Raw genomic sequence first — 56132 nt, forward strand, 5'->3', positions numbered from 1 at the left:
CGGCTTCAAGCCGGTGGTCGCCAACCACCTCAACATCCCAAAGCCGCCGGCCGGCAAGCCGACCCTGCTGACCTGGGATGAAGTGACCACCACCTTCCACGAATTCGGCCACGCCCTGCACGGCATGTTCTCGAACGTGAAGTACCCGTATTTCTCGGGCACCTCGGTGCCGCGCGACTTCGTCGAGTTCCCCTCGCAGGTCAACGAGATGTGGGCCGATGACCCGGCCATCCTGAAGAACTACGCCAAGCACTACCAGAACGGCACGGCCATGCCGCAGGCCCTGCTGGACAAGGTCGTCGCCGCCGCCAAGTTCAACCAGGGCTTCGCCACCACCGAATACCTCGGTGCGGCCATGCTGGATCAGCGCTGGCACCAGATCGGCCCGGACCAGGTTCCGGCGGCGAAGGACGTCATGAAGTTCGAAGCCGAGGCCCTGGCCAAGGACGGCATCTTCTACGCGCCGGTCCCGCCGCGTTACAAGACCCCGTACTTCAGCCACATCATGGGCGGCTACTCGGCCGGCTACTACGCCTACATCTGGTCCGAGGTGCTCGATGCCAACACCCAGAAGTGGTTCCGCGAAAACGGTGGCCTGAGCCGCAAGAACGGCGACCACTTCCGCCAGACCCTGCTCTCCAAGGGCGGCAGCGTGGATGCGATGGAACTGTTCCAGAACTTCGCCGGCCATGCCCCGCAGATCGAGCCGCTGCTCGAAAAGCGCGGCCTGACCTCCGGCGACGGCAAGAAGTAAGCGTCCGCCTCAACGACGTGCACAACGAAAAACGCCCGGCAGTGCCGGGCGTTTTTTTGTGCGGCCATCTCATCTCACCGCGGCGCCACATATCCGCCGGGCACGCCGTTCGGCGACAACACCAGCTGCCACAACTGCGCATGGCGGCAGCGGAAGCTTGCCATCGAACCGGCCAGATAGAACCGCCACATCCGGCGGAACCGCTCGTCATAGCGCTGCGCATCCAGCCGCGGCCACGCTGCCTCGATGTTGGCCCGCCACGCCTGCAGCGTCCGGTCGTAATCGGTGCCGAAGTTGTGCCAGTCCTCCAGCACGAACAAACCCTCGAACGCCTCGGTCATCTGCGCTGCCGAGGGCAACATCGAGTTCGGGAAGATGTACTTTGCGATCCACGGGTCGGTGCGATGCCGCGACAGATTACTGCCGATCGAATGCAGCAGGAACAACCCTTCCGGCCGCAGGCAGCGCCGCGCCATCTCGAAATACCCGCGATAGTTCTTGTCGCCCACGTGCTCGAACATGCCTACCGACAGGATCGCGTCGAAGGATTCCTCCACCTCGTGGTAATCCTGCAGCCGTATCTCGATCGGCAACCCCGCGCACAACTGCCGTGCATATTCCGCCTGCTCGTGCGAGATCGTCACGCCCACCCCGGACACGCCGTAGCGCTCGGCCGCGAATTTGAGCGCCTCGCCCCAACCACAGCCGATATCCAGGATGCGTTGACCAGGACGCAGCCCCAGTTTGCGGCAGATCAGATGGAGCTTGGCCTCCTGCGCCGCATCCAGGTCCGTCGCCTCGCGCCAGTAACCGCAGCTGTAGACCAGCCGCTGGCCGAGCATCGCCTCGTACAGATCATTGCCCAGATCGTAATGGCGGCGGCCGACCTCGAAGCTGCCGGCGCCGGCCTGCAGGTTGAACACCCGCGCCTTGAGCGCATCGGCCAGATCGCGCCAGCCGTGCACGCGCTCGTCCAGATGCGCCTGCATCAAGTGGAAGAGGAAGTCGTCCAGCGAGTGGGCGTCCCACTGCCCGTCCATGTAACTCTCGCCCAGGCCCAGCGAGCCTTGGGCCATGACCCGCGCATGGAAGCGCGGGTCGTGCACCGTGATGTCCTGCGGCTGGTCACCATCGACGGTGACCCCCGCTTCATGCAGCAACCCTGTGACCCGTCGTTGCAGCCCAGCGTCCACGTCGCCTCCGTCGGTCAGCCCCGGGCGAACAGCCCCGCCACATCCTGACCCGCGTGCGGCACCAGCACGGCGGCCGGGACGTCCACGGTCTGCGTGCCGTCCGAGTACGGCCCTACCTGGTAGGGCGGGAACACGAAGCGTATCGCAGAGATGCGTCCGTCGGAACCGGTCAGCGGCTGGAACTGGCTGAAGTTGTCCGCGCTGGGCCCGGTGCCATCGGCGATCATCCGGCTGGCGTTGCGCAGGGACTCCTGCATCTGCGCCGGCTCCAGCTCATCGCCGCTCAGGCGTGTGGCCACGCGTTCGCGCAGCTGGTCGGCCACGTAATCGCTGATCGCCTTCCAGCCCTTGTCGTCGGCCACCAGCTTGTCGGCGGTCAGCATCTGCTGCTGCTCCGGCAGCCACACGAAGCGCGCCACCAGCGGCTCACCGTGGGCACCGCCGGTGTACCGGCTGCCATCGGCCGTGACCACCACCAGCTGAGGCGTCTCGAGCACCTTCTCGAAGGTCAGCGAGAGCTCGTAGGGCATGGTCGGCTTGTCATTGCCCAGCCCGTCCAGCGCCTGCTGCAGCTCTGCCCGCGCACTGTCGGCGTAGCCGCCCAGCGCCTTGGCCAGGCCCGGATACCGCGCGATGTCCGGCGGGTAGGTGATCCCGACCACGGCCTGCGGCGAGGTCTCGATCACGTCGCGCAGTTCGACCGGCGCGTCGGGAGCGACCGCGGGTGCGGCCGGTTGGGCAGCCGTGTCGACCGGTGCCGCCGGGGCGTGTGTGTCGCCGTCGCGCTTGCAGCCTGCCAGCACCACCACGCCCATGGCCACGGCCAACGCGCTGGCGCGCAGCGCGCGACGGTTTCCTGCGATGTTCATCCTGAAATCCCCTTGTTGTAACCCACCATCATGATCGGCCATCCCTGAAGCATGACCCGCTGTCGTCATCGGACCAGCAGGTCGTCGTACTCCTCGTGCCGCTGCAGGAACGCCTCAGCGTAAGCGCAGGCCGGCACCACCTTGAATTTCTGTTCGCGTGCATAGCGCAGCGCCACCTTGGTCAACTCACCCGCGATGCCGCGGCCGGCGATCGGCTCGGGCACCTCGGTGTGGGTGATGATCATCCGCTTGCGCTTGATCTGGTAATCCAGCAGCGCCAGATGCCCTTTGACCCGGGCCTGGAACCGGTGATGGGCCAGATCGTGCTCCACCTCGTAAGCCAGTCCGGGCGGCGTGACCGAAGCCATGAGCGGTGTCTCCTGCGGCGACTGCAGCGATAGTGCGCAGCCGGCCGCCATGATCGCGTGAAGCCTGAACAGGGGCAAGCAGCGACGTGATGCGTCACATCCAGCCCTAAAGCCGGGCGCCTTCCTGCCGATATCAGCGTCGGACAGGGCGTAAAAGCTGGCATGGCTTTTGCGAAGACCTGCCTGCACGCACCCGCTTTCCGGAGGTCCGTATGGACAACACCGCACCCGCCCCCACCGCCCACGGCGATGCCGACAGCTCGCTGCTCGAAGGCCTGTTCCAGCTGGCCGTGAACGGCCAGACGCAGGGCTGGGAATTCGACCAGATCGACAACGAGGTCTATGCCCGCCTGCTCAGCACCTATGGCGTGGACGGCAAGAAGGCCGCTTGATCCGCGGCCTTCCAGAGTGCCTGGATACGTACCGGCCTTGGGCCGGTACGCGCCGGCTCAACCGCCGAGGCGGAAGGTCGGGTTACTCAGCTCACGCAGGAAGTGGCTGAAGATGCTCGGCTGCATGGCCAGCATGAACAGCACGCCAAAGGCCGCACCGGCCAGATGTGCACTGTGGTTGATCCGGTCGCCGCCGCGGCGGTCCATCCAGATGCTGTAGCCCACGTAGAACACCGCATAGATGATCGCCGGGGCCGGAATGAACAGCACCAGGATGATCGACCACGGCTTAATCAGGATGAAGGCGAACAGCACCGCCGAGACCGCACCGGACGCCCCCAGGCTGAGGTAGTTCGGGTTCTTCTGGTTCTTCAGGTAGCTTGGCAGGATCGAGACCAGCAACGCGCCCAGGTAGAACGCCGGATAGGTCAGGTAACTGCCGCTCAACTGCAGCATCACCTGTTCGATGAAACCGCCGAAGAAGAACAGCGTGATCATGTTGAACGCCAGATGCGACAGGTCGGCGTGGATGAACCCGTAGGTGATCAGGCGATCGTACTGACGGTTGCGGTCCACTGCCGGCGGCCACAGGATCAGGCGGTCGGCCAGCGCGCGGTTCTTGAACGCCATCCACGACACGATGACGGTGATGGCGATCAGCAGCAGGTTGACTGGGGTCATGTCAGGCTCAGGCGGTGCGGTAGTTGTCGACCATACGATAGCGCTTGGCATACCAACCGAAGGCCAACGCCGCCAGGAAAGCAAAGCCGGCGAAGAAGAACATCAGGAACGCCGCCTCGCTCAACCCGGTACTGGCGATCTGGTGGGTCACCGTATCGTTGCGCACCGCCGCGTTGGACAGCAGCACCCACAGGTTGCCGATGGTGGTGGTCAGGTTCCAGAAGCTCATCACCACGCCCTTCATCGCCTGCGGCGCCTGGCTGTAGGCGAACTCCAGGCCGGTGGCCGAGACCAGCACCTCACCGAAGGTCAGCAGCGCGTAGGGCAGCATCTGCCAGAAGATGGACATGACGTTGCCGCCATCCATCATCACCTGGATACCGCCGACCACGATCCAGGCCAGGCCGCTGAAGGCGATACCGGCGGTCATCCGGCGCAGCGCGGTCGGCTCGAAGCCGAAACGGCGCAGCATCGGGTACAGCACCAGGTTGTTGAACGGGATCAGGATCATCACCAGCAGCGGGTTCAGCGCCTGCATCTGCGAGGCGGTGAACCAGCTCGGCATCGCCATCTGCTGGCCCTGCAGGACCCAGGTCGAGGCCTTCTGGTCGAACAGCGAGAAGAACGGGGTGGTCAGCGCGAAGATCACCAGCACGCGCAGCACCGAGCGCACGCCTTCCACCGCCTCGGCCGGATGCACCGCACGGGCGCGGTCCAGCTGGATCCAGGTGCCGCCGCCGATACCGGCCAGCAGCAGGACCAGCGCGATGCACAGGCAGATCACGATCCCCAGGCTGCCGACCAGGCCCATCGAGGCCACCGCCAGCACCGCACCGAGGATGGCCAGGGTACGGCCCGGCCGCCTCTTGCCCGGCACCTGCGCCGACAGCGCGGTCCGCACGACGTTGCCGAACGAATGCGGGTCCTTCGGCGGCAGCGGGACCAGCACATAGCGCTTGCGGCCCATCCAGAACACGAAGGTGGCCACGAACATCAGGATGCCCGGGATGCCGAAGGCCCACGACGGACCGAGGTTTTTCAGCGCCAGCGGAATCAGCAGCGAGGCGAACAGCGAGCCGAAGTTGATGATCCAGTAGAAGGCGTCGAACACGATCTTGGCCAGATGCTTGTTGCTCTGGTCGAACTGGTCGCCCATGAACGAGGCCACCAGCGGCTTGATGCCGCCCGCGCCGAGTGCGATCAGTCCCAGGCCGACGAAGAAGCCCTGGCGGCTGTCCTCGAAGATGGCCAGGCAGGCATGGCCGGCGCAGTAGATCAGGCTGAACCACAGGATGGTGTGGTACTTGCCGAAAAACTTGTCGGCCAGCCAGCCACCGAGCAGCGGGAAGAAATACACGCCGATCATGAAGCTGTGCATGATGTCCTTGGCCTCGCCGGCCCGGCCATCGGCGGTGATCTCCTGCAGCAGCAGCGAGGTGATCAGGAACTGCACCAGGATGTTGCGCATCCCATAGAAGCTGAAGCGTTCGCAGGCCTCATTGCCGATGATGTAGGGAATCTGGCGCGGCATCTTTCCTTTGCCTGCGCTGGCGGCTGCGATATTGCTCATCCTGTGGGGCTGTCCTGCGAACACGAAAGCACGAAGATTACCGGAAGCCCCTACCCCAGCGCACGCTGCACAGCTGCATGACAGGGGCCGGCGGACATGGCAGGCGGGCTGAAAACGACCCCGCGCGATGCCACCCGTGTCACGGATCGTCGACGGCGGACGCGTAAACTTATCGTTATGCGCACGCACATCACTGGCGGGACCCGACGTTGGACAGGCTGGATCCTGCTGCTGTTGCTGGCGGCCCCCGCCGCCTGGGCGCATGCACGTCAGGCCGACGATGCCCTGCCCTCGCTGAAGATCGCCACGCTGGAACTGCCGACCCAGGATGATGCGCAGTGGCAGCAACGGCGGGACCAGGTACTGCAGTTGCTGGAGTCGATGCAGCCGGACGTGATCGCAGTACAGCGTGTGCTGCAGACCCAGGGCCGCAACCCCGCCTGCTGGCTGGCCAGCCGGCTGCGCTACAGCTGCGACTTCGTCACCGCCGATCCGCCCAGCCAGCCGCTGCGCTACGGAAGCGCGATGCTGACCCGGCTGCCGGTGACCGATGACGCCGTCACCCTGCTGCACCCGCCCGGGCAGTTCAGCGCGGCCGGTATGCTGCGGATCAAGCTGCGCGAGGAACTGATCAACATCTACGTGGCCCGGCTGCGGCCGGAGCCGGACGACACGCAGGTCCGACGGCACCAGACCAGCGATCTGATGACCTGGATCGGCGCCACCGCTGACGGTCTGCCGTCGTTGATCGCCGGCGACTTCTCGGCCGAGATCACCGAGCTGGTCGGCAGCACCCCCGGCTTCCAGCCGGCCCGCAAGAACCCCGGCGAACGCGTGGACCCGCCGTCATTGGCCGGCGCGGCACGCGGCCACGGTCTGGACGTGCTGTTCCAGGTCAAGCACTTCGGTGGCATCCGCCAGGACAGCATCAAGCTGCCGGCCAGCGAGGGCGACGCGGCGGCGATGCGGCTGGGCACCATGGCGACCCTGCGCCTGCAGACGCCGGAGAGCACCGCGGCGCCCTGAGCCGTGCAGCGCTGGTACGCCCAACGAAAAACGGCCAGGCATCGCTGCCTGGCCGTTCGTCTTTCAGATCACCGTGCCGATCAGGCAATGGCTTCCTGATAACGACGCTCGACTTCGTTCCAGTCGACGACGTTGAAGAACGCACCGATGTATTCCGGGCGACGGTTCTGGTACTTCAGGTAGTACGCGTGTTCCCACACGTCCAGAGCCAGGATCGGCGTGTTGCCGTCCATCAGCGGGCTGTCCTGGTTGGCGCTGCTTTCCACCACGACCTTCTTGTCCGGGGTGACGCTCAGCCAGGCCCAGCCGCTGCCGAAGCGGGTCAGGGCTGCCTTGGTGAAGGCTTCCTTGAACTTTTCCAGGCCGCCCAGCTGCGAATCGATGGCCTTGGCCACATCGCCCACCGGTGCGCCGCCGCCGTTGGGCGACATCACGGTCCAGAACAGGGTGTGGTTGGCATGGCCGCCGCCGTTGTTGCGCACGACGCCCTGCAGGTTTTCCGGAAGGGACTTGGTCTTCTTGACCAGCTCTTCAACCGGCAGGTCGGCATATTCGGTGCCTTCCAGCGCGGCGTTGACGTTGTTGATATACGTCTGGTGATGCTTGGTGTGGTGGATTTCCATCGTCGCTGCGTCGATATGCGGCTCGAGCGCGTCGTAGGCGTAGGACAGCTTGGGGAGGGTATAGGCCATGTGGTTCTCCTGATAGCTCACTCACCCGGCAAAGACCGGGCGTTGCGGAGTCGATGATGGGGATGGCCGGCAAGCTTACCAAGGGTCATGTAAAGGAAACCTCGTCCTGCGCGGTCGATCCGGTGTCGGGACCGTTACGCGTCAGTGACGGTGCATGCAGGTGCAGCGGACACGCTACCGCGCAGCAGGGCCGTTCGGCTGGGCCTCACCGTGACGGGCGATGATCGCAGTAGAGTAGTCCCCTCGCCCATCGCCCCTGGCCCCTCATGCGCAAGCCGCTGCTGTTGTTGATCGCCATCGTGCTGCTGATCGGTGGCCTGGCCGCCATCAAACTGGCCCAGCGCCCGCCCGCGCCGCAGTTCGCCCCGTCGCTGACCCAGCCCGACAGCGCGCCGGCCGTGCGCGCGCCGACGACATCGAGCGGGACGACGCATGATCCCCTGCCCCCGTTCCTGCCCGCCGAAGCGCGCGACACCATCGCGCTGATCCAGCGTGGCGGTCCGTTCCCGCATCGGCAGGACGGCAGCATCTTCAGCAACCGCGAACAACGCCTGCCACAGCGGCCGCGCGGCTACTACCACGAATACACGGTGGACACGCCCGGCGCCGGCAATCGCGGCGCGCGGCGTATCGTCACCGGCGGCACACCCCCTACTGGCTGGTTCTATACCGATGATCACTATGAAACGTTCCGCAGTTTCGACGTTCCACCTGCCGGGAGCTGGCAATGACGCATGACGGATTCGAGTTGGGCCTGCACGACATCAACAACGCCGGCATCTATGCGATCGGCAATGACGATGTCGCCCCCTTGTCGGCGGCAATGCGCGATGCCGGCTTGCGCGTGATCCAGATCGATCTGGCCGGCTGCCAGGACAAGCGCACGCTGCTGATGCGGCTGGCCGCACGCCTGGATTTTCCGACCGGCTTCGGCGGCAACTGGGATGCACTGACCGACAACCTGCGCGACCTGGCGTGGCTGCCGGCCAACGGCTATGCCCTGTTCTTCAACGACGCCGATGCGCTGCGCAGCGAGGCGGGCGCGGAGTTCGACACGCTGCTGGAGGTGCTGGACGAAGCCAGCCGCTACTGGGGCGACAGCAATGTGCCGTTCTGGGCGTTCGTGGCCCTGCGCGATGCAGACGTGGAACTGGGCGAGGACGCCGCGACGCCGTAACCGCCTCTCGGGGTAGAGCCGCGCCATGCGTGGCTGTGACGCCCCATGATGCCTGACCCGAGGGCACCCACCCTCGGGGTGCTCCATCCGCCGATGAGGCGCAGCTTCATCGGCTGCCGTTGTCTTCCTGCAGGTCTTTCTTGAACGGAATATCCGGCGGCGGGCGCGCGATGGCCGGCTGATCCTGCATGTTGGGATCGCTCAGGCCACACCCGCCACCGAACTGCAACACGGAAATCACGCAGGAAATCGACGAGCTCGTGCCCGGGATCGGAATCTCCACGGCCTTGATGCCCTTGCGGACCCATTCGGCCAGCAACGATTCGTTGGGCGCCCAGTACTTGTCGAACGAGGTCGGGGTGTAGTCGTAGGGCGGGCGCTTGAGCCACGTACCCGATTGCGCGATGCGCTCCTTGCTCCAGCCGTCTTTTTCGCCGCCCGGTGCGCCACGCTCGCTGTTTGCGTGCCCGTCCTGGCCAGGCACGCGCACGCTGCCGTCGGCCTTGAACAGGCTGCCGCCCGTACCTTGGGTCGCACTCACGGCCCGGCCATTGAGGTCGGCATCCTGCGGATGATTGGCCGCACCCCAGTCGTCGGAACGGTTGGGCGTGGTCCAGCTGCCTGGCGGCGCTTTGGAGGGGCTCGCCGGCGCCCGCGTTGCAGCGGACGCCGAGGACGTACTCGCAGCAGTGCTGGCGCGGGTGGCGGCCGGAGCCGTCGCCGTACTGCTTGCGGCAACCGGTGCGGGCGGTGCCGGGCGCGGTGCGGCGTTGGGCACCGCGCGTTCGCGCACGGCGACCTCCGGCGATCGGCCGGGGACGGCCACCTCGCGCGTGGGCAACGTGGCCACACTCACCGCCGGTGCGGTCACCGGTCGGATCTCGCGTTCGCGCACCTGCACGTCACGTTGCGGCACGGCGGCCTCCACCCGCGGCCCGGAAATGGCCACGGTCGGTGTCGGCGCGTCGATCACAGTGACCTGCCGTTCCTGCACGCTCACTTCAGGCGTGCGCAACTGCGGCTCGGCCAGGCGCGGCGCCGGCACAGTGGCACGCGGCGCCGGCGCATCAACCGTGACCACGGTGCGCTCACGGACGGCAACCTCCTGGGGCTCGCGCGTCATCACACGCACCTCGGTGCGCGGCACGCTGGTCGGCGGCACAACGAAATCCGTCGTGGCCTGGGCCACCTCCGTCGCCTGGACGGGCTGCTCCACCGCAGGCGTCGCAGGCGCGGGCGGCGCCGGTTGCGGCTCGCTCGGCGGCGCCGGCGCTGCGGTCGGCTGCGGGGCCGAGGCTGCCTGCGCATCGGCCTCGGCCTGCGCCATCGCCTGGGCATTGGCCATCGCCGCAGCGATCGCCGCTTCCGCCGTGGCCGGCTCGGCAGCGGCGGGTTGCGCGCCTTCCTCCTGCTGCGGCGTGCCGCGCCCAACAAACGCCACCTGCACACGCCCGCTCTCGCCGCCCTGGTCCGGCTCGCTGGGCGGCCGGATCAAAGCCACCCACAGCAACAGCAGCGCGAACATCAGATGCAGCAGCGCGCTGATCACCGCCGAGGTCCAGCGCATCCAGCGCTGATCACGCGGTGCGGGATCCCAGCCCTGCCAGAGCAGGCGGCGCATCGCCTGGGCGAAACTCAGTTCCGGCAGGCGTCCGCCGTGGGGAACCGGCTCACGCTGGGCCAGCTCGGCAAGTACTTCGCTGGCGCGCAACGGCCGCGGCAACGGGGATAACGCACGCAGCCACAGGCCCCACCCGTATGGGAGGCCCGTGGTTTTTTCGAGAATGCGCTTGTCCGGCTGGCGAGCCAGCAGCCAATCGAGGATGTCGTCAGCCCGGCGCAGTGGCACGCAGCGGGATCAGGCAGCCGTGCCGCGGGGAATGTACGGCGCGTCGCCACTCTCGTGGTCGGTCGCGTCGCGCACCGCGGTGATGCCGGGCACCCGTCCCATCAGGGTCTTTTCGATACCCTGCTTGAGCGTGACATCGGCCATGCCGCAGCCTTGGCAGCCGCCGCCGAAGCGCAGCAGCACCACGCCCTCGGCCGAGACTTCCTGCACCGCGACCTTGCCGCCGTGCGAGGCCAGCTGCGGATTGACTTCGTTCTCCACCACCCAGCGCACGCGCTCGACCAGGGAGGAGCCTTCGGTCGGCGCCTCACCCTTGATCTTGGGGGCCTTGATGGTCAGCTGCTGGCTGCCGGTGGCGTTGGTGACGAAATCGATCTCGGCACCATCGAGCCAGGCCACGCTGGTGGCGGCCACATAGAGGGTGAAGCCATCGCAGTCCACCGCCCACTCGTCACCGAGCAGCTCGCCGGGATCGGCAAACTCCAGGCGGGCATCAGCGCGCGGGGTACCCGCATCGACGGCGGTCAGGCGCACGCCCATGCCGGGCACGGCCTCACGTTCGATCAGCTTGCGGAAATAGGATTGGGCAGTGTCGGATATCTGGATCATCGGGCTATTCTAGCCAATCCCTTGTTATGCGCTCATTCGGTTTATACACCGGACCGCGCATTGTTCAGTCATCCAGATGTGGAGGAACCCATGGCCGACCTGATTCCGCTGGCGCAAGCCCATTGCGTGCCGCGTAAAGGCAGCGACCACAAGCTCGGCGCCGCCCGGGTCACCGAGCTGCTGGCGCAGATCCCCGGGTGGGAGCTGGCCGAGGCTGGCCAGGCGCTGACCCGCACCTTCCGCTTCGACAACTACCACGGCACCATGGCCTTCGTGAATGCCCTGGCCTGGGTGGCCCATCGCGAAGATCACCACCCGGACCTGGGCGTGCATTACGACCGCGCCGTGGTGCGCTTCTCCACCCATGACGTGGGTGGCCTGAGCGAAAACGACTTCATCTGCGCGGCAAAAGCCTCGGCCCTGACGGAGTAAGCCCATGAAACTGCAGTACATCGCGTTGTCCAGCATTGCCCTGGCCGCCCTGGCCGGCTGCAACAAGACGCCGGCCGAGCCGGCCGCCCCGGTCGCGGCGCCCACCGAGGTTGCCGCGGTCAAGACACCACCGCCGGAGTACCCGATCGAACTGGCCTGCCAGGGGATCGGCGGCACCAGCACCTTCAAGGTGACCATCGCCGCCGACGGCCAGCCCAGCCAGGTCCAGCTCGCCAGCGGCAGCGGCAACGCCCAGCTCGACGAGCAGGCGCAGAAGGCCGTGCAGGCCTGGCAGTTCAAGGCCGCCACCCGCGCCGGGCAGACGGTTTCGACCACGATCCAGGTCCCGGTCAGCTTCAATCCGCCGCAGCCCAAGCCCGACCAGTGCTTCGCGGTCGAAGAACGGCTGCGTCGCGGCGGCTGATCGCCGCTTTGTTGTGAGGTCAGCCGCCGCAAACCGCGCATCATGGATCGTCAAGGCGCCCGTCGGATCAACGCGTCGCCACGCGCCCGGTGAACACCGCCCCCACGCAGCACCGCATTTGAGCGGTGCGCTGCGGAGGTTGGGATCGCATGGCGCACTTTTCTCGTACAAGGACGCGTTGGCGGATGCCTGATATTTCCAGTGAAAACGTATGGATCGCCCTGGCGGTCACGTTGGCCGCCGGCCTGGCCACCGCGCTGGGCAGCCTCATGGTGCTGTTCTCGCGCCGGCCCAACCCGCGGCTGCTGGCGTTCGGCCTGGCCTTCGCCGGTGGCGCGATGGTCTTCGTCTCGCTGACCGAGATCCTCAACAAGGCGATCGACTCGTTCACCCAGGCCTACGACGCCCGGCTGGGCTTCGCGTATGGCACTGCAGCTTTCCTGGTCGGCGTGCTGCTGATCGTGGTGATCGACCACCTGATCCCGAACCCGCACGAAAGCCTGGACAAGCAGGACCCGCTGTTCCGCGACAACAACAAGGCCTACATCAAGCGGGTCGGCCTGCTGACCGCCGTGGCGATCACCGCGCACAACTTCCCCGAGGGCCTGGCGACCTTCTTCGCCACGCTGGAAAGCCCCTCGGTCGGCATGCCGCTGGCCTTCGCCATCGCCATCCACAACATTCCCGAGGGCATCGCGATCGCGGTGCCGGTGTATTTCGCCACCCAGAACAAGTTCTATGCGTTCGGCGCCAGCCTGCTCTCAGGGCTCGCCGAGCCGATCGGCGCGGCGATCGGCTATGTGGCCCTGTCCGGGGTGCTCAACCACGCCACCTTCGGCTGGGTGTTCGGGATCATCTCGGGTGTGATGGTGTTCCTGGCCCTGGACGAACTGCTGCCGGCGGCCAAGCGCTATGCCAAGGGCCACGAGACCGTGTACGGTCTGGTGGCCGGCATGGGCAGCCTGGCGATCAGCCTGGTGCTGTTCAAGTGGTGATGGGCCCGGGCGCCCGCCGGTTCATTTCAACCGGTTCAGCACCTCCACCAGCTCCTCGGCCAGCGGTGCATTGATCAAATAGGGCGTCTTGCCCGCGTCCAGCGCGAACTCCAGCGAGGCTGCATGCAGGAACAGCCGTTTCAGGCCGATCTGCTCACGAAGCCGCTTGTTGACGTCCGGATCGCCGTATTTGTCGTCACCGGCCACCGGATGACCCAGGTGCTGGGCGTGCACGCGGATCTGGTGGGTGCGGCCGGTCTCGATGCGGACCTCGCAGTACGAATGGCCGCCTTTGCGCTCCAGCACCTTGAAGTGGCTGATCGACTCCTTGCCGATCGGATTGACCTGCACGTGGCGCTCGCCGCCCTGGCGCAGACCCACGTGCAGCGGGGCGTCCACGGTCATGGTGCCATCGGGCATGCGGCCGGCCAGCAGGGTCAGGTAGCGCTTGCGGATGCCGGCGCCGTGGTCTTCACGCAGCAGCGCCTGCAGCTCGCTCAGGGCCGAGCGCTTCTTGGCCACGATGAGCAGGCCGGAGGTATCCCGATCCAACCGATGCACCAGTTCCAGGGTCTTGCCCGGGCGCAATGCGCGCAGCGTTTCGATCGCCCCGAAGCTGATGCCGCTGCCGCCGTGGCTGGCCACGCCCGACGGTTTGTTCAACGCCAGCAGCCGATCGTCTTCGAACACGATGGCATCTTCCAGACGTTTCATGAACGCAGCGGGCGGACCGGCTTTGTCGCCTTCCTCGTTGAGACGAACCGGGGGAACCCGAACTTCGTCGCCGCCCTCGAGCTTGCGCTCGGCCTTGGCGCGGCCGCCGTTGACGCGGACCTGGCCACTGCGCACGAGCTTGTAGATCAGGCTGCGCGGTGCACCCTTGAGCTGGCCGAGCAGGAAGTTGTCCAGGCGTTGCCCGGCGCGGTCGGCCGGGACAGTGATGATACGTACGCTGGTCATGGCTTCAGCGGCTTTGGGGGTGGGCTCGGTAACGGTCATTGGCCTTTTATTCTGTTACACTCGGCGGGCGAGATAAGGGATTGATTTCGTTGGAAGTTGCTCTGGGCCAGAAGCCCGACTTCCCTCGATTCCGGCACAGTGCGCAGCCACCGCCCCCGGGGCGGCCATGTTAGCGGCTCACCGGCGGTCCCGGCCATCGCCGGATGTCTGACACGCATTCGCGCTGAACATGTCCCTGTGGCGCTCCAGCCTGGCTGAAAGCTGCCTCCGGCCCCGTTACACCCAAACCAAAACAAATGAAGCGCTCCCGCGGCCTGCCGTGGTGTCGTAGCGCTGGAAACCCAAGCCGCCCTCCCCGCGCATGCGCGATGGGCGGTGAAGCGTGACCAGAAGCGAAACCCCATGGCGTTCCGCGCGGTAGCAGCGCGCGAGGAACGCAAGAATGAAGCGAATGCTGATCAATGCCACGCAGGCTGAAGAGCTGCGGGTAGCCATCGTGGATGGCCAGACGCTGTACGACATCGACATCGAACAGCCGTCCAAGGAACAGAAGAAGTCGAACATCTACAAAGGCCGCATCACGCGCCTTGAGCCTTCACTGGAAGCGGCCTTCGTCGAATACGGCGGTGAGCGCCATGGCTTCCTGCCGCTGAAGGAAATCTCCCGCGATTACTTCCAGGCTGGCGTCGACCACAACAAGGCCGGCATCCGTGAGCTGCTGCGTGAGGGCCAGGAAGTCGTGGTCCAGGTGGACAAGGAAGAGCGCGGCAACAAGGGCGCCGCCCTGACCACGTTCATCTCGCTGGCCGGCCGCTACATGGTCCTGATGCCGAACTCGCCGAGCGCCGGTGGCGTCTCGCGTCGCATCGAGGGCGAAGACCGCGCCGCGCTGAAGGACGCGCTGGACAAGCTGAACATCCCCGACGACATGGGCGTGATCATCCGCACCGCCGGCGTCGGCCGCGATGCCGAAGAGCTGCAGTGGGATCTGGACTACCTGCTGCAGGTCTGGAAGTCGATCGCCGAAGCGGCGCTGACCAAGCCGGCCTCGTTCCTGATCTACCAGGAATCGCGCCTGATCGTGCGCGCCCTGCGTGACTACCTGCGCGCCGATGTCGGCGAGATCCTGGTGGACACCGAGGAGCTGTACGAGACCGCCCAGGAGTTCATGCAGCAGGTGATGCCGCAGACCCTGCGCAAGCTCAAGCATTACAAGGACGACATCCCGCTGTTCAACCGCTTCCAGATCGAATCGCAGATCGAAGGCGCGTATGAACGCAACGTCCGCCTGCCGTCCGGCGGCTCGATCGTGGTCGATCAGACCGAAGCGCTGACCGCCATCGACGTGAACTCCTCGCGCGCCACCAAGGGCAGCGACATCGAGGACACCGCCTTCCAGACCAACCTGGAAGCGGCCGAAGAAGTGGCCCGCCAGCTGCGCCTGCGCGATCTGGGCGGCCTAGTGGTCATCGATTTCATCGACATGGCCTCCAACAAGCACCAGCGCGAAGTCGAGAACCGCCTGCAGAACGCGCTCAAGTACGACCGTGCGCGCGTGCAGCTGGGCCGCATCTCGCGCTTTGGCCTGATGGAAATGAGCCGCCAGCGCCTGCGTCCGAGCCTGGGCGAATCCAGCCAGATCGTCTGCCCGCGTTGTGACGGCCATGGCCGCATGCGCAGCGTGGAGTCGCTGTCGCTGTCCATCATCCGCGTGGCTGAAGAGCATGCGATGAAGGAGAACACCGGGCAGGTGCTGGTCCAGGCCCCGGTCGAGATCGCCAACTACCTGCTCAACGAAAAGCGCAGCGCGCTGCGTGAGATCGAACAGCGCCATGACGCGCCGATCGTGATCGTCGCCGACGAGCAGCTGCACACCCCGCATTACGAAGTGACCCGCCTGCGCGAGAACGAGCTGGGCGAAGAAAGCGGCAAGCCGAGCTACCAGCGCGGCACCCCGCGCAAGCTGCCGGTGCACGCACTGACCAAGGCCCAGCTGAACATCCCGGTCGCCCCGGTGGTGACCCAGGTCAAGCACAGCCAGCCGGCCCCGGTCCGTGAAGCGCCGGAACCGGAAGCCGCACCGGCGCCGGTCGCCGCCCCTGTGGCCGCCCCGGCCGCCACCGGCGTGGTGGGCTGGCTCAAGCGCATCTTCGGTGGTGAGCCGGCCCCGGCCGCGACCCCGCAGCCGAGCAGCCGCCCGGGCCAGGACGGCAACCGCAACGGTCGCAACAAGGACCGCAACGGCAAGGACCGCAATGGCCGCCGCGATGAGCGTGGCGAGCGTGGCGGCAACGGAAATGCGCCGGCCCAGGGCCGTGGCAAGGACCGCGGTGAGCGTGGCGAACGTGGCCCGAAGGGCGAGCGTCGCGACGAGCGCCGTCAGGACAGCGCTGCCGCACCGGCCAACGGCACGGCCGCCCAGGTGCAGGCACCGGGCCAGGGCAAGCCGCGCAACGAACAGCAGCCGGCCAAGCCGCGCAATGACCAGCAGCAGCCGAAGCTGAAGCAGAAGCAGGGCCAGAACGGCCAGGCCAAGCCGCAGCACAACGACGGCGACAAGCCGGCCGCGAGCGAGAAGCCCGCGCGCCAGTCGCAGGCCGATGCACCGAAGCCGACCACCGCTGCACCGGTCGCTGCCGACGCCGCCGTGATCGCTGCGGCTGCGGTGGTGGCTACCGATGCCGGCGCCCCGGCTGCCCACGTGCAGGAAGCGGCCAAGGCCGCTCCGGCCGAGGACGCGCAGCTCGGCACGAACGACGCTGCCGAACAGGGTGACGCCCCGGCCAACGCCGAAGACGGTACCGGCGAAGGCGCTTCGCGTCGTCGTCGCGGCCGTCGTGGTGGCCGTCGTCGTCGTCGTGGCAATGGCGAGCAGGCTGCCGGCAGCGATGGCCTGAACGGTGATGACAACGGCCTGGATGACGAGGGCGATGACCAGGATGGCGACCAGGACGGCGATACTGCCGCCCCGGCCGAGCGCCAGGTCGCCAACAACGGTCAGCCGCAGCCGGAGTTCGAGTTCGATGACGAATCCGGCAACGCGCCGGCCGCCGCACCCGCGCCGGTCCAGGCACCGCGCCCGGCCCCGGTGGCGGCAGTCGCTGCCGCGGCGCCAGTCGCTGTGGTCAGCAGCCCGGTCGTGACCGCCGGCCAAACCGAGCCGACCCCGGCGCCGGTGGCTGCACCGGTCGCCGAAAAGGCACCGACCCCGGTCGTTGAAAAGGCCGCTGCCCCGGCAGCCGAACCGGTCGCCGAGAAGGCCACGGCCTCCTACAACGACCCGGTGCCGTTCGTGGAAAGCCCGAAGCCGACCCCGGCCGCTGCCCCGCCGGCTGCACCGGTGGAAGCACCGCGTGCGGTTGAACCGGTGGCTGCTCCGGTGGCTCCGGTGGCTCCGGCTCCGGTCGCGGCTCCAGCACCGGCTCCGGTCGTTGCCCTAGTGGCTCCGGCCCCGGTTGCTGCTCCGGTAGCCCCGGCTCCGGTTGCTGCTCCGGTGGCTCCGGCTCCAGTTGCTGCTCCGCCAGCCCCGGCTCCGGTCGCTGCTCCGGCGGCCCCGGTCGTTGAGACCGCCCCGGAGGAAGTGAAGGCGCCAACCGCCGCGCCGGTGCAGACCAGCATGCTGGATGCCGTCGATGCGACCCAGGCACCGGCACAGCCGGCGGCCCCGCAGGCCCGCACCGAATCGGCCCCGGCCGACCCGGTCGTGCATAACGGGCAGCTGTTCGGTTCGGCCGCCAGCGAAACCCCGGCCGCGACCAACGCCGCCGAACAGGCCGCGCAGGCCGAGGCCCGCGAGGACATCCCGACCGATGCCCCGCAGGCCGAGGAAGGCGACAAGGCCGACCAGGAAAAGAAAGACACGCTCTGATCCTGAGTGAGTGACGCAACAATCAGACAGCGGCCTTCGGGCCGCTGTCTGCGTTTGGGGTGTTGGATGACGTAGCAGACAGCGTGCGTCAGGCGGTCCTGGTGGCGGCGCTGAGAGCATCCACGCATCGGACGCATCAAGGGCGCATCAAGGGCGCATCACCGTCACGCGCGGATCGTGCATCGCAGGCAACACAGGTAGATCCACGCCATGCGTGGAGTCGGCCGTTTGCTGGCTACGCCGTCACCGACAACGCGGCGCGCACCTCAGGGCGTCGTCGCCCCGGCATTCCCGGTGTCTGGCGCGAACTGCAGCCGGGTCCACACGCCGTAATGATCCGAGGCCCAGCGGCCGTCGGCGTACGGCTGGTCGAACAGGAGCTTCGCTTCGCGTGCGAGCAATCGGTCCTGCTGGAAGAAGATGTGGTCGATCCGCGACGGCGCGTCGTAATAATGCCGGTTGAGCGTGCTCACCTGGGCCAGCTCGTTGTTGACGTGCACGCTGCCGTAGCTGTCGCCGTAGTGATTGCGCAGCTCGCTCAGATCGCCGGCATCCACCAGCGCATTGAAGTCCCCGGCCACGACCACCGGCGCGTCGCCCGCGGTCTGCGCGATGAACGTCAACAGATCCGCCACCTGCTCCCCGCGGATGCGGCTGCCCACCTCATCCGAGCGCTCGTTCAAGTGCGTGGCATAGACGTTGACCGGCCGACCGTCCACATCGATGCGCAGATGCGCCACGGTGCGGTAGTCGTTGATCGGTGCCAAGAGATGGTCGTTGCGCGTCAGCACCGGGCGCCGGGTCAGCAGCGCATTGCCATAGCGCTTGAAACGCCCCGGCGGATCGGTGGAAACGAACTGATACTCATAGCCCAGCTTGCGCGCCAACCAGGCGGCCTGGTTGCGCACATGGGGCTTCTGGATCACCTCCTGCAACGCGATCGCATCGGGCTGCAGGGTCTGCAGCTCACGCAGGATCACCTGGCGGCGGGCCGGCCAGTTCTCGCGGTCGTGGTGCAGGTTGAAGGTGACCATGGTCATCTCCTGCCCGGCCCCTGCCCCTGCCCCGGCGCCCTGCGCCAGCGCGATCAACGGCGCGAACGCCAGCACGGCGGCCAGCAGGCCGCACCTCATCATCGTCATCTGCCGCATTACGGTGCCTTGCGTTCCGCCCGGCGTACCGACGCCGGAATCTCGATCTCGACCTTGGCCGGCACCTGCATCACGCGCAGCTCGCCGCCCACCCATTCCGCGGGCTCACCATTAACGGTGGTCGCGCCCGGCTCGCCGCTGTAAGGCCACGGCAGCACCACGCCACCGGCCGGTGGGATCAAACCGGCCGATACGGTCAGGGTCAGCTGCTTGTCGTTGCGGACCAGTGCATAGTTGAGCTGGCCGTTCGGGGTGCGCAGGCCCTGCACGCCGACGCCCTTGCCTTCCAGCCAGCGTGACGGCACGCCGGCGGCCAGCACCAGGCTGTCGTCGATGTCGCGGCTGTAGGCGAACATGTCCAGCGCCGAGCGCACGAAGTCCGAGGCCACCCAGGCGTGTGGCAGGTCGCCGAGGAAGAACGGCTTGCGCGGCGTGCGCGAGACCACTTCGGCCCACTGGTTCCATGGCTGCGGTGCGCGGTCCTTGAAGAAGAATTCGGTCGCCTGCCAGGCGCGGTCGCGCCAGCCCAGGCGCACGAACGCGGCCACGTTGCGCCACTCGTACGGGGTGTAGTCCTTCCACTCGCGCTTGCCATCGCGGCGCGCTTCGAACTCGCTCCAGTAGCGCTCGAAGGTGTTGTTCAAGTACGGCTGCGGCAAACGCCCCTGCTCACCGGCCGGGGCCAGTGCGATGGTGGTCGAGGTGGCATCGAAATCGCCCAGCTCGGCCGAACCGGGCAGATAGTCGATCCTGTGCTGTGCAGTTGCTGCCAGCAGCGAAGCCTGCAGGTCGTCACGGAACTGATCGCGCGACTCGCTGATCTGCATCGCCTCGGCTTTGCCCAGCGTGCCGGCGATGATCGCCGCATCCTTGTAGCCCCGCAGCGCCCAGAAGTTGTCCCAGTACGAATGCATCGGCTTGGCCGAATAGCCTTCGTGACTGATCGACACCGGCATCATCCCGTAGAAGGCGGGGTTGCGCGCGCGGTTCTCTTCGGTGCGCTCGCTCAGGCGCAGCTGCTCCATGTACTGGTAGGCGCCCTGCACGTGCGGCCACATCACCTCCAGGAAAGTGGTGTCGCCGGTATAGCGCCAGTACTCGGCGATGTTGAAGATCAACTCGCCGTGGCTGTCGTTCTCCGGCACCGGATCGCTGCCGCGCGCGTCCACGCAGCACGGCACCTTGCCGTTGTCGAACTGATACGGCGCGTACCAGTTCACGTACTGGCGCACGGCGTCGCTGCGGCCCATGCGCAGCAGGCCTTCGGAAATCATCGCGCCATCGCGGATCCAGCTGCGCGAGTACGAGCGCGTGCCCGGCTGCAGGCTGGGGCCGATCCGCGAGATCAGCATGTGCGCCAGCGCGGTACGCAGCGTATCGGCCAGCGGCTTGCCGGCGGCCGGCACCTGCAGCGTCACCTGGTCCAGCTTGGTCCGCCACATCGAGGCGACCTGCTGCTGGGCCTTGGCCGCATCGAACGCCTTGGGCATGGCCCAGGTGCCGGTCTGCGGCAGCACGATGGCGACCTCACGGCTCTGGCCGGGCTCGAGCTTCCAGCGGTACAGCAGCGCGCCCGAGGCCAGCCCCGTTCCGTCCTTCACTTCGGTGGTGCCCGGCAGCTTGCCACTGGCCAGGTGGACCACGTCCAGCTTGCTGTCGAAGGCGGTGGCGAAGGCCGCATCCGGTGCCTGCGCCGGGTACAGGCGCGGCTTGCCGTTCACATCGACGTGGGTCGGATCGACCGACAGGTTGTCGATCCGGCTGACGCCCCCGACGGTGTTGAGGAACTGGGTCGGCGGATTGACCTGCCACGGGCGCACCGCCAGGGCCAAAGTGTATTCGTGGGCCACCTTGTCCGGGTTGCGCAGGGTGTAGCGACCGACCAGCTGTGCGTTGTCCGGCGTGCCCTGCACGAAGCCGGTGACCTGCAGGCCGGCCTTGTCGTGGGTCCAACCGACATTGGCGATCGGCAGGTAGTCATCCTGCAGCGACTGGCTCGTCTTGACGTCGGCCCAGCTCAGCAGCTTGTTGTCGACCAGCACGAACGGCTCGACGCTGAAGCTGGACTTGGCCACTTCCAGCGCACCGTCTTCGCCGATCAGGGCCTGCTCGCGACCGCCATCCAGCCCGAGCAGCGTCCAGTACGGCTGTTCACCGGTGAAGCCACGTGGCACTGAACCGCGTGGCAGGTCGGCGCCGACCGAGCGGACGAAATCATTGGGGGTATCGGCGAACTCGAGCGGCTTGAGCGTGATGTCACGAATGCCATAGCGCCAGCTCGGGCCGCCTTTGAGATCGAAGCGCAGATAGCGCGCTTCGGTATCCGGCAGCGCCAGCCAGTCGCGGCCACCACCGCCGGCGGTGACCTCACGGCGCGTGTCCCAGCTGCGCCCATCGGCCGAAGAGCGCACCTCATAACGCGTGGCCTCCAGCCCGGGCAGCCACTCGATCACCGCCCCGCCGAACTCACGCACCTTGTGCAGGTCCAGTGTGATGGTCTGCTCGGCCACGCCGCCGCTGATCCAGACCGTGTCCGGCTTGCCATCGACGATGCGGTTCTGCAGCGCGGTGGCGGTATCGGCGATCACCGAGGGGCTCAGCGAGGAAGTGTCGGCCGGCGGCAGGCCCTGCAGCGTGAGCCGGTCGAAACAGACCGTGCCCTTGCCACCGACCTTGCTGTAGATGGTGAACTCCATCGCGGCGCTGCGCTTGAGTGTCGGGTCCTTCTCCGGGCCCCAGGCCTTGTCGATCTGGCGCTTGCGGTACTGCACCTGCGTCCAGGCTTTGGGGAACGCATAGCCGGGCCGGTTGACCCACCACACGTTGTCGCCACTGGCGTCGATCAGCTTGAACTGCAGGTCGTTTGCCGGGGAGTCACCGCGCAGCTGGAAGCCGAACTGGTAATTCTCCGGGTACTGGATGCCCAGCTCGCGGCGGATGCCGACGTAGCCGGACACGTTGTGGAAGTCGTAATCCAGGCACAGCGCGCGGCCGCCACCGTTGCCGGCGACGCTGCGCAGCGAGCCGCTGACCTGGTCGGAGACGACCAGCTTCCACGGGGTCATGTCATCGAAGCTGTCCAGCACCTTGGGTGCGGGCAGCGCCGGTGTCGCCGGCGGTGCGGCCGAGGCCGCCAGTGACCAGACCAGACCCAGACCCACCGCGACGACGGCATGCTTCACCCTTTGACACTCCCCAGCAACAGACCTTGGATGTAATAACGCTGCAATGCCAGGAACAGCAGCAGCACCGGAACCACCGTGACCACCGCGCCGGCCATCATCATTTCAACGTCCATGATGTGCTCGCGCGAGAGCGTGGCCAGGGCCACCGGGAGAGTGTAGTGCTCCTGGTCGGTCAGCACGATCAAGGGCCACATGAAATCGTTCCACGCGGCCATGAAGGTGAAGATCGACAGCGTCACCAGCACCGGCTTGAGCATCGGCAGCACGATCTGGAAGAAGATCCGCAGCTCCCCTGCCCCGTCGATCCGGGCCGCTTCGAGCAGCTCATCCGGGATCGAACGGGCGTACTGGCGGACCAGGAAGATGCCGAACACGGTCGCCAGCGCCGGCACGATCACACCGCCGAAGTTGTTGACCAGGCCCAGCTGCTTCATCAGCAGGAACAGCGGCAGCATCGCCACCTGTGCCGGGATCACCAGCGCGGCCAGCAGCAGCTGGAAGATGCGCTCGCGGCCGGCGAAGCGCAGCTTGGCGAAGGCATAGCCGGCCATGGTGTTGAGCAGCAGCGAGCCGAAGGTGATCGCCAGCGACACCATCAGGCTGTTGACGAAGTTGTTGGCCATGCCGGTACGCGCGAACAGCTCATGGTAGTTCGCGGTCGTCAACGACGAGGGCAGCAGCGGCGGCGGGAAATGCGCCGCCTCGCCGGTCGGCATGAACGACACCGACAGCATCCACAGCAGCGGCGCCAGGCTCAGCGCGGCCAGCACCAGCAGGCCACCATTGACCCACCAGGCATGCCAGCGCGATTGACCGATTTCACGACTCATACCAACTGCCTCTTGCGGCCGAAACGCAGCATGATGCTGGTCACGCCCAGGATGATCAGGAACAGCAGGAACGCCACTGCGGAGGCGCGACCCAGGTTCCACCACTTGAAGCCTTCTTCAAACATGAAGTACAGCACGCTCACGGTGCTCTGCAGTGGGTCGCCACGCGTCATCACGTAGGGCTCAGCGAACAGCTGGAAATAGCCGGAGACGGTGATCACGCCGACCACCAGCAGCACCGGGCCGAGCATCGGCAGGGTGATATGCAGGAACTGCTTCCAGCGCGAGGCACCGTCGATGCGGGCCGCCTCGTACAGGTCATGCGGGATCGCCTGCAGGCCGGCCAGGAAGATCACCATGTTGTAGCCGAAGTTCTTCCACACCGCGAACAGCATGATGGTCGGCATCGCCCAGTTCGGGTCGCCCAGCCAGTCGATCGGGCTGATGCCCATATGGCCCAGGCCATAGTTCACCAGGCCGTAGCTGGTGTGGAACAGGTAACGCCAGATCACCGCCACCGCCACCAGGGTGGTCACCACCGGAGCGAACAGCGCGGTGCGGAACAGCGCCTTGAAGCGCGCAGCCGGGGCGTTGAGCAGGATCGCCGCGCCCAGCGATACCGCGATCGACATCGGCACGCCGACGATCACGAAGTAGGTGGTATTCCACAGCGACTTCCAGAACATCGGGGTCTGCAGCAGATCGATGTAGTTGCCCAGGCCGACGAAGCGCAGGTTCTCGCCATCGGCCAGTGCGTACAGATCGAAATCGGTGATGCTCAGGGCCAGCGCCGAGAACACCGGCAGGCCGAAGAACACGGCGATGACCAGGATGGCCGGGCCGGCGAACATCCAGCCGGCAAGCGAACGCTGTTTCATGGTGCCGCCTCCGTGGCGACAGCGCTGGAGTGCTGCTTGTCGCTCACCCCCGACGCGTCCTGCCGGTGCTGCTCATGCATCCAGCGGCGTTTGGCGAGGACCTTGTCCACGCGCTTGTCCAGTTCTTTCACTGCTACGTCCTGATCCATGCCACCACGCACCACCTGTTCGGTGATGATCCGCATTTCCTGCACGATACGCTCCCACTCCAGCACCTTCGGAGTGGGCTTGACCCGCTCGAGCTGGTCGCGGAACGGCTGCGCCAACGGATCGTTGGCCAGCGAGGGGTAGTCCCAGGTGCTGCGCCGGGGCGGCAGGTCACCGATGATCGAATGGAAGCGCTCCTGGATTGCCGGGCGCGACAGGAACTCGATCAGCTTCCACGAGGCTTCTTTCTGCTGCGAGGAGCGGAAGATCACCAGGCTGGTGCCGCCGGCGATGCCCGCACCCGGGCCATCCGGACCCGGCAGCGCGGCCGTGCCCCATTGCCCTTCCAGCGCCTTGGGCTGCAGCTTCTTGAATTCGCGGATGTTCCAGGGGCCGGACACGTAGAACACGTTGAAACCCCGGAAGAACTCATCCCAGACGTTGGAGATCTGCGTCTCGGACATGCGCGGGGCCCAGCCCTGCGCGAACATGTTTTCGTAGAAGCCCAGCGTCCTGCGGAAGCCGGGGCTGCTGAAATTGCCGCGGGTGTCGTCATCGCGCAGCAGCGGATCCGGCTGCTGCAGGGCGAAGGACAGCTGCTGCTCGAACTCGTTGATCGGCATCAACACGGCATAGCGGTTCGCGCCCTGCATCTTCTTGATCGCCGCCATCATCGCGTTCCACTCGTCCCAGGTGCGGGGCGGATGGTCATAACCGGCCTTGGCCAGCATGTCCTTGCGGTAATACAGCAGGCGCGTATCGACGTACCACGGCACGCCGACCAGTTCGTCATGGATGACGTTGGTGTCCCAGATGCCCTGGAAGTAATCGGCCGGGTCCACCACCTTGGACTGCGCCACGTAGGGCTGCAGCGGGGTCAGGGTATTGAGCTCGGCAAATTCGGGAATCCAGGTATTGCCCAGCTGGCATACATCCGGCAGGCCGTCGGCCGCGAACGCGGTCAACAGCTTTTCATGCGCGGCCGTCCACGGGATGTTCTGCACATCCACATGGATGCCCGGGTTTTCCGCCTCGAACTCACGGATCAGGCCGGTGACCACTTCGGCCTCGCGGCCCATCGCCCAGAAACGCACGGTCACGCCTTCCGGTTCTTTCCGGCAGGCACTCAACAACAGGCTGCCGACCAGCAGCAGCAACAGACTCAACCCCAGCTTCGGGCGCGACGACGATGGCACTGCTTACTTCCCCTGCTGCTGGTTGCGGTTCGAATTGGAATTGTTCTTCTGTTCCTGGGCGGCCGCCGCGCGCGATTCGGCGATGCCGACCGAGCGGGCCGACGCCGCCTTTTCATCTTTCTGCAGTTCCATCGGCTGGTCCTCGCCTTCCGGCGTCAACCAGCCACCGCTGAAGCCGGCGCGCTCCAGACCCTTGCGGATATGCGCATTCTTCTTCATCACGTCCCAGACAAAATCGTTCCGGTAGTTGGCGATCATGGTCAGGATCGGGCCCTGGTCGATGCCGATGTAATCGCTGGCTACCCAGCCGCGATCGGGCACCAGGCGACCGGTCTTGATCGGGATGTCGTAGTTGAAGCTCGGGTTGAACGAATCCAGGAAGCCGTAGCTGGAGTAGATGTAATCGCCGTAGCGCTTGTGCATCTCCACCGCGGCCGGAATCACCTCTTCCGGCGCGAACACGATCGAGGAAATGGCGGCGGTCGGCGCGATCGTGCCGTCATCGAAATTCTCGCGCAGGCCAGCGCCGCGCGAAGAGTAATGGCGGAACTGGCGCTGCTCGCCACGGTATTCCTGGGTGGTGTTCTGCGGCCCGTCGCTGGCGGTCAGGCCCCACACGTTCTGGCCGTAATCCTTCCAGTTCATCGGGTTGGCGATCGCGTACTCGCGCTGCGCCAGCGCGGCCGAACGGCTGTTGAGGAAGTAGGTGCTGCCCCGCTCGCGCATGTAGGCATCCTGGATGTCGCGGAAGTCCACCCACACATGCGTGTACTGGTGGCCGAACAGCGGGCCGAAAGACAGGTATTCCTGGCCCTGGTAGACACCCCAGTCGTTGTCGTAGGTGCGCGTCCAGACCGTCCAGGCGTCCGGGCTGACCGGGTGGGTCGGCGAGCCGAGCGCGAGGATGTAGACCATCATCGCCTCGTTGTAGCCCATCCAGTCGTGGTCGATGAAGCCGCTCTCCGGGAACCAGCCCATCGAGATCAGCGGTGCGCGCTGCTGCAGCCAGGGCCAGTCCACGCGCTTGTAGAGCGTATCGGCGATCTCGCGGATCTCTTTCTCGCGCGCATCGTCACCGTCGTAATAGGACTGCGCGAACAGCACGCCCATCATCAGCAGCGCGGTATCCACGCTGGAAAGCTCCACCCAGCTGTCGTAGCGGCGGCCTTCCTGCATGTCCAGGAAGTGGTAATAGAAGCCCTTGTACCCCGCCTTGCCGGTGCGCTGCGGGCCCATCGGCAGATCGCGGAAATACTTCAGCGTCAGCAGGGTGCGGTCGATCGCCTGGGTGCGGCTGACCCAGCCGTTCTCGATGCCGATCGGATAGGCGGTCAGCGCATAGCCCACCGCGGCGATGCTGGCGAACGGGCGCGACGGGTACCGGTCCGGGCTGAGCCCGTTGACCTCGTTGGTGGTATCCCAGAAGAACTGGAAGGTGCGGCGCTCGATATCGTCGAACAGCGGCGGCAGCTCCGGCTTCATCGGCCGCGGCGGCACATCGGCCTCGACCAGGATCACGGGCGGCTTGGGCTTGGCCGGCTCCTGCTGGGCCTGCGGCTGACAGGCAGCGGCGGCGACACTGATCGCCGCGGCGGTCAACAGGTGGCGTGCCTGCATGGGCCAACTCCTTCTACGGTGTTCGTGACTGGGAAGCATAACGTCCAATGACCTGAAATCGTTTACAGAACGCCGCTTTAAAAAACCACGCGTGCGTGGTCCGGCCAAGCGGGTCATTGCCCAGGCCGCTGCCACCCTCCGTGGCACCGGCCTGGACAATGGACTGGCCCGAAGGCCAGCCATTGCCATGAAACCGGCCCCGTCCGAGGACGGGGCCGTTGTTGCATCAGAAGCGGAAGCCGACTTCTGCCTTGACCTGACGCGGCGTACCAATCACCTCACCGGTCTCGTTGTAGCTGGCGAGGAGCTTGCCATTGGACTTGGTGTAGTTCAGCTGCGAGAAGTTGTCGAAATTGAAGACGTTGATGATGTCGATACGCGCATACAGCTCGGTATTGCCCGCCATCTTGAATGTCTTCGTCGCCTGCAGGTCGACCGAACGGTAACCGAAGATCTTGCCGCCCAAGAGGAACTTGCCGTTGCCATCCGGCGTGGCTGCGGCAGGCGTCGGCAGCGCATTTCCGCTCGCCAGTGTCACCGGATACCAGTCATTGCCCGCAGTCGGGGTTGCCAAGGTCACCTTGCCACCGAAGCTGATGCCCCAGATACCATCATACGAACCGGTCACCACCAACCGATGGCGAGGTGCGCCGTCGGATTTGATGTACGGATAATCGCCGATGACGCCACGGTCGAACGCGTAATGCTCGTTGATGTTTCGGTTATGGCGGGCGGTCGTCCAAGTATAGGCAACCGAGGTTCCCCAGCCGCTTTCCTTGGTGTACGGCTTCTGCGCCGACAACAACACCTGCGTTGCACGCGTTTTGATGCCCTGCTGACCAATGATCAGGCTGCCGAAGCCCGGAACATTACAGCTCCACGGCTGGCCAAACCCAGGCTTTTCAGCGCCACACAACTGAGGATTGTCAAAGAAGTTACCGTTGCGATAACGATTGCCCAACGTGAAGGCAAAACCGTCATAGGTCAGCGTGCGCGCGATGGTCGCATCGGTCAGCCAATCACCAATCTGGTTGGACATGCCGATACTGAACTGATCCGCATACGGCGCCTTGAGATTGTTGTTCAGCAGATCAACTTCCAGTCCGGCATTGCTCGTATTGCCCAGCAGCGCCTGCAGATTCCCGATGCCGTTGAGCAGGTTCGGATCCCACGTGTAGCAAGCGGGCTGACCGTCCAGGCACTGACCGGTCGCCGGATCGCGGAAATAGATGGTTGGCTGCGGTAGCGCCAGCTTGGTGGTTTCCAACTGCAGATAGTCGAACAGGTCACGGTCGTAGGAACGGCCCGCGCCGCCATGGATGACATGCTGCTCATCAGCATTGATGTCATACGAGAAGCCCACGCGGGGCTGCCATGCATCCTTGAATGCCTTACGGTTGTTGCCGGTGCTGATGTAGTCGTTGACATTCAGGCCACTCAACGCAAGGGTCTGCGCGTAGCTCTGACCAGGGCCCGCATTCGGGTCTTGGCTGAAGAGTGCGTTGACCACTTCAGGCGGCGTCACGAAGTCCAGATAGACAGGGTTCTTTTCGTAATCCCAGCGCAAGCCAAGGTTCAGCTGCAGGTGATCATTGACCTGCCAATCGTCCTGAATGAACAGACCGATCTGCTTGACCTTGGAGCGCACCTCAGAGGTCACACCCGTTACGCCGGAGATCGGCTTGGTGAACTGGGCCTTGTAGGGCGTGGTCGACGGGAAATCATCGTCGTCGATCGTGTAGTAGAACTGAGGATTGATCTGCTGGGCATCCGACGCGTACAAGTCAATTTCCTTGTACTTCGCACCCATCTTCACCGTATGGTCGCCTGCCCACTGCAGCCCATCGAGCGTCAGATTGTCTTCAATGGACCAGCCTTTCTGGCCTTTGACCTGCGAATCCAGGGCCGATGCGGCACCAGCCTGCACGAGCGTCCTTTCATCCGGGCCGTCCGGCGACGTATAAACAAAACCGTTGCCCAACATCAGAGGCGTGGGTCGGTTGAACGAATCTTCGTGGGTAACCATCACTTCGTTGTAAAACCGATCGCTGCTGTGGTTCCAGCGCAATGCATAACGACGATCAGTGTTGTTTACCAACCGGCCATGCGAAGGCGCAGTAGTGCCACTGAACTGCTCCTGGGTCTCATCGCGATCCTGGAAAGTCAGTTCAATGCGGTCGTTATCCGTCGGTTCGACATCGATCTTGGCAAAAATCAGATCCTGCTCGAACTGCTGGCTGGCCGGGCCCAGGCCAGCCGCCGCGTCAGCTGGCAATGAACCCACTCGATCGGCCACCGATCCTTCCGGAGCAATAGTGACGGGCAACTCAAAACGCTTGGCTTCGTAGGTGACGAAGAAATGCGCCTTGTCTTGGATGATCGGCCCACCCAAGGCGAAACCATATTCCTTCTCAGCCGAGTCGAACTTGGTCTGATTGGGCTGACGCTCCGCCGGTGTCTTGGCACGCATGTCCTGGTTGGTGTAACGGTAGAAGGTTTCACCCTTGAACTCGTTGGTACCGGACTTGGTGGCCGCGGTCACGGCCGCGCTCGACACCTGGCCGTACTCGGCCTTGTAGTTGCCGCTGATGACCTTGTATTCGCCGATCGCCAGCTGCGGGAACGGGTTGCCGGCGCTGCCGGACTGGCCGGCGACGCCGCCGCCCTTGACGTAGCTCTTCTGGCCCACGCCGTCGATGTAGACGTTGGTGCCATCGGAGTTGGTCGCACCGCCGCGCAGGGAGGTGTTGCCCTTGGCATCACGGGTAAAGATCATGCCCGGCACCGCGTCGGCGAATTCCAGGAAGTTGCGCGACACCTGCGGGGTGGTCTGGATCTGCTGCAGGCTGACGGTCTTGCCCACTTCGGAGGTACGCACTTCCTGCAGCAGGGTCGGTGCAATGACGTTGACCGTGTCCAGGTTGGTGGCGTTGGCGGTGCTGCCGTTGGCCGGCGCGCCGCTGAAGTTCAGGGTCGCGGTGGAGGCCACGGTGACCGTCACCTTCTGGGTCTGGCCATTGGCCACGACGTTGTAGGTGCCCGGGTCCAGGCCCATCAGCGAGTAGCTGCCATCGGCACGGGTGGTGGCGCGGCGCACGGAGCCACTGGCCAGGTTGGTGGCGGTGACTTCGGTGCCGGCCTCGGCCTGGGCGACCTGGCCGCGCAGCGACGAGGTGGCCGACTGCGCCATCACGCTCGGGGCGGCGCCCAGCATCAGGCAGGTCACCAGCGCGCTGGTCAACAGACTGCGTGCGGGCGCGCGGTTGCGGTGATTGGAATACGTCATGTAACTCTCCGGGTGGTGGTGGCCGTCTTTGCGGCCCCTGTCGTTTTATGTGGTGCGTTGTTTTGGGGCGTCACGACCAACGGTCGTGACCTATTGCTCGGTTCTGGCTCTGCTCGAATCACGCACGATCAGGGTCGGCACGAGCGTCTGCTTGTCGCCGGACCCTTCTGTGTTGTTGCCATCCATCAACTGCAACAGGCGCGTCGCGGCCTTATCGCCGAGGTCGGCGATACTCACCTGCATCGTTGTCAACGACGGGTGAACGAAACGTGCCAGCGGAATGTCATCGAAACCCGCCAAGGCGACATCAGCCGGCACCCGGACACCTGCCTGCGCGAACGCATACAGACACCCCAGCGCCATCATGTCGTTGGCGGCGAACACCGCATCGGGCAGCGTGCCGGCTGCCAGCAACTCCTGTCCGGCGCGATGGCCGGAAGCTTCGTCAAAGTCACCGGGCAACTCGATCCCTTCGGCAGCCTCGCCGAAGGCCGCCAGCGCATCGCGGAAACCGCGCAGGCGCTCACGGGCGTCGTAGTTGAGATCCGGACCGGAAATGAAGGCGATGCGCCGGTGCCCGACGTCCAGCAGGTGACGGGTCATGGCCATCGCGCCGGCATGGTCATCGATGCTCAGCACCGGATGATCCTGCTCGGGCAGATACGTGTTGATCAGCACCGTGGGCAGCGACTGCGGCAGGTTGTCGGTGAGGAAGCCCGGGCTCTCGGCATACGGCGAGAGCACCAGCAACCCATCGACACGACCGCGCATGGCACGCAGGGCCGCGCCCTGCTGCTCCTGGTCGCCGTGGTAACTGGACACCAGCAGATGCTGGCGACGCTCGCGGGCGACCCCATCGATGCCGCGCATCAGTTCGGAAAAGAATTCGCCATACAGATCGGGCAACACCACGCCAATGGTGTTGGTCCGCCGGCTGCTCAGGCTCCGGGCCGCTGCATGCGGGGTGTAGCGCAGTCGCGCTGCCACCTCCAGCACCAGCTTGCGCACGGGCTCGGCAACATTTTCATGGCCATTGAGTGCGCGCGAGACCGTGGCAACAGAGACACGGGCCTCACGGGCGACATCTTTGATAGTGATCGCTGCCTTGTTCACTTCGCCGCCCTCCACGGCTTAGAGATCTGGGCTTGGCGCGGAATGTAAGCGTTTTCAAACCCGGATGTAAACACTACGTTAGCCTCATGTCGTACGGCGGTAACCAAAAGCTGTCCATACCCGCCCCGTCCAGGACTGACCAGGACAAGGCGGGACAAGGGTTTCAGCGGTTTTTGACCGGTGTCTCGGCGCGAATGGACAACGCGTGGATATCGGTCTCCATCATCGTTCCCAGGGCCGCATAGACGGCCCGATGGCGCGCCAGCGGCAGCTTTCCTTCGAAGGCCGCGCTGACCACGTGCACCTTGAAGTGCCCCCGGCCGTCCCGTGCGCCCTCATGGCCGGCGTGGCGGTGACTGTCGTCCTTGACCTCCAGCAGGTCCGGATCCAGCGCCTCCTGCAGCGCCTGGCGGATGCGTTCGACCCGGTTCACGGCAGGACCTTGCGGAACGGACGGACCTGGACACGGACGTAGACACCGGCCTCCACGTACGGATCGGCGGCGGCCCAGTCCTGGGCATGGGTCAGCGAATCGAACGCGGCGATCACCACGCTGCCGCTGAAGCCGGCCGGACCGGGATCTTCGCTGTCGATGGCCGGGCACGGACCGGCCAGCAGCAGCCGGCCCTCGTCCTGCAGGGCCTGCAGCCGGGCCAGGTGGGCCGGGCGCGACGCCAGACGGGCGGCCAGCACGTCCGTGCCGTCATAGCCTTCAATCACATACCACACGGGCAACTCCGAGGTCTTGTTGAATCAATCCCGGGCATTCTAGCGGGGCTGGCTGGACACTGGCGCGGCAACCCCGTAGTCTTAGCTCCATTGCACGTGGCTGGACGCAGCGCCCCGTCGGCAACCGGCTCCACCGCCAGCCGACGACCGATCCACTGCCCCACACCAGCACACGTAGACGACCTCCCCGTAGTTCTGTCGCTGCCCATCGCGGCGCGCCTTGCTGTTTGAAGTGTGGAATCGCGCCGGCCCAGGCGTGTCATGGCTTGCCATCCTGCCGCCCGGAACCGTTCCGGACGCTGGCATGGTGCGGCGACCGGTCCGTTGCAATACTGACGTCTATTTGATGACTGCCGAACTCGCGCCCGACGCGAAACCGCCAACCCGAGTGCCCGCCCCACAGCAGCAGGAAATGCCGCTGGCCGTGGTGCATGGACAGCCGGTCCTGCAGATTCCGCAGGACCTGTACATCCCGCCGGACGCGCTGGAAGTCATCCTGGATGCCTTTGAAGGTCCACTGGACCTGCTGCTGTACCTGATCCGCCGGCAGAACCTGGACATCCTGGACATCCCGGTCGCCGAGATCACCCGCCAGTACGTCGAATACATCAACGTCATGCAGGAGCTGCGCTTCGAACTGGCGGCCGAGTACCTGGTGATGGCGGCGATCCTGGCCGAAGTGAAGTCGCGGATGCTGTTGCCGCGGCCGCCCAGCATCGAGGGCGAGGAAGCCGATCCGCGCGCCGAGCTGGTGCGCCGGCTGCAGGAGTACGAACGTTTCAAGCAGGCCGCCGAGGACATCGACAGCCTGCCCCGCCAGGACCGCGACACCACCGTGGTCCACGCCTTCGTCCCCGACCGCGCGGCCGTCAAGCTGCCGCCGCCGGTGGATCTGAAGGAAATGCTGATGGCCCTGCACGACGTGCTCAAGCGCGCCGAGCTGTTCACCGGCCACGCGATCAAACGCGAGGCGCTGAGCGTGCGCCAGCGGATGGGCGATGTGCTGGGTCGTCTGGAAGACGGCAGGTTCTACCGGTTTGAAACGCTGTTCACCGCCGAAGAAGGCAAGCTGGGGGTGCTGGTCACCTTCCTGGCCCTGCTCGAACTGGCCAAGGAACAGCTGCTGGACATCGTCCAGGAAGCTCCGCTGGCGCCGATCTACGTCAAGTCCCTGGCCGCCGGCAACACCAACGAACCGCTGCAGTTCAACAGCGAGTTCGACGACAACGACGCCGCCAACGAATCCGACTGAGCACCCGACCCACGCATGGATCAACCGCTGATCAACCGTATTGTCGAAGGCGCCCTGCTGGCCGCCAGCGAGCCGTTGACGCTGGCGCAGCTGCAGGGCCTGTTCCCGGAAGAGGAACCGGCACCGCCGGGCAGCATCGAACGCGCGCTGGAACTGCTGCGCGAGGGCTGCCAGGACCGCGGCGTGGAGCTGGTCGAGGTGGCCTCCGGCTTCCGCTTCCAGGTCACCAGCGAGGTGCACGGCTACATCACCCGGCTGTGGACCGAACGCAAGACCCGCTATACCCGTGCCACGCTGGAAACGCTGGCGCTGATTGCCTACCGCCAGCCGATCACGCGTGGCGAGATCGAACAGGTGCGCGGCGTGGCGGTCAGCAGCAACATCATCCAGGCGCTGGAAGAGCGCGAATGGATCCGCGTGATCGGCCACCGCGACGTGCCCGGCAAGCCGGCGCTGTTCGGGACCACCAAGGGCTTCCTGGATTACTTCGGCCTCAAGCGTCTGGACGAACTGCCGCCGCTGTCCGAGCTGCGCGACCTGGGCGAACTGGAACCGCAGTTGCCACTGGACAGCGAAGGCCAGCCGGCCGGTCGCCTGCCCGCCGGCGCTGCGACACCGGAGGCCGAGCTGGACACCGACGCGGCCAATGACGACGCCACCCCGGCGCCGTCGGAGCCGTCGGAGCCGCAGGATCCTGCAGATCCGGTAGACCCAGTGGACCCGGTGGACCCGGCCGCCGCCCGGCTGGCAGCCCGTGTGGCGCTGGCCTCGGCGCGGCTGGCGGAGCAGCCGGCAGATCCGGACAATAGCGATGCGCCTGCTGATGCGGACGCTTCCGATACCCCATCCCATGCGCCGTTGTCGCTTGCCGACGACGACGCGGATACGACCGCCAGCGATGGCGAACCCGATACCGCGCCGGGAGAGCGCGCGGCGCCCCAGAACGAAACCGAAAACAACGCCGTCGCGAAGACGACCGTGGCTGTTGACGAAGCCGATCCCGAACCAGAGGCCGACGCATCCGATGCCGGCCGGAGCCAAGTAAATGAGTGACACCCCCCGCAAGCCATCGTTGAACAAGCTTTCGCTCAAGCGCGAAACCGCCTCCGAACAGCCCAAGCTCGAAGAGCGCCTGCACAAAGTGCTGGCGCAGGCCGGCCTGGGTTCGCGCCGCGCGCTGGAACAGCGCATCGCCGATGGCCTGGTCAAGGTCAATGGCGAGGTCGCGCAGACCGGCCAGTCGATCAAGAGCGGCGACAAAGTCGAGCTGGATGGCCGTGGCTTCGTGGCCACCGCGCTGACCGAAACCTCCCGCGTGCTGGCCTACAACAAGCCGGAAGGCGAAGTGACCACGCGCGAAGATCCCGAAGGTCGCCCGACCGTGTTCGAAGCGCTGCCTGCCCTGAAGGGCGCGCGCTGGATCGCGATCGGCCGCCTGGACATCAACACCACCGGCCTGCTGCTGGCGACCACCGATGGTGAGCTGGCCAACGCGATGATGCATCCCTCCTACGAGGTCGAGCGCGAGTACGTGGTGCGCGTGCGCGCCCCGGAAGGCGAAGAGAAGGTGCCGGACAGCATCGTCGACCGCCTCGCCCGTGGCGTCGCGCTGGAAGACGGCCCGGCCAAGTTCGACGAGATCGAACGCATCGGCGGCACCGATTCGCACGACTGGTTCCGCGTGGTCGTCAAGGAAGGCCGCAACCGCGAAGTGCGCCGCCTGTGGGAATCGCAGGGCTGCCAGGTCAGCCGCCTCAAGCGCACCCGCTACGGCAAGGTCAGCCTGCCGCGCGAGCTGCTGCGCGGCCAGTCGGTCGAACTGCCGGCCAAGCAGGTCGAAGCCCTGCGCGCCGAACTGAAGCTGGAAGAAGGCGCGCCCTCGGCGCTGACCCTGCAGCCGGTGATCGGCCAGCGCCGCGCCGCCAAGACCACCGTGCGCGTCTCGCGCGAGGGTGGCCGTGGCAACGCGTACGTCAACGGCCACAACTCGGCCGATGAAGGCCGTGAACTGCGTCGTTTCGACAACGTGCGCGAAGAGCGCGGCCGTGGCCGTGGCGGCAAGGGCGGCGGCTTCAAGGGTGGCCTGACGGTCAGCGGCGAAGCAGCCGCCAAGCAGTCGCAGCGCCCGTTCAAGGCGCGCCCGGAAAAGGGCAACCGTGCGCTGCCGGAAGGCAACCCGGCCGCGTTCCGCAGCTGGTACGTGCCGGACGGTGTCAGCACCGGCCCGAGCGGCCACCGCAATGCCGGCCCGGGCGCAGCCCGTGGTCCGGGTGCACGTGGTCCGGGCGCAGGCGCCGGTGGCCAGGGCCGCCCGTACGGCAAGCCGAAGGGTCCCGGTGGCGCAGGCGGCCCGGGGCGCGGCAGCTACGGCGGCGGCGCTGAAGGCCGCGGCGGGTATGCCGGCGGTGGCGAAAGCCGCGGCGGCTACGGCGGCCAAGGCCGTCCGGCCGGTCCGGGCGGCGGTGGCAACCGCGGCGCCCAGGGGGGGCAGGGTCCGTCCCGCCATCCGTACGGCCATCCGGGCAATGCCCCGAGCTTCCCGTCCGATCACGCCAATCCGGGCGCCAGCCCTTACGGCAGCGTGCGTCCGGCGGGCAATCGCGGTCCTGGTGGCCCGGGTGGCAACCGCGGCCCGGGTGGTCCCGGCGCGCGTGGTCCGGGTGGCGCGAGTGCGCGCGGTCCCGGTGGCAACCGTGGCCCCGGTGGTCCGGGCGGCAACCGGGGTCCGGGTGGCCCGGGTGGTCGCGGTCCCGGCGGTCCGGGCGGTCGTCCCGGCGGCAGCCGTGGCCCGGGCGGCGGCGGTCACCGTGGTGGCGGCCCGCGCGGCGGCTGATCAGTGACACAAAAAAACCCCGGCCTCGGCCGGGGTTTTTTGTTGGATCGGCGCCGGTGGCGATAGCCCTCAGCGCCGCTCGATGGTGAACCGCCCCACGCCCACACCTAGATCCCAACCCTTGCCGGTGCCCGCCAGGGCGAGCGAGATGTCGCCCTTGGTCATGACCTGGGCATTGCTGGATTTGTCCGCACCGGCATGCGCTTCAACGGCTGCATAGGAGCCGATCAGGTCGTTCACCGAGTAGGCGCCGGAGAACTTGCCCTTGCCGTCGACGATCTTCGATTTGCCCACGGTGAGGCCGCCGCCCTTGGCGGTGATCTTCACCGGGATGCGCGCGCCGTTGTCGCATTGGATGGTGCCGGTGCCGGAGGCGGTCTTGTACAGCACCGACCAACCGGCCAGGTTGTAGTGCAGCTCGCAATCGATGTTGCCGGCGGCCTGTGCGGCCGGGACGACCGAGATACCAGCCAATGCGATCAGTGCCAGGGAAAACGTCTTCATGCGGGTCCGCTCGTACTCAGTGGGAACGAGGCGAATCTAGCAGCGCGCGCGTGTGGCGCGGATGATGCACTTGGTGCGCATCCGGCATTCGTTCAGCCGGCGCATCCCGGGCAGTGCCGGCCGGCGCTCGGCACTGCCGTTTCAGCTGCGATCATCGAGGCTGAAGCTGTCCGCATCGAGCATCGCCGGGAAGCGCGCGCGGTGCGTGGCCAGGGCCGCTGCCGAGATCGTGGTGGTGACCACCTGCTCGCGTTCGCGTACTTCCACCTGCGGCTGACCCAGAAAATCGATCACCGCACTGTCGCCGGCGTAATGCAGCTCGTTGCCGTCCACACCGATACGGTTGACCGCCGCCACGTAGCAGAGGTTCTCGATCGCGCGCGCGCGCAGCAGCGTCTTCCAGGCGTAGGCGCGTGCCGAGGGCCAGTTGGCCACGAAAATCTGCAGATCGAAATCCAGCTGGTCGGCGCGCTCCACGTTGTAGCGGTTGCGGCAGAACACCGGGAAACGCAGGTCATAGCAGACCTGCGGATTGATCCGCCAGCCCTTCCATTCCACGCACAAGCGCTCGCTGCCGGCGGCATAGCGCTCGTGCTCGCCGCCGTAACGGAACAGGTGGCGCTTGTCGTAGTACCGCAGCTCGCCATCCGGGGTGGCCCACAACAACCGGTTGTAGACGCCCTCGCCCACCCGCAGCTGCACGCTGCCGGTGACCGCCGCGCCCAGCCGCACCGCCTGCTCGCGGATCCACGCCACCGTTGGGCCGTCCATGCCCTCGGCCTTATCGATGGCATCGTTGGAGAAGCCACTGGTGAAGGTTTCCGGCAGGATCACCAGATCGGTCTGCCCGGCCAGCGGCGCCAGCAGCGCGCCGTAATGGGCGCGGTTGCCGGCCGGGTCGTGCCAGCGGGTGTCACCCTGGATCAGGGAAATGCGCAGGTCCTGCAGCTCGGTCACCGTGCTCATCACAGGGCCCGCAGGCGTTCGATCGCCGCGTCCATCGTGGCGTCGTTCTTGGCAAAGCACAGGCGGACCAGGCGCTGGCCGGCCGGTGCGGTCTCATAGAACGGCGACAGCGGGATCGCGGCCACGCCCTTCTCGATGGTCAACCACTTCACGAACGCGTGGTCCGGCAGATCGCTGATCGCCGAATAATCCACCAGCTGGAAGTAGCCACCCGGCACCGGCAGCGGCGTCAGGCGCGTGGTCAGCAGCTGCTCGCGGAAGCGGTCGCGCTTGGCCTGGTAGAACGCGCCCAGTTCCAGATGATGTTCGGGCTCGTCGCGGATCATCGCGGCGAAGCCATACTGGGCCGGGCCGAAGCTGGTGAAGGTGTTGTACTGGTGCACCTTGCGGAACTCGGCGGTCATCGCCGGCGGCGCGATCGCATAGCCGATCTTCCAGCCGGTGCAGTGGTAGGTCTTGCCGAAGCTGGAAATCACGAACGCGCGCTCGCGCAGCTCCGGATGGCGCAGCGAGGATTCGTGGCGGCGGCCGTCGTAGATGATGTGCTCGTACACCTCATCGGAAATCAGATAGATATCCGTACCGCGCAGCACATCGGCCAGCGCCTGCATGTCCTCGGCGCTCAGCATCGCGCCCGAGGGGTTGTGCGGCGTGTTGACCATCAGCAGGCGGGTGCGCGGGGTGATCGCGGCACGCACGCGGTCCCAGTCGACCGCGAAGGTCTGCGGGTCCAGCGGCACGTGCACGGCACGCGCGCCGGCCAGCTCGATGGCCGGTTCGTAGCAGTCGTAGGCCGGATCGAGCACGATCACTTCCTCGCCCGGGCGGACCACGGCGTGGATGGCGTTGAAGATCGCCTCGGTGGCGCCACTGGTGACCGTGATTTCGGTGTCCGGATCCACCTCGGCGCCGTACAGATCCAGCGACTTCTGCGCGATGGCCTGGCGCAGCGGCGCCACGCCTGTCATCGGCGGGTACTGGTTGAGCCCGCCCTGCATCGCGGCGATGGTTTCATCGATCAGCCGCTGCGGTGCGGAGAAATCCGGGAACCCCTGGCCCAGGTTGACCGCGCCGTGTTCGGCGGCGAGCTGGGACATCACGGTGAAGATGGTGGTGCCCACCTTGGGCAGCTTGGTTTGCGGTTGCATCGGCAGCAGGGAAAGAACCGGGGAAACTCCCAGTGTACGCAAATCATCCGGCCCGTTCCCCCGATACAATGGCGGCCCATTCCGGTGCAAAGATCCCGCCCCTTGAACGCCCCTCCGTTGCTGGCCGCGCATGGCCTTGGCTTCAGTCGCAACGACGAACCCGTCTTCGGCCCGCTGGACCTGCACGTGGATGCCGGCGAAGCCCTGTTGGTGCAGGGCGACAACGGCGCCGGCAAGACCACCCTGCTGCGGGTGCTGGCTGGCCTGCTGCGCGCCGGCAGTGGCCAGGTCGAGATCGACGGCAAGCGCGCCGGGCACAAGGAGCGCGCGAACTATGTGGCCTACCTGAGCCACCTGCCCGCGCTGAAGCCGGACCTGGACACGCTGGAGAACCTGCATTTCCTGTGCGGGCTGCACGGCCGCCGCGCCCGCCAGATGCCGGGCAACGCGCTGGCGATCGTCGGTCTGGCCGGCTACGAAGACACCCTGGTGCGGCAGCTCTCGGCCGGGCAGAAGCGGCGCCTGGCGCTGGCCCGCATCTGGCTTTCGCCCGCACCGCTGTGGCTGCTCGATGAGCCCTACGCCAATCTCGATCTGGATGGCATCAACCTGGTGAACCGCATGATTTCCGCGCACCTGCGCAGCGGCGGCGCCGCCCTGGTCACCACCCACGGCGCGTATGCCGCGCCACCGGTGCGCACGCGCCTGCTCACCCTGGGAGCAGCGGCATGATCGCGCCGGGTACCGAGCCGGGTCTGTGGCAGACCGCCCGGGCGCTGGTCGCCCGCGACATGCGCCTGCTCTGGCGCCGCCGCGGCGATGCGTTGCAGCCGCTGCTGTTCGCGTTGTTGGTGGTGGTGCTGTTCGCCTTGGCACTGGGCCGCGATCCCGAGGCGATGGCACGCGTGGCCGCGGCGGTGATGTGGCTGGCCGTGCTGCTGGCCGGCCAGCTGGCGCTGGATTCGCTGTTCCGCAGCGATGCCGAAGATGGCTCGCTGGAGCAATGGCTGCTGGCCCCCGTCCCGCTGGCCTGGCTGGTGCTGGTGCGGGTGCTGGTGCACTGGGTCACCACGGCCCTGCCCTTGATCGTGATGTCGCCGCTGCTGGCCGAAATGCTGCATCTGCCGCATGACCAGCTGCCGATGTTGCTGGCATCGTTGCTGCTGGGAACGCCGTTGCTGAGCCTGATCGGCGGGGTGGTCGCCGCGCTGACTGTCGGCATCCGGCGCTCTGGTATTCTCGTGGCGCTGCTGGCCCTGCCGCTGTATGTGCCGGTGCTGGTGTTCGGCGCGGGCAGCGTGGCGGCCGTCGCCCGTGGCCAGGACCCGTTCGGTGCGTTGCTGATGCTGGGCGCCGGGCTGGTGGTGGCGCTGGTGCTGGCCCCGCTGGCTACGGCCGCGGCGATCCGCATCTCGCTGAGTTGAGCGGTATGGCGTACTGTCGGTGGCGTGAGCTGTGTTGTGAGCGTCACCTGCCTCCGCGTCATCCGTTGCCGAGCCACTCCACGTCCGTTCCATCGTCGCCCTTCGTTGGATAGCCACTGCCGCATGCACCCGATCGTCCGCTGGTTCCACCAACTCGGTTCGCCGCCCACCTTCGACCGCTTCGCCGCGCGCTGGTCGCGGGTGTTCTACCTGGCGGCGGTGCCGGTGCTGCTGGTCGGCATCTGGCAGGCGCTGGCGGTCGTGCCGGCCGACTCCAAGCAGCTGGACAGCTTCCGCATTCTCTACATCCATGTCCCCAGCGCGTGGATGAGCCTGTTCGTGTTCGCGCTGATGGCGCTGTACGCGGCCATCGCACTGATCTGGCGGATCAAGACCTGCGAGGTGCTGGCGATGGCCTGCGCCCCGCTCGGCGCCGGCTTCACCCTGATCACCCTGCTCACCGGCAGCATCTGGGGCAAGCCGACTTGGGGTACCTGGTGGGACTGGGACCCGCGCATGACCACCGAGCTGATCCTGCTGTTCCTGTATCTGGGCGTGATCGGCCTGTACCACGCCATCGAGGACCGTCGCAGCGCCGCGCGCGCGGCGGGCCTGCTGGCGATCGTCGGGGTGAGTCTGTTGCCGGTGATCCGCTATTCCGTGGAATGGTGGGGCAGCCTGCATCAGGGCCAGACCATCCGCCTGTTCGGCGAATCCACGCTGGATGCCAGCATGGCGCTGCCGCTGTGGCTGATGGTGATCGGCACCAAATTGTGGTTTGCCGGCTCGCTGCTGGCCAAGGCCCGCGCCGACAACCTGCTGCGCGAAGCGGGCAAGGCCTGGGTCGCCGCCAGCCCCCGTGCCCCCCTGGAGGACACCCGCCCATGACCCACCTGCCCTATGTGATCGCCGCCTATGCGGTGTTCGTGCTGGTGCTGGGCAGCGATGCCATCGGCTCCTGGCTGCGCCTGCGCTGGGCGCGCCGCCTGGCCGCGCGCCGCCAGCAGCGCCAACAGGCGCGCACCGCGGCGGGCAGCGCACCGCCACTGGCGCCGGAGCTGACCCGATGAATCCGGTCCGGCGTCGTCGCCTGCTCTGGGTGATGCTGCTGGTGCTGGCCTCCGGCCTGGCGACCGCGCTGGTCGCGATGGCCCTGCAGCGCAATATCGCCTACCTCTACACGCCCTCCGAAGTGCTGCGCGGCGATGCCGGCGATCACGCCCGGTTCCGCTTGGGCGGCATGGTGGTCAAAGGCTCGCTGCAGCGCGCGCCGGGCTCGCTGGACGCGCACTTCGTGGTCACCGACGGCGATGCCACCCTGCCGGTGGTCACCTCGCGGATCCTGCCGGACCTGTTCGCCGAGGGCACCGCCGTGGTCGCCACGGGGCGCCTGCAGGACGGCCGCTTCGTCGCCGAGGAAGTCCTGGCCAAGCACGACGAGACCTACATGCCCAAGGAAGTGGCCGACAAGATGGGCCAGGCGCATATCAAACACGATGTGCCCGTGCCGGCGCCGGAGACGTACTGAGTGCTGCCGGAACTGGGGCAGATCCTGCTGGTCACCGCGCTGTTGATGGCCGTGCTGCAGACCGTGCTGCCGCTGTGGGGCGCCCATCGTGGCCGCACCACGTGGATGGCGGTGGCGCGACCAGCGGCGTATGCGCAGCTGGCGCTGCTGCTGGGCGCGTTCGGCGTGCTGACGGCGGCCTTCGTCACCCAGGATTTCTCGGTGCGCTATGTGGCGGAGAATTCCAACTCGCTGCTGCCGCTGGCCTACCGGTACTCGGCGGTCTGGGGCGCGCATGAAGGCTCGCTGCTGCTGTGGGCGCTGGTGCTGGCACTGTGGTGCGGCGCGGTCGCGCTGTGGTCCAAGCGTCTGCCGGCCGAGGTCGCCGCGCGCGTGCTCGGGGTGCTCGGCATCATCAGCATCGGCTTCCTCGCCTTCCTGATCTTCACCTCCAATCCGTTCGCGCGGCTGATTCCGGCGCCGCTGGAAGGGCGCGATCTCAACCCGCTGCTGCAGGACCCCGGGCTGATCATCCACCCGCCGATGCTGTACATCGGCTACGTGGGTTTCTCGGTGCCGTTCGCATTCGCGATCGCCGCGCTGCTGGAAGGCCGCGTGGACGCGCGCTGGCTGCGCTGGACCCGGCCGTGGACCAACGTAGCCTGGGGCTTTCTGACCATCGGCATCGCACTTGGCAGCTGGTGGGCATATTACGAACTGGGCTGGGGCGGCTGGTGGTTCTGGGATCCGGTCGAGAACGCCAGCTTCATGCCGTGGCTGGCCGGTGCGGCGCTGATCCATTCCCAGGCGGTCACCGAGAAACGCGGCAGCTTCGCCAGCTGGACGCTGCTGCTGGCGATCGCCGCGTTCGCGCTGTCGCTGCTCGGCACCTTCCTGGTGCGCTCGGGCGTGCTGACCAGCGTGCATTCGTTCGCGGCCGATCCCTCGCGCGGCACCTTCATCCTGATCTTCCTGGCGCTGGTGATCGGCGGTGCGCTGCTGCTGTACGCGCTGCGGGCCGGCGCGCTGACCAGTGACGATCCGCGCCGCGGCTTCCTGCCGACCTCGCGCGAGACCCTGCTGCTGGCCAACAACCTGCTGCTCGCCGCCGCCTGCGGCATGGTGCTGCTCGGCACACTGTACCCGCTGCTGGCCGATGCGCTGGGCCTGGGCAAGGTCTCGGTCGGGCCGCCCTACTTCGGTACCCTGTTCGTGGTGTTGATGGCGCCGCTGGTGGCGCTGCTGCCGTTCGGGCCGCTGGTCAACTGGCAGCGCGACCAGGCCTCGCGGCGGTTGGCGATGCTGGCACCGTGGGCGGGGCTGGCGCTGCTGCTGGGCGTGATCGCGTACTTCATGGCGCCGCAGGGCGCGCTGAAGACTGCGGCCGGCGTGACCGGTGCGGCCTGGGTGGCGTTGGGTACCGGGCGTTTCGTCTGGACCCGCCTGCGCGGCAACGGCAGGTTCACTGCCGAGATGGTCGGCATGCTGCTCGCCCATGGGGGCGTGGCGGTGTTCCTGGCCGGCGCACTGCTGGTGGAAGCGTTGAACGTGCAGCGCGAAGTCGCGCTCGCTCCCGGGCAATCGCTGGTGGTGGGTACCTATGAAGTGCGCTTCGAAGGCGTGGACCATCAGCAGGGCCCGAACTACGTCGCCGATCGCGGCCACCTGCGCGTGTTCCAGCATGACCGCCAGCTGGCCCTGCTGCATCCGGAAAAACGCCTGTACGCCAGTGGCGGGCAGGTGATGACCGAGGCCGGCATCCACGCCCGCCTCAACGGCGATGTTTACGTGGCACTCGGCGAGTCGCTGGGCAACAATGCATGGGCCGTGCGCGTGCACATCAAACCGTTCGTCCGCTGGATCTGGCTGGGCGCGCTGCTGATGGCACTGGGTGGCTTCGTCACCGCCGCCGACCGTCGTTTCCGCCGCCCCTAGGAGTTTCTCGTGTCCGATCCCCGCCCTGCCTCCCGTCCGCTGCCGCCCGTGGCCATCGTCATCGGGGTGCTGTTCTTCTTCGGGCTGCTGGGGCTGATGATCTACGGGGTGATGAAATCCGGCGCGCCGGACCGCGATGTGCTGCCCTCGGCGCTGATCGGCAAGCCGGCACCGGCCTTCGAACTGCCGGTGCTGCACGACCCGCACATCAAGGTCAGCAGTACCGAGCTGCGTGGTGCGCCCTACGTGCTCAACGTGTGGGGCAGCTGGTGCGCGGCCTGCCGCGAGGAGCATCCGATCCTGACCAGGTTCGCCGAAACCAAACGCGTGCGCGTTATCGGCTACAACTGGAAGGACGAGCCGGCCGATGCGCTGCGCTGGCTGGAACAGCTGGGCAATCCGTTCGTGCTGGTACTCAGCGACATCGAAGGCCGTACCGCGATCGACTGGGGCGTCACTGCCGCGCCGGAGACCTTCCTGGTCGACGCCAGTGGCGTGGTGCGCTGGAAGTACAGCGGCGCGCTCAGCCAGCGCGTGATCGATACCCAGCTGATCCCGGAACTGGAAAAGGTGGAGCGTGCCCATGCCAATGCCCAGCCGCCACTGCCCGCCTCGCCGTAAGCGCCTGGTCTGCCTGGGCGGTGTCGCGCTGATCGCGCTGACTCTGGCCGTGGCTGGGCCGGTGATGGCGCAGGCCGTCTCCGACCCGACCCCGCTGCAGTACCGCGATGCCGCCGAGGAAGCCCGCTTCCACGCACTCGCCGCCGAGCTGCGCTGCGTGCAGTGCCAGAACCAGTCACTGGCCGATTCCAATGCGCAGATCGCACATGACCTGCGCCGCGAAGTGCTGGTGCTGATGCAGCAGGGCAACAGCGATGCGCAGATCAAGCAGTTCCTGGTCGACCGCTATGGCGAGTTCGTGCTGTACCGGCCGCCGATGGAGGCGCGCAATGCGCTGCTCTGGTTCGGCCCGCCGGTGGCGCTGCTGATCGGCGCGGGCGTGCTGATCTGGGTGGTGCGCCGTCGCAGCCGCGGGATCGAACCGATGGACAAGAGCGAGGAGCGCTGGTGAGTCTCTGGATGGCCCTGAGTGCCGCGGTCGTCGCCGCTGCCGTGGCGGCACTCGTGCTGTGGCCGCTGCGTGCCGGCGGCCAACGCCGCCCCTTCGTGATCGCGATGCTGGCCCTTGGGCTGGCCGGTGGCGCGCTGTACCTGCTGGTCGGCACGCCGGACGCCGCCGAGCGGGCAGCGGCCAGCGACGAGCCCGCCACCCTGGAGGATGGCGTACAGGCGCTGCAACAGGCACTGGCGAAAGACCCGCAGCGCGCCGATGGCTGGGCACTGCTCGGCCGCTCGCAGCTGGCGCTGGGCAAGCTGGACGAGGCCACGGCGGCGTTCGACCGGGCCGTGCGGCTCGCGCCGGACGACCCTGGCGTGCTGGTCGAAGCGGCCCAGGCACGGGCCCAGGCAGCGCCGGGCAAACAGTTCGATGACCAGGCCTTGCAGTGGCTGCGCCACGCCAACGCGCTCGCGCCGGAGAGCGAACGCGCCGGCTGGCTGATCGGCATCGCGCTGCGTCAGCGCGGGCAGGACGCCGAGGCTGCGGCCGCCTGGGAAGCCCTGCTGCCACGCCTGGAGCCGGGCGCGGCGCGCGCGCTGCGCGAGCAGATCGCCATCGCCCGCAGCAATGCCGGGCTGCCGCCCATGACCGAAACCTCCGCCCCTGCGGCGGCGGGCAATCACGCCCTCACGGTGCAGGTCCGTTTCGCGCCGGGAACCACCCCGGATCCCGCCATGGCCGACGCCACGGTGTTCGTGATCGCGCGCGCGCCGGATGGCCCGCCGATGCCGATCGCCGTACAGAAACATCCAGCCAGCCAGTTGCCGTTGCGGGTCACGCTCGGCGATGGCGACAGCCCGATGCCGACCGGCACGCTCTCCCAGGTGCAGGAGGTGGAGGTCATTGCGCGGCTGTCGCGTTCGGGCCAGGCCAACCGCCAGCCGGAGGACGTGGAGACCGCGCCGGTACGGGTGCGCCTGCCACATGCCGGGCCGGTGTCACTGGTGTTTGATCGCCCATGATCGGTGCGCGGCCGCGACGCAGCGTGCCGCTCACCACCACGGCGCCATCGCGGCACCCGGCTAAACTGCACGCATGACTGAATTCATTCCCCCCGGCACCCGCTACCACGCCCTGCCCTCGCCGTTCGCGTTCAAGCGCGGCGGTGAGCTGCGCGATGCCCACGTGGCTTACGAAACCTGGGGCACGCTCGACGCGGACGCCGGCAATGCGGTGTTGATCGTCACCGGGCTCTCCCCCGATGCGCATGCCGCGGCCAACGCCGACAACCCGGCCGCCGGCTGGTGGGAGGCGATGGTCGGCCCGGGCAAGCCGATCGATACGGATCGCTGGTTTGTGATCTGCGTGAACTCGCTGGGCAGCTGCAAGGGATCGACCGGCCCGGCCAGTATCGACCCAGCCACCGGCGAGCTGTATGGCCTGCGCTTTCCCGAGCTGTCGATCGAAGATGGCGCGCGCGCGGCGGTGGAGGTGGTGCGCGCATTGGGCGTCACCGAACTGGCCTGCGTGATCGGCAACTCGATGGGCGGGATGACCGCGCTGGCGCTGCTGTTGCTGCATCCGGGCATCGCGCGCAGCCATATCAACATTTCCGGCAGCGCCCAGGCACTGCCGTTCTCCATCGCGATCCGCTCGCTGCAGCGCGAGGCGATCCGGCTCGATCCGCAGTGGAATGGCGGTCGCTATACGGACCAGGCTTACCCGGAATCGGGCATGCGCATGGCGCGCAAGCTCGGCGTGATCACGTACCGGTCCGCCCTGGAATGGGACGGCCGCTTCGGCCGCGTGCGCCTGGATTCGGATCAGGCCGATGACGATCCGTTCGGCCTGGAGTTCCAGGTCGAAAGCTATCTGGAGGGACACGCACGCCGTTTCGTGCGCTTCTTCGATCCCAACTGCTACCTGTACCTGAGCCGCTCGATGGACTGGTTCGACCTGGCCGAATACGCCGACGGCGACGTGATGGCCGGGCTGGCGAAGATCCAGGTGGACAAGGCGCTGGCGCTCGGCGCCAACACCGACATCCTGTTCCCGGTACAGCAGCAACAGCAGATCGCCGATGGCCTGCGCGCCGGTGGTGCCGACGCACAGTTCATCGGGCTGGATTCGCCGCAGGGCCACGATGCGTTCCTGGTCGACTTCGCCCGGTTCGGCCCGGCGGTCAGCGGGTTCCTGCACGGGCTGTGACGCGTGCGCGCCGCTATCTGGCGCTGGCGGTGATCGGCGCGTTGATCGCGATGGCGGTGACTGGGTTGTTACCGCAGTGGCTGGCCGCATGGTACGCACTCACCAGTGCTGTCGCCTTTGCGCTCTACGGGCATGACAAACGTGCCGCACGCCTGGGCAACTGGCGCACACCGGAACGCACCCTGCAACTGCTGGCCTTCGCGGGCGGTTGGCCTGGCGCGTTGCTGGGCCAGTCGGTGTTCCGCCACAAGCATCGCAAGAGCGCCTTCCAATGGGTGTTCGCCCTGTGCGTGCTGGCCAACGTCTCGGCGCTTGCGGTGCTGCTGCGGGCATGACCCTGGAACATTGCGTGCACGCAGAGCTGCTTCATGGCGACAAGCGAAGCCACGCAGCTGCCATGTCGATGGCGTCCTGATCACTTGAAACGCGCTCCTCGGGTTTTATCCCGTCCAGATAGGCTTCACCCGAGCGATCAAGCATCACGGCCCTCGTCAACCGCAGCGCGCCACCATCAGGCAGCGGATAGGAGCGGTTGGCCGTTGCGAGACCGGCCGTCGGCTGCCCGAAGAATCGGGTGCCAGGGCGGGCCCGGAAGGCGACGGCCACCGCTTCTCCAGAGCTTGCCGTCTTCGGGCCGACGAGAACGGCCACGCGGCTGCTGGAAAGGTCGGCTGCGCAGGCACGGCCGGCGCGTGGGCGCCACGCGGTGGCAACGCCCTCCCGGTCCCGGAATGCGCCGATGTTTCCGTTGCCCAGCAACGCGTGCAGCCCGCTCAGCATCGGCCACATGTTGCCGCCTGTGTTCTGGCGAAGATCGACGATCCAGCCCTTGGCTGAGGTCGGCGCCAATCGTTCGATGTGCTCACAGAGCCCGGTGGTAAACGCTTCAGCGGCAGTGGCTTCGGTCCCGCGCAGGCCCGGCACCAGGACGTAGCCGATGTCCTGCATCTGTCTGGCCTCGATGTCTCTCGATGCAACAGCGGACTGGCGGTAGGCGGCGACTTCCCTGGGGCGTTGCAGGAAGCTATGGCGATCTGCCAGCAGATCCAGAACCGCCCTGATGCTGCCATAGGCCTCCTGTGCGGGGAGGCGTTTCAGTGCCGGCGTCAGACGCGTCTGCTGCTCGGCTTCCCAATCGACGTTCGCGGCGTTCAACGCATTGTCGCGAATGGCAGCGAGGGCGTACTCCACCATGTCATAGGCGGACACTCCGCCCGACGTGGCCGCCTCCGCCGTCAGCGTCATCTTCTCGACAACGACATGCCCGGCACTGTCCAGTGTCGCACCGAGCTTGAGGCTGGTCGTTCCGGACGGAATGTACAGCCGGAGTTCTCTCGCCTGCGGCCCCTCACCGGCGCGCACGGGCGTGCCAGCCGAGCTTGCAAACGCCAAACGGCCGTTGGCCCCGTCCGCACGCATCCACAGCGCGGCACGGCCTGCGCCATCCTTGACCGACATGGTGCCGGCCAGAACCACCTCCCGGCCCCGGTAAGGAGCTGCATCCATCGCGGTGATGGCGCCGACGAAGTTCTCCGTGCCGGTCGATTCGGCGGACACGCTGAGCGCCCCACCCTGGGTTTCCAGAATGTCGCCCGTGCCCGATGTGATCGAATTCACGCTGGTGCCTTTCCAGACGGTGTCCGCCGAAGCGCCACCGCTGAAGAGACCCAGGAAAAAGACGAATGCCACCCTGCGATTCATGTGCAACATCCTTGTTCACGTTGAATCACGATCCTAGGTCAAGCGCATTGCATTGGCCAGACAGTTCGCAGGCACTGTGCTTCCTGCCGTCCCTGCAGGAAGCCAAGGCTTATGTCAGCTTTCCATCCCGCAAACGATAACTGCGATGCACGATGCCGGCCGGCAGTTCGTCGTGGGTGATCATCAACAGACTGCGGTTGCCCAGCGCCGCGACCATGTCGTGCAACAACGCATGCGCGGTATCCACGTCCAGGCCTTCGGTCGGTTCGTCCAGCAGCAGGATCGGCGCGTCGCGCAGCAGCGCACGTGCCAGCGCCAGGCGCCGCGCCTGCCCGGCCGACATGGTCGCGCCGTTCTCGCCCACCCAGGCCGAGAGCCCGCCGATCTGTTCGGCCCACGTCTGCAGTCTTACCTCTGCCAACACCTGCCACAGGCGCGCGTCGCTGGCCGCTGCATCGCCGAGCCGCAGGTTGTCGGCCACGGTGCCGGCAAACACCGGCGCGTTCTGCGGCAGCCAGGCAATCTGCCGATGCCAGTCCGCCTGCGCGAAACTGCGGATATCGGCATCGCCGTAACGCACGCTGCCGGCCTCCGGATCCCATAGCCGCAGCAGCAGCGAGGACAACGTGGTCTTGCCACTGCCGCTGTCACCGCGGATCGCAATCCGTTCGCCCGGCGTGAGCTGCAGCTGCACCTGGTCCAGCAACACGCGTGCCTGGCCAGGCCAGCGGAACACCACCTGATCGAACCGCAGCGTTGCGGGTACGGATGGCACGGCCACCGGCGCATCGGCTTCCACCACGCCCGGCGCCTGATCCACGATGGCCTCCAGCCGCACCGCGGCGACGCGACCGGACAACCACGATTGCCAGGACAACCCGATGCCGGCCCACAACTCCAGCAGTGCCACGGTCAGGAACACCAGTGCGGCCGCCAGCGCGGCATCCACGCTGCCACGCTCAAAGGCATGCAGGGCCAGCCACAGCATCGCGACCAGCCCCCCCGCGCCACACAGGCCATGCAGCGCATTGCCACTGATCAACCGCCAGCGGCGACGCTTGTCGCGCGACTTCAGCTGTTTGGCTGCCACCAGCACGCGCTGGTTCCAATGCTCGCGCGCCTGCAGCGCGGCGAGGTCGGCCGCGCCTTCCAGGCCTTCGAAGGATTGGGTGCGCAACTGCGCACGGTGCAGCGCGCGGTCGCGTTCCTGGTCGGCCGCACCACGCACGGTCAGCCACGGCACGCCCACGCCGATCAACAGTGCGAGCAGCGCCAGCAGGCCAGCCGCCGGCAGGTAGATGATGCCGGCCGATACCACCGCCACCAGCGAGATACCGCCCAGCGCCAGCAGCGGGCCGATCGCGCGTACCAGTAGGCCATCGACCTCGCCGATGTCCGACATCAACCGCGCCAGCAGTTCACCCGTGCGTACACCGGCCAAACGCGCCGGTGCCAGCGGCAGCGCGCGACGGAAGAACCACACGCGCAGATCGCGCGCGATGCGCAGGGTGACATCGTGGCCAACCAGCTTTTCGAAGTAGCGCGACACGATCCGCGCCATGGTCAGGCCGCGGATGCCTGCCGAAGGCGAGAAGAAGTTGAAGCCGTTGCCGAGCCCGGCCGCGCCGGCCAGGGCAGCCGCGGTGAGGAAACCACCAGAGAGGCCCAACAAGGCGGTACCGGCCAGCATCGTCGTCCACAACAGCAGCACGGTCAGCAGCAGGCGGCCGCGATGCCGGGCGAACACGCCCTTCAGCGAATCGATGTGTGCAGCCTTCATGGCGACGCCTCCGTGGCCAGCCGCGCGCCGCCGGCGGTCAGGGTCAACCGGGTATCGGCCCAGCGCATCGCGGTCTCGCTATGGGTGGCGATCACCACGCTGCGTCCACGCGCGAACGCGGCCAGGGTGCGCAGCAGATCGGCTTCGGTCTCCGGATCGAGGAAGGCGGTCGGCTCATCGAGCAGCAGCAGCTGCGGATCGCGCAGCAACAGCCGCGCCAGGCCAATGCGGCGCGCTTCGCCACCGGACAGACCGAAGCCGCGCTCACCGATCACCGTATCCAGCCCCTGTGGCAGGGCGGCAGCGAAGCGCATCACCTGGGCGGCCTCGGCGACGGCGCGCAGATGCGCATCGGTCGCGCCGGGTGCGGCCAGGCGCAGGTTGTCGGCGATGGTGCCGTGGAACAGATACGGGCGCTGCCCGGCATAGCCCACTTCCAGCCCGGGGCGCAGGACGATGCTGCCCTCGCGCGGTGGCAGCCACCCGGCCAGCGCTTCCAGCAGCGTGCTCTTGCCGCTGCCACTGGGGCCGACCAGCGCGACGCGCTGCCCGGGCTCGATCTGGAACGAAAGCTGCTGCACCACATCGTGGTGCGCACCGAGCGGACGTAGGCTCACCCCGCGCACCACCACCGGCGGCGCGTGCTGCTCGAGCAGCTCCGGGGCGCGCGCAGTGGCGGAAGATGCGCCATCGACAACGGCTGCGGCAGGCAGTTCGCCGAGCAGGCGCTCCACCTCGGCCGCAGCGGCCAGCGCGTTGGCGCGGTCGTGATAGTGCGCCGCCAATCGCCGCAGCGGCGCATAGAACTCCGGTGCCAGCAGCAGGCAGAACATGCCTACGCCCAAGGTCGGTACCTGTGCATGCAGCGACATCAGGCCGAGATAGCTCAGGCCCAGGTACAGCGCGACCATCGCCACGCTCACCGATGCGAAGAATTCCAGCACGGTGGACGACAGGAAGGCGATGCGCAGCACTTTCAGGGTGCGCTCGCGCACGCCTTCGGCCGCGGTGGCCACACCGTCCAGCTCGGCCTCGCCCCGCCCGTACAGGCGCAGCAGGCCCAGCCCCTTGATGCGATCAGCGAAGTGGCCACTCATCCGCGCCAGTTCGCCCAGCTGTGCGCGCCCGGCCGCTTCAGCGCCCCAGCCGACCAGCATCATGAAGAACGGCACCAGCGGCGCGGTGAACAGCAGGATCAGCGCGATCACCCAATCGGTCCAGGCCACGGCGATCGCGATCAGCAGCGGCACTACCACCACTTCGATGCGAACCGGCTGATAGCCGGAGTAATAGTTCTCAATCGCATCGGCGTGGGCCAGCATCAGTTCGCCCAGCTCACCGGTGCGCTGCTGGCGCAGCCACAGCGGGCCGCGGCCGAGCAGCCGCTGGTACACCCGTTCACGCAGGGCCAGCCGCGCGGCATCGGCAACATCACCGGCCGCCGCCTGGGTCGCGCTGCCCAGCAGGGTACGGATGCCAAGCACTGCCAGCAGCCCCAGCAGGACCGGCGTTGCCTCGGCCAGCGGGCGGTGATCCACCAGCACGGCCTGGATCAGCCACGCGATGGCGGCCGCCTGCCCGATCAGCAGCGCGCCGGACAGGCAGATGCAGATCGCCGCCAGGCGTTGTTTGCCGCGCGCGGCGGCGCCCAGCCCGCCCAGCCAGTGCAGGCGCTGCCGGCGCAGGGCGGTTGTCTCAACAATCGACGCGTCGGGGGGTATGCTCAAAACAAGTCACTGGCGGCCACAGGGAGGTTCCGTCGATTGTAGTAGGTGCTGGCCCCGCCCCCGTGCGGCCAGCGGTCGCAGGGGCGGGATGGCATACGATCCCCGTGCGAGTGCGTTTGTACATTGATCTGAATCAAGGCTGTTTGAAGTTGCTGGTCACAGAATTCACCCCGTAGACCCCCCTTCCCGCCACCTGAAACGGCAAAACCCAACGAGGTAGCCAGGCCATGATTGATCAGACAGTCGTAGAACTGTCGCGGCTGCAATTCGCTCTGACCGCGATGTACCACTTCCTTTTCGTTCCCCTCACGCTTGGCCTGTCGTTCATGGTGGCCATCATGGAGAGCGTCTACGTCATGACCCGCAAACAGGTCTGGCGCCAGATGACGCTGTTCTGGGGCACGTTGTTCGGCATCAACTTCGCCATCGGCGTCGCCACCGGCATCGTGATGGAATTCCAGTTCGGCATGAACTGGTCGTACTACAGCCACTACGTCGGCGATATCTTCGGCGCACCGCTGGCGATCGAAGGCCTGATGGCGTTCTTCCTGGAAGCGACCTTCATCGGTCTGTTCTTCTTCGGCTGGAAGCGCCTGAGCCCGGTCAAGCACCTCACCGTGACCTGGCTGATGGCCCTGGGCACCAACCTCTCGGCGGTGTGGATCCTGATCGCCAACGGCTGGATGCAGAACCCGACCGGCGCGATCTTCAACCCGGAAACGATGCGCATGGAGGTGGTGGACTTCGCCGCCGTGCTGTTCAACCCGGTGGCGCAGGCCAAGTTCGTGCATACGGTCAGCGCCGGCTACGTGACCGGCGCGGTGTTCGTGATGTCGATCAGCGCCCTGTTCCTGCTGCGCAACAAGCACAAGGACATGGCCCGTCGCTCCTTCGCGGTGGCGGCCGCCTTCGGCCTGCTGTCCTCGCTGTCGGTGGTGGTGCTGGGCGATGAAAGCGGTTATGCCGCCAGCGAACACCAGAAGATGAAGCTGGCCGCGATCGAAGCCATGTGGGAAACCGAGCGTGCCCCGGCCGACTTCACCGCCTTCGGCATTCCGAACCAGACCACCCAGCAGAACGATTACGCGATCAAGATCCCGTACCTGATGGGGCTGATCGCCACCCGTTCGCTGAACCAGCCGATCCCGGGCATCCTGGAGCTGGTGGGGCGCGCTGAAAACCGCATCCGCGGCGGTCAGCTGGCCTACGGTGCGCTGGAGCGCGTGCGCAAGGACAAGAACGACGTTGAAGCGCGCGAGATGTTCGACCGCCATTGGCAGGATCTGGGCCACGGCCTGCTGCTCAAGCGCTATCGCGAAGACATCCTCAACGCCACCCCGGAAGAAATCTCCAAGGCCGCGATGGACACCGTGCCGCGGGTCGCCCCGCTGTTCTGGACCTTCCGGATCATGGCCGGGCTGGGCTTCTATCTGATCGCCTTCTTCGCGCTGGCGTTCTACTACTCGTGCCGCCACAACTTCCAGGACAAGCGCTGGTTCCTCAAGCTCGCCCTGTGGTCGCTGCCGGCGCCGTGGATCGCGATCGAATGCGGTTGGTTCGTGGCCGAGTACGGCCGCCAGCCGTGGGCGGTGGACGGCGTGCTGCCGACCTTCTACGCCGCCTCGGGCCTGGCCCTGCATGAAATCCTGACCACGCTGGCAGTGTTCACCGGGCTGTACACGGTGCTGCTGATCATCGAAGTGAAGCTGATGCTCAAGGCGATCCGCAAGGGCCCGGACGACATCCTGCCGTCGCTGCAGGCTGCAGCCACGTCCCTTTCCCCCAATGCCGCTGCGCCGACCCACGGTCGGGCGTAAGGCAGGAGAACCCAGATGGAATTCATTGGACTCGATTACACCACGCTCCGCGTGATCTGGTGGCTGCTGCTCGGCATCCTGCTGATCGCTTGGGCGGTGATGGACGGTTTCGACCTCGGCGTCGGCACATTGTTGCCGTTCGTGGCCAGGACCGATGACGAACGCCGGCTGGTGATCAACACCGTCGGCCCGGTGTGGGAAGGCAACCAGGTGTGGCTGGTGCTCGGTGGCGGTGCGATCTTCGCCGCCTGGCCGCCGCTGTATGCGGTCAGTTTCTCCGGCTTCTACCTGGCGGTGTTCCTGATGCTGTTCGGGCTGATCCTGCGCCCGGTCGCCTTCAAGTACCGCAGCAAGATGCCCAGCAAGCGCTGGCGTGAGAACTGGGACCGTGCGCTGTTCGTCGGCGGCCTGCTGCCGGCACTGATCGCCGGCGTGGCGGTGGGCAACGTGCTGGTCGGCGTGCCGTTCCACTTCGATGACAGCATGCGCATCTTCTACACCGGCACCCTGATCGGCCTGCTCAACCCGTTCGCCCTGGTGGCCGGCCTGGTCAGCGTGGCCATGGTGGTCTCGCACGGTGCGGCGATGCTGGTGCTCAAGACCGACGGCCCGGTGGCCGAGCGCTCGGCCCGCTATGGCAGCGTCGCGGCGGTGCTGACCTTCGTGCTGTTCGCCCTGGCCGGCGTCTGGGTGGCCTTCGGCCTGCCGGGCTACCAGATCACCTCGCAGGTGGTCACCGATGGCCCGACCAACCCGCTGCTCAAGACCGCTGCCGTCGGTGCGGTGGCCGGTGGCTGGCTGCGCAACTACCAGAGCATGCCGCTGACCCTGCTGGCCCCGCTCCTCGGGCTGGTGGGTGCGCTGGCCAGCGCGGTACTGCTGCGGGCCCGCCGTGGCGGCCTGGCCTTCGTGGCCTCGGGGGCCTCGATCACCGGCATCATCCTGACCGTCGGCTTTGCGATCTTCCCGTTCCTGCTGCCCTCCTCCAGCCAGCCGGGCTCCAGCCTGACCGTCTGGGACAGCTCGTCCAGCCACCTGACCCTGGGGATCATGCTGATCGCCACGGCCATCTTCCTGCCGATCATCATCGCCTACACCTCCTGGGTCTACCGCGTGATGAAGGGCAAGACCACGGCCGAAGAGATGGGCGACAACCCCAACGCTTACTGACGCGCCCCACGGCGCCATAGGAGACTTACCATGTGGTACTTCGCTTGGATTCTGGGTGCAGGGCTGGCTTCGGTCGTGGCCATTCTCAACGGCATGTGGTTCGAAGCCCGCGAGCAGAGCCGTACGGATCACGAAGAAGGCTAAAAAAAGGTTGCCGATCGGGTCTTCACACCGTATCCTTGTCGGCTCCTTCGGGGTGTAGCTCAGTCTGGTAGAGCGCTACGTTCGGGACGTAGAGGTCGCAGGTTCGAATCCTGTCTCCCCGACCACTTCGGTGGTCGTATTGAAGCCTGGGAACACGTTTCCAGGCTTCTTTATCAAGGGCCGTGGCAACACGGCACCGAAGGCGAAAAACGCGATCCCCCCTTGCCGCCGACCGGCGGGATCGATACAATAGGCGGCTCCTTACGGGGTGTAGCTCAGTCTGGTAGAGCGCTACGTTCGGGACGTAGAGGTCGCAGGTTCGAATCCTGTCTCCCCGACCATCTGATGGTCACAATCAAGCCTGGAAGACATCACTGTCCTCCGGGTTTTTTTGTGTCTGGCGATTCGCAGGCCGGGTAGCGGCTGCGGATCTCCCCTTCGCAGCTGCCGGTGTAGCGGTAGCCCTTCCCCAGCATGCACCGTTGTGCCGCGTAGAGCTTGTCGCGTGAAAGATGGGCGGTTTCCTCACCCGTGGCACCTTGCCGGTCTGGGGAGATGTTCCCACTGCGTTGGCCGCCGCAGGCCTGCCAGTCCGTATCACGCACCAGGGCACCTGCGTCCGGCCTGCTCCAGTCGTGGCCCGGCGGCACCAGCTGCCGGGTTGCGGCAGGGTTTCCATTCATCCACATCCCACCTGCACCACAGGCGGTCAGCCCGAACAGCATGCCGAGCACCACCGTCGCGCGACCTGTGTGCCATCTGGCGGGATGCCTGCGACAGATGAACCCCCTACGGAGAAACAGCAGCGTCATGCGCATCGTATTCACTCCACCGGAAACCTACGACGCACGAACTCGAACCCCTCGCCGGCCATGCATGCGTCATGGAGCTGGCCCAGCCGAGCGGCGATCTCTTTGCGCCGCTTCTTCTGCGCCGACGTACGTTCGGCATGCCAGATCTTCGTG

At 66.7% G+C, this 56132-nt stretch carries 53 protein-coding genes and 2 tRNA genes (2 of these 55 cut by a window edge); 28 read left to right on the forward strand and 27 right to left on the reverse strand.

Annotation, left to right across the window (positions count from 1 at the left end; all coding sequences use genetic code 11):
- Positions 1-754: the 3' portion of a M3 family metallopeptidase gene (locus ACTT2I_RS11215; RefSeq protein ID WP_421099364.1), read on the forward strand. 1418 nt of this gene lie to the left of the window's left edge; only the last 754 of its 2172 coding nucleotides appear in the window; its start codon lies off the left edge, out of view; it ends in the stop codon at positions 752-754.
- Positions 755-828: 74 nt separating this feature from the next.
- On the opposite strand, the gene cfa is transcribed toward ACTT2I_RS11215, so the two are convergent.
- The 3 genes from cfa to ACTT2I_RS11230 form a co-directional block, all read right to left on the reverse strand.
- The gene (cfa, locus tag ACTT2I_RS11220; RefSeq protein ID WP_421099363.1) at positions 829-1947 is read right to left on the reverse strand and encodes a cyclopropane fatty acyl phospholipid synthase; all 1119 of its coding nucleotides are present in this window, start codon (positions 1945-1947) and stop codon (positions 829-831) included.
- 14 nt (positions 1948-1961) lie between these two features.
- Positions 1962-2816 (reverse strand): DUF3298 and DUF4163 domain-containing protein, encoded by an 855-nt coding sequence (locus ACTT2I_RS11225; RefSeq protein ID WP_421099362.1) that lies wholly within the window; start codon positions 2814-2816, stop codon positions 1962-1964.
- Positions 2817-2881: 65 nt separating this feature from the next.
- A complete protein-coding gene (locus ACTT2I_RS11230) occupies positions 2882-3184 on the reverse strand; it encodes a GNAT family N-acetyltransferase (RefSeq protein ID WP_088434746.1) in 303 nt (100 codons plus the stop codon).
- A gap of 212 nt (positions 3185-3396) precedes the next feature.
- On the opposite strand from ACTT2I_RS11230, the gene ACTT2I_RS11235 reads away from it, so the two are divergent.
- On the forward strand, positions 3397-3576 hold the full coding sequence (locus tag ACTT2I_RS11235) for a hypothetical protein (protein ID WP_421099361.1): 180 nt from the start codon (positions 3397-3399) through the stop codon (positions 3574-3576).
- Between the two features lie 57 nt (positions 3577-3633).
- Here the strand turns inward: ACTT2I_RS11235 and ACTT2I_RS11240 are convergent, their stop codons facing one another.
- Together ACTT2I_RS11240 and ACTT2I_RS11245 are read right to left on the reverse strand one after the other, a co-directional pair.
- A complete protein-coding gene (locus ACTT2I_RS11240) occupies positions 3634-4257 on the reverse strand; it encodes a rhomboid family intramembrane serine protease (protein ID WP_019182898.1) in 624 nt (207 codons plus the stop codon).
- A gap of 7 nt (positions 4258-4264) precedes the next feature.
- Entirely contained in the window at positions 4265-5827 is a 1563-nt protein-coding gene (locus ACTT2I_RS11245; RefSeq protein ID WP_421099360.1) for a POT-type proton-dependent oligopeptide transporter, read from the reverse strand.
- Between the two features lie 177 nt (positions 5828-6004).
- Here ACTT2I_RS11245 and ACTT2I_RS11250 point away from each other — a divergent pair, with 177 nt between their 5' ends.
- Positions 6005-6853: an endonuclease/exonuclease/phosphatase family protein gene (locus tag ACTT2I_RS11250; RefSeq protein ID WP_421099359.1), complete on the forward strand. Its 849-nt coding sequence runs from the start codon at positions 6005-6007 to the stop codon at positions 6851-6853.
- Between the two features lie 80 nt (positions 6854-6933).
- On the opposite strand, the gene ACTT2I_RS11255 is transcribed toward ACTT2I_RS11250, so the two are convergent.
- Complete coding sequence (locus tag ACTT2I_RS11255) at positions 6934-7545, reverse strand: superoxide dismutase (protein WP_293979057.1); 612 nt, start codon at positions 7543-7545, stop codon at positions 6934-6936.
- Positions 7546-7811: 266 nt separating this feature from the next.
- Here ACTT2I_RS11255 and ACTT2I_RS11260 point away from each other — a divergent pair, with 266 nt between their 5' ends.
- Positions 7812-8276 (forward strand): ribonuclease domain-containing protein, encoded by a 465-nt coding sequence (locus ACTT2I_RS11260; RefSeq protein WP_088434693.1) that lies wholly within the window; start codon positions 7812-7814, stop codon positions 8274-8276.
- Complete coding sequence (locus ACTT2I_RS11265) at positions 8273-8722, forward strand: barstar family protein (protein WP_088434694.1); 450 nt, start codon at positions 8273-8275, stop codon at positions 8720-8722. Before ACTT2I_RS11260 ends, ACTT2I_RS11265 begins: the two co-directional genes overlap by 4 nt.
- Before the next feature lie 106 nt (positions 8723-8828).
- On the opposite strand, the gene ACTT2I_RS11270 is transcribed toward ACTT2I_RS11265, so the two are convergent.
- A complete protein-coding gene (locus ACTT2I_RS11270; RefSeq protein WP_421099358.1) occupies positions 8829-10571 on the reverse strand; it encodes a hypothetical protein in 1743 nt (580 codons plus the stop codon).
- A gap of 9 nt (positions 10572-10580) precedes the next feature.
- Positions 10581-11180, reverse strand: a complete 600-nt coding sequence (locus ACTT2I_RS11275; RefSeq protein ID WP_019182890.1) for an NfuA family Fe-S biogenesis protein — start codon at positions 11178-11180, stop codon at positions 10581-10583.
- A gap of 90 nt (positions 11181-11270) precedes the next feature.
- Between ACTT2I_RS11275 and ACTT2I_RS11280 the strand changes: the two genes are divergently transcribed.
- The 3 genes from ACTT2I_RS11280 to zupT all read left to right on the forward strand — a co-directional run bounded on the left by ACTT2I_RS11280 (position 11271) and on the right by zupT (position 13031).
- Entirely contained in the window at positions 11271-11612 is a 342-nt protein-coding gene (locus ACTT2I_RS11280) for a 4a-hydroxytetrahydrobiopterin dehydratase (protein ID WP_088434696.1), read from the forward strand.
- Positions 11613-11616: 4 nt separating this feature from the next.
- Positions 11617-12036: an energy transducer TonB gene (locus ACTT2I_RS11285; RefSeq protein WP_088434697.1), complete on the forward strand. Its 420-nt coding sequence runs from the start codon at positions 11617-11619 to the stop codon at positions 12034-12036.
- 185 nt (positions 12037-12221) lie between these two features.
- Positions 12222-13031, forward strand: a complete 810-nt coding sequence (gene zupT, locus ACTT2I_RS11290) for a zinc transporter ZupT (protein ID WP_019182887.1) — start codon at positions 12222-12224, stop codon at positions 13029-13031.
- 21 nt (positions 13032-13052) lie between these two features.
- On the opposite strand, the gene ACTT2I_RS11295 is transcribed toward zupT, so the two are convergent.
- Entirely contained in the window at positions 13053-14030 is a 978-nt protein-coding gene (locus ACTT2I_RS11295) for an RluA family pseudouridine synthase (RefSeq protein ID WP_026069733.1), read from the reverse strand.
- Positions 14031-14433: 403 nt separating this feature from the next.
- Between ACTT2I_RS11295 and ACTT2I_RS11300 the strand changes: the two genes are divergently transcribed.
- On the forward strand, positions 14434-17859 hold the full coding sequence (locus ACTT2I_RS11300; protein ID WP_421099357.1) for an Rne/Rng family ribonuclease: 3426 nt from the start codon (positions 14434-14436) through the stop codon (positions 17857-17859).
- 266 nt (positions 17860-18125) lie between these two features.
- On the opposite strand, the gene ACTT2I_RS11305 is transcribed toward ACTT2I_RS11300, so the two are convergent.
- From ACTT2I_RS11305 to ACTT2I_RS11350, 10 genes are all read right to left on the reverse strand, one after another.
- A complete protein-coding gene (locus ACTT2I_RS11305) occupies positions 18126-19010 on the reverse strand; it encodes an endonuclease/exonuclease/phosphatase family protein (RefSeq protein WP_088434699.1) in 885 nt (294 codons plus the stop codon).
- Entirely contained in the window at positions 19010-22192 is a 3183-nt protein-coding gene (locus ACTT2I_RS11310) for a discoidin domain-containing protein (protein ID WP_421099356.1), read from the reverse strand. Before ACTT2I_RS11310 ends, ACTT2I_RS11305 begins: the two co-directional genes overlap by 1 nt.
- Complete coding sequence (locus ACTT2I_RS11315; RefSeq protein ID WP_019182882.1) at positions 22189-23025, reverse strand: carbohydrate ABC transporter permease; 837 nt, start codon at positions 23023-23025, stop codon at positions 22189-22191. Before ACTT2I_RS11315 ends, ACTT2I_RS11310 begins: the two co-directional genes overlap by 4 nt.
- Positions 23022-23903 carry a carbohydrate ABC transporter permease gene (locus ACTT2I_RS11320; protein WP_421099355.1) on the reverse strand — a complete coding sequence of 294 codons (882 nt, stop codon included), beginning with the start codon at positions 23901-23903 and terminating at the stop codon, positions 23022-23024. Before ACTT2I_RS11320 ends, ACTT2I_RS11315 begins: the two co-directional genes overlap by 4 nt.
- Positions 23900-25216, reverse strand: a complete 1317-nt coding sequence (locus ACTT2I_RS11325; RefSeq protein WP_293979037.1) for a sugar ABC transporter substrate-binding protein — start codon at positions 25214-25216, stop codon at positions 23900-23902. The genes ACTT2I_RS11320 and ACTT2I_RS11325 overlap by 4 nt, the downstream gene beginning before the upstream one ends.
- Before the next feature lie 33 nt (positions 25217-25249).
- Positions 25250-26863, reverse strand: coding sequence for a glucoamylase family protein (locus ACTT2I_RS11330; protein WP_088434702.1), 1614 nt, complete (start codon positions 26861-26863; stop codon positions 25250-25252).
- Between the two features lie 226 nt (positions 26864-27089).
- Entirely contained in the window at positions 27090-30149 is a 3060-nt protein-coding gene (locus tag ACTT2I_RS11335) for a TonB-dependent receptor (RefSeq protein WP_293979033.1), read from the reverse strand.
- A 90-nt stretch (positions 30150-30239) separates the two neighbouring features.
- Entirely contained in the window at positions 30240-31277 is a 1038-nt protein-coding gene (locus tag ACTT2I_RS11340; RefSeq protein WP_421099354.1) for a LacI family DNA-binding transcriptional regulator, read from the reverse strand.
- Positions 31278-31425: 148 nt separating this feature from the next.
- Positions 31426-31695: a BolA family protein gene (locus ACTT2I_RS11345; RefSeq protein ID WP_421099353.1), complete on the reverse strand. Its 270-nt coding sequence runs from the start codon at positions 31693-31695 to the stop codon at positions 31426-31428.
- Entirely contained in the window at positions 31692-31991 is a 300-nt protein-coding gene (locus ACTT2I_RS11350) for a YciI family protein (protein ID WP_019182875.1), read from the reverse strand. Before ACTT2I_RS11350 ends, ACTT2I_RS11345 begins: the two co-directional genes overlap by 4 nt.
- A 346-nt stretch (positions 31992-32337) precedes the next feature.
- Between ACTT2I_RS11350 and ACTT2I_RS11355 the strand changes: the two genes are divergently transcribed.
- The 3 genes from ACTT2I_RS11355 to ACTT2I_RS11365 are packed head-to-tail and all read left to right on the forward strand — an operon-like array spanning position 32338 to position 36076.
- On the forward strand, positions 32338-33243 hold the full coding sequence (locus ACTT2I_RS11355; RefSeq protein ID WP_421099352.1) for a segregation and condensation protein A: 906 nt from the start codon (positions 32338-32340) through the stop codon (positions 33241-33243).
- Between the two features lie 15 nt (positions 33244-33258).
- On the forward strand, positions 33259-34296 hold the full coding sequence (gene scpB, locus ACTT2I_RS11360) for an SMC-Scp complex subunit ScpB (RefSeq protein WP_421099351.1): 1038 nt from the start codon (positions 33259-33261) through the stop codon (positions 34294-34296).
- Positions 34289-36076, forward strand: coding sequence for a pseudouridine synthase (locus ACTT2I_RS11365; RefSeq protein WP_421099350.1), 1788 nt, complete (start codon positions 34289-34291; stop codon positions 36074-36076). Before scpB ends, ACTT2I_RS11365 begins: the two co-directional genes overlap by 8 nt.
- 69 nt (positions 36077-36145) lie before the next feature.
- Here ACTT2I_RS11365 and ACTT2I_RS11370 read toward each other — a convergent pair whose 3' ends face one another.
- The 3 genes from ACTT2I_RS11370 to ACTT2I_RS11380 form a co-directional block, all read right to left on the reverse strand.
- Positions 36146-36580 carry a hypothetical protein gene (locus tag ACTT2I_RS11370; protein WP_293979022.1) on the reverse strand — a complete coding sequence of 145 codons (435 nt, stop codon included), beginning with the start codon at positions 36578-36580 and terminating at the stop codon, positions 36146-36148.
- 141 nt (positions 36581-36721) lie between these two features.
- Complete coding sequence (locus ACTT2I_RS11375) at positions 36722-37546, reverse strand: amidohydrolase (RefSeq protein WP_421099349.1); 825 nt, start codon at positions 37544-37546, stop codon at positions 36722-36724.
- Complete coding sequence (locus ACTT2I_RS11380; RefSeq protein WP_421099348.1) at positions 37546-38694, reverse strand: pyridoxal phosphate-dependent aminotransferase; 1149 nt, start codon at positions 38692-38694, stop codon at positions 37546-37548. The genes ACTT2I_RS11375 and ACTT2I_RS11380 overlap by 1 nt, the downstream gene beginning before the upstream one ends.
- Positions 38695-38796: 102 nt before the next feature.
- On the opposite strand from ACTT2I_RS11380, the gene ccmA reads away from it, so the two are divergent.
- The 11 genes from ccmA to ACTT2I_RS11435 all read left to right on the forward strand — a co-directional run bounded on the left by ccmA (position 38797) and on the right by ACTT2I_RS11435 (position 47163).
- The gene (ccmA, locus tag ACTT2I_RS11385; RefSeq protein WP_088434712.1) at positions 38797-39426 is read left to right on the forward strand and encodes a heme ABC exporter ATP-binding protein CcmA; all 630 of its coding nucleotides are present in this window, start codon (positions 38797-38799) and stop codon (positions 39424-39426) included.
- On the forward strand, positions 39423-40118 hold the full coding sequence (ccmB, locus tag ACTT2I_RS11390; RefSeq protein ID WP_293979017.1) for a heme exporter protein CcmB: 696 nt from the start codon (positions 39423-39425) through the stop codon (positions 40116-40118). Before ccmA ends, ccmB begins: the two co-directional genes overlap by 4 nt.
- Before the next feature lie 123 nt (positions 40119-40241).
- The gene (ccmC, locus tag ACTT2I_RS11395; RefSeq protein WP_421099347.1) at positions 40242-41006 is read left to right on the forward strand and encodes a heme ABC transporter permease CcmC; all 765 of its coding nucleotides are present in this window, start codon (positions 40242-40244) and stop codon (positions 41004-41006) included.
- Positions 41003-41188 (forward strand): heme exporter protein CcmD, encoded by a 186-nt coding sequence (ccmD, locus tag ACTT2I_RS11400; protein WP_019182865.1) that lies wholly within the window; start codon positions 41003-41005, stop codon positions 41186-41188. The genes ccmC and ccmD overlap by 4 nt, the downstream gene beginning before the upstream one ends.
- A complete protein-coding gene (gene ccmE / locus ACTT2I_RS11405; protein ID WP_088434715.1) occupies positions 41185-41646 on the forward strand; it encodes a cytochrome c maturation protein CcmE in 462 nt (153 codons plus the stop codon). The genes ccmD and ccmE overlap by 4 nt, the downstream gene beginning before the upstream one ends.
- Positions 41647-43560: a heme lyase CcmF/NrfE family subunit gene (locus tag ACTT2I_RS11410; protein ID WP_421099346.1), complete on the forward strand. Its 1914-nt coding sequence runs from the start codon at positions 41647-41649 to the stop codon at positions 43558-43560.
- A gap of 9 nt (positions 43561-43569) precedes the next feature.
- The gene (locus ACTT2I_RS11415; RefSeq protein WP_421099345.1) at positions 43570-44181 is read left to right on the forward strand and encodes a DsbE family thiol:disulfide interchange protein; all 612 of its coding nucleotides are present in this window, start codon (positions 43570-43572) and stop codon (positions 44179-44181) included.
- Positions 44150-44632 (forward strand): cytochrome c-type biogenesis protein, encoded by a 483-nt coding sequence (locus ACTT2I_RS11420; protein WP_421099420.1) that lies wholly within the window; start codon positions 44150-44152, stop codon positions 44630-44632. Before ACTT2I_RS11415 ends, ACTT2I_RS11420 begins: the two co-directional genes overlap by 32 nt.
- On the forward strand, positions 44626-45642 hold the full coding sequence (locus tag ACTT2I_RS11425; RefSeq protein WP_421099419.1) for a tetratricopeptide repeat protein: 1017 nt from the start codon (positions 44626-44628) through the stop codon (positions 45640-45642). Before ACTT2I_RS11420 ends, ACTT2I_RS11425 begins: the two co-directional genes overlap by 7 nt.
- 73 nt (positions 45643-45715) lie before the next feature.
- Positions 45716-46828: a homoserine O-acetyltransferase MetX gene (gene metX, locus ACTT2I_RS11430; RefSeq protein ID WP_421099344.1), complete on the forward strand. Its 1113-nt coding sequence runs from the start codon at positions 45716-45718 to the stop codon at positions 46826-46828.
- Positions 46829-46878: 50 nt separating this feature from the next.
- Positions 46879-47163, forward strand: coding sequence for a DUF1294 domain-containing protein (locus tag ACTT2I_RS11435; RefSeq protein WP_046273308.1), 285 nt, complete (start codon positions 46879-46881; stop codon positions 47161-47163).
- 31 nt (positions 47164-47194) lie between these two features.
- Here ACTT2I_RS11435 and ACTT2I_RS11440 read toward each other — a convergent pair whose 3' ends face one another.
- From ACTT2I_RS11440 to cydD, 3 genes are all read right to left on the reverse strand, one after another.
- Positions 47195-48529, reverse strand: coding sequence for a S41 family peptidase (locus ACTT2I_RS11440; protein ID WP_421099343.1), 1335 nt, complete (start codon positions 48527-48529; stop codon positions 47195-47197).
- A gap of 109 nt (positions 48530-48638) precedes the next feature.
- Positions 48639-50309 (reverse strand): thiol reductant ABC exporter subunit CydC, encoded by a 1671-nt coding sequence (gene cydC, locus ACTT2I_RS11445; protein WP_421099342.1) that lies wholly within the window; start codon positions 50307-50309, stop codon positions 48639-48641.
- The gene (gene cydD, locus ACTT2I_RS11450) at positions 50306-52036 is read right to left on the reverse strand and encodes a thiol reductant ABC exporter subunit CydD (RefSeq protein ID WP_421099341.1); all 1731 of its coding nucleotides are present in this window, start codon (positions 52034-52036) and stop codon (positions 50306-50308) included. The genes cydC and cydD overlap by 4 nt, the downstream gene beginning before the upstream one ends.
- A 227-nt stretch (positions 52037-52263) precedes the next feature.
- Here cydD and ACTT2I_RS11455 point away from each other — a divergent pair, with 227 nt between their 5' ends.
- The 5 genes from ACTT2I_RS11455 (at position 52264) to ACTT2I_RS11475 (ending at position 55508) form a co-directional block, all read left to right on the forward strand.
- Entirely contained in the window at positions 52264-53853 is a 1590-nt protein-coding gene (locus ACTT2I_RS11455) for a cytochrome ubiquinol oxidase subunit I (RefSeq protein ID WP_088434724.1), read from the forward strand.
- A 15-nt stretch (positions 53854-53868) separates the two neighbouring features.
- Positions 53869-55023: a cytochrome d ubiquinol oxidase subunit II gene (cydB, locus tag ACTT2I_RS11460; RefSeq protein ID WP_421099340.1), complete on the forward strand. Its 1155-nt coding sequence runs from the start codon at positions 53869-53871 to the stop codon at positions 55021-55023.
- 30 nt (positions 55024-55053) lie between these two features.
- Positions 55054-55167: a cytochrome bd-I oxidase subunit CydX gene (gene cydX / locus ACTT2I_RS11465; RefSeq protein WP_019182852.1), complete on the forward strand. Its 114-nt coding sequence runs from the start codon at positions 55054-55056 to the stop codon at positions 55165-55167.
- A gap of 48 nt (positions 55168-55215) precedes the next feature.
- Positions 55216-55292 (forward strand) — tRNA-Pro (locus ACTT2I_RS11470).
- A gap of 139 nt (positions 55293-55431) precedes the next feature.
- Positions 55432-55508, forward strand: a tRNA-Pro gene (locus tag ACTT2I_RS11475).
- A gap of 30 nt (positions 55509-55538) precedes the next feature.
- Here ACTT2I_RS11475 and ACTT2I_RS11480 read toward each other — a convergent pair.
- Together ACTT2I_RS11480 and ACTT2I_RS11485 are read right to left on the reverse strand one after the other, a co-directional pair.
- Entirely contained in the window at positions 55539-55985 is a 447-nt protein-coding gene (locus tag ACTT2I_RS11480; protein ID WP_421099339.1) for a hypothetical protein, read from the reverse strand.
- Between the two features lie 5 nt (positions 55986-55990).
- A protein-coding gene (locus ACTT2I_RS11485; protein WP_443096675.1) for a hypothetical protein crosses the window boundary here: on the reverse strand, positions 55991-56132 show its 3' portion. 239 nt of this gene lie beyond the right edge of the window; 142 of the gene's 381 nt are visible here — the last part of the coding sequence; the start codon falls outside the window, past its right edge — the gene reads right to left on this strand; its stop codon occupies positions 55991-55993.

This window comes from Stenotrophomonas sp. PUT21, assembly GCF_052232875.1.
GTDB lineage: Bacteria > Pseudomonadota > Gammaproteobacteria > Xanthomonadales > Xanthomonadaceae > Stenotrophomonas > Stenotrophomonas maltophilia_N.

Bases quoted from the DNA above. Each gene is read 5' to 3' on its own strand.
- ACTT2I_RS11435 (WP_046273308.1), top strand. From the start codon at position 46,879: ATGGCGGTGACTGGGTTGTTACCGCAGTGGCTGGCCGCATGGTACGCA.
- ccmB (WP_293979017.1), top strand. From the start codon at position 39,423: ATGATCGCGCCGGGTACCGAGCCGGGTCTGTGGCAGACCGCCCGGGCG.
- ACTT2I_RS11255 (WP_293979057.1), bottom strand. From the start codon at position 7,545: ATGGCCTATACCCTCCCCAAGCTGTCCTACGCCTACGACGCGCTCGAG.
- ACTT2I_RS11455 (WP_088434724.1), top strand. From the start codon at position 52,264: ATGATTGATCAGACAGTCGTAGAACTGTCGCGGCTGCAATTCGCTCTG.
- ACTT2I_RS11235 (WP_421099361.1), top strand. From the start codon at position 3,397: ATGGACAACACCGCACCCGCCCCCACCGCCCACGGCGATGCCGACAGC.
- ACTT2I_RS11230 (WP_088434746.1), bottom strand. From the start codon at position 3,184: ATGGCTTCGGTCACGCCGCCCGGACTGGCTTACGAGGTGGAGCACGAT.
- ACTT2I_RS11225 (WP_421099362.1), bottom strand. From the start codon at position 2,816: ATGAACATCGCAGGAAACCGTCGCGCGCTGCGCGCCAGCGCGTTGGCC.
- ACTT2I_RS11240 (WP_019182898.1), bottom strand. From the start codon at position 4,257: ATGACCCCAGTCAACCTGCTGCTGATCGCCATCACCGTCATCGTGTCG.
- cydB (WP_421099340.1), top strand. From the start codon at position 53,869: ATGGAATTCATTGGACTCGATTACACCACGCTCCGCGTGATCTGGTGG.
- scpB (WP_421099351.1), top strand. From the start codon at position 33,259: ATGGATCAACCGCTGATCAACCGTATTGTCGAAGGCGCCCTGCTGGCC.
- ACTT2I_RS11285 (WP_088434697.1), top strand. From the start codon at position 11,617: ATGAAACTGCAGTACATCGCGTTGTCCAGCATTGCCCTGGCCGCCCTG.
- ACTT2I_RS11330 (WP_088434702.1), bottom strand. From the start codon at position 26,863: ATGCAGGCACGCCACCTGTTGACCGCCGCGGCGATCAGTGTCGCCGCC.
- ACTT2I_RS11265 (WP_088434694.1), top strand. From the start codon at position 8,273: ATGACGCATGACGGATTCGAGTTGGGCCTGCACGACATCAACAACGCC.
- ACTT2I_RS11280 (WP_088434696.1), top strand. From the start codon at position 11,271: ATGGCCGACCTGATTCCGCTGGCGCAAGCCCATTGCGTGCCGCGTAAA.
- ACTT2I_RS11320 (WP_421099355.1), bottom strand. From the start codon at position 23,903: ATGAAACAGCGTTCGCTTGCCGGCTGGATGTTCGCCGGCCCGGCCATC.
- ACTT2I_RS11300 (WP_421099357.1), top strand. From the start codon at position 14,434: ATGAAGCGAATGCTGATCAATGCCACGCAGGCTGAAGAGCTGCGGGTA.
- ACTT2I_RS11365 (WP_421099350.1), top strand. From the start codon at position 34,289: ATGAGTGACACCCCCCGCAAGCCATCGTTGAACAAGCTTTCGCTCAAG.
- ACTT2I_RS11375 (WP_421099349.1), bottom strand. From the start codon at position 37,546: ATGAGCACGGTGACCGAGCTGCAGGACCTGCGCATTTCCCTGATCCAG.
- zupT (WP_019182887.1), top strand. From the start codon at position 12,222: ATGCCTGATATTTCCAGTGAAAACGTATGGATCGCCCTGGCGGTCACG.
- ACTT2I_RS11315 (WP_019182882.1), bottom strand. From the start codon at position 23,025: ATGAGTCGTGAAATCGGTCAATCGCGCTGGCATGCCTGGTGGGTCAAT.
- ACTT2I_RS11355 (WP_421099352.1), top strand. From the start codon at position 32,338: ATGACTGCCGAACTCGCGCCCGACGCGAAACCGCCAACCCGAGTGCCC.
- ACTT2I_RS11380 (WP_421099348.1), bottom strand. From the start codon at position 38,694: ATGCAACCGCAAACCAAGCTGCCCAAGGTGGGCACCACCATCTTCACC.
- ACTT2I_RS11370 (WP_293979022.1), bottom strand. From the start codon at position 36,580: ATGAAGACGTTTTCCCTGGCACTGATCGCATTGGCTGGTATCTCGGTC.
- ACTT2I_RS11335 (WP_293979033.1), bottom strand. From the start codon at position 30,149: ATGACGTATTCCAATCACCGCAACCGCGCGCCCGCACGCAGTCTGTTG.
- cydX (WP_019182852.1), top strand. From the start codon at position 55,054: ATGTGGTACTTCGCTTGGATTCTGGGTGCAGGGCTGGCTTCGGTCGTG.
- ACTT2I_RS11440 (WP_421099343.1), bottom strand. From the start codon at position 48,529: ATGAATCGCAGGGTGGCATTCGTCTTTTTCCTGGGTCTCTTCAGCGGT.
- ACTT2I_RS11275 (WP_019182890.1), bottom strand. From the start codon at position 11,180: ATGATCCAGATATCCGACACTGCCCAATCCTATTTCCGCAAGCTGATC.
- ACTT2I_RS11260 (WP_088434693.1), top strand. From the start codon at position 7,812: ATGCGCAAGCCGCTGCTGTTGTTGATCGCCATCGTGCTGCTGATCGGT.
- ACTT2I_RS11250 (WP_421099359.1), top strand. From the start codon at position 6,005: ATGCGCACGCACATCACTGGCGGGACCCGACGTTGGACAGGCTGGATC.
- cydC (WP_421099342.1), bottom strand. From the start codon at position 50,309: ATGAAGGCTGCACACATCGATTCGCTGAAGGGCGTGTTCGCCCGGCAT.
- ACTT2I_RS11245 (WP_421099360.1), bottom strand. From the start codon at position 5,827: ATGAGCAATATCGCAGCCGCCAGCGCAGGCAAAGGAAAGATGCCGCGC.
- ccmC (WP_421099347.1), top strand. From the start codon at position 40,242: ATGCACCCGATCGTCCGCTGGTTCCACCAACTCGGTTCGCCGCCCACC.
- ccmE (WP_088434715.1), top strand. From the start codon at position 41,185: ATGAATCCGGTCCGGCGTCGTCGCCTGCTCTGGGTGATGCTGCTGGTG.
- ACTT2I_RS11480 (WP_421099339.1), bottom strand. From the start codon at position 55,985: ATGCGCATGACGCTGCTGTTTCTCCGTAGGGGGTTCATCTGTCGCAGG.
- ccmD (WP_019182865.1), top strand. From the start codon at position 41,003: ATGACCCACCTGCCCTATGTGATCGCCGCCTATGCGGTGTTCGTGCTG.
- ACTT2I_RS11420 (WP_421099420.1), top strand. From the start codon at position 44,150: ATGCCCAGCCGCCACTGCCCGCCTCGCCGTAAGCGCCTGGTCTGCCTG.
- metX (WP_421099344.1), top strand. From the start codon at position 45,716: ATGACTGAATTCATTCCCCCCGGCACCCGCTACCACGCCCTGCCCTCG.
- ACTT2I_RS11295 (WP_026069733.1), bottom strand. From the start codon at position 14,030: ATGACCGTTACCGAGCCCACCCCCAAAGCCGCTGAAGCCATGACCAGC.
- ACTT2I_RS11305 (WP_088434699.1), bottom strand. From the start codon at position 19,010: ATGCGGCAGATGACGATGATGAGGTGCGGCCTGCTGGCCGCCGTGCTG.